This is a genomic window from Fibrobacter sp. UBA7003, from assembly GCA_002449765.1.
Classification (GTDB): domain Bacteria; phylum Fibrobacterota; class Fibrobacteria; order Fibrobacterales; family Fibrobacteraceae; genus Fibrobacter.
Genome location: DJXN01000015.1, coordinates 115,343 through 171,843, shown reverse-complemented (window position 1 = coordinate 171,843; position 56,501 = coordinate 115,343). Strand labels below are relative to the sequence as shown.

The 56,501-nt window shown below is 55.1% G+C and carries 56 protein-coding genes and 1 tRNA gene (2 of these 57 running past the window's edge); 25 read left to right on the top strand and 32 right to left on the bottom strand.

The features are described 5' to 3' along the window. Together B2952_RS12815 and B2952_RS12810 are read left to right on the top strand one after the other, a co-directional pair. On the top strand, positions 1 to 455 hold the 3' portion of the coding sequence (locus B2952_RS12815) for a hypothetical protein (protein WP_290733473.1). Its footprint begins 1,189 nt before the window's first position; the window shows 455 of its 1,644 coding nt (coding positions 1,190-1,644); the start codon falls outside the window, past its left edge; it ends in the stop codon at positions 453 to 455. Between the two features lie 126 nt (positions 456 to 581). Next, the gene (locus B2952_RS12810; protein ID WP_349678219.1) at positions 582 to 1,196 is read left to right on the top strand and encodes a DedA family protein; all 615 of its coding nucleotides are present in this window, start codon (positions 582 to 584) and stop codon (positions 1,194 to 1,196) included. Positions 1,197 to 1,246: 50 nt separating this feature from the next. Here the strand turns inward: B2952_RS12810 and B2952_RS12805 are convergent, their stop codons facing one another. Beyond that, a complete protein-coding gene (locus tag B2952_RS12805; RefSeq protein WP_173382280.1) occupies positions 1,247 to 1,885 on the bottom strand; it encodes a toxin-antitoxin system YwqK family antitoxin in 639 nt (212 codons plus the stop codon). Between the two features lie 51 nt (positions 1,886 to 1,936). Here B2952_RS12805 and B2952_RS12800 point away from each other — a divergent pair, with 51 nt between their 5' ends. The 9 genes from B2952_RS12800 (at position 1,937) to B2952_RS12760 (ending at position 10,143) form a co-directional block, all read left to right on the top strand. Further along, entirely contained in the window at positions 1,937 to 3,442 is a 1,506-nt protein-coding gene (locus tag B2952_RS12800) for a B12-binding domain-containing radical SAM protein (protein WP_290733471.1), read from the top strand. 83 nt (positions 3,443 to 3,525) lie between these two features. Further along, a complete protein-coding gene (locus tag B2952_RS12795; RefSeq protein ID WP_290733469.1) occupies positions 3,526 to 4,482 on the top strand; it encodes a hypothetical protein in 957 nt (318 codons plus the stop codon). Then, on the top strand, positions 4,479 to 5,864 hold the full coding sequence (locus B2952_RS12790) for a hypothetical protein (protein ID WP_290733467.1): 1,386 nt from the start codon (positions 4,479 to 4,481) through the stop codon (positions 5,862 to 5,864). The genes B2952_RS12795 and B2952_RS12790 overlap by 4 nt, the downstream gene beginning before the upstream one ends. 25 nt (positions 5,865 to 5,889) lie before the next feature. Next, positions 5,890 to 6,246: a histidine triad nucleotide-binding protein gene (locus B2952_RS12785; RefSeq protein ID WP_290730960.1), complete on the top strand. Its 357-nt coding sequence runs from the start codon at positions 5,890 to 5,892 to the stop codon at positions 6,244 to 6,246. A gap of 24 nt (positions 6,247 to 6,270) precedes the next feature. Further along, entirely contained in the window at positions 6,271 to 7,077 is an 807-nt protein-coding gene (gene recO / locus B2952_RS12780) for a DNA repair protein RecO (RefSeq protein WP_290733465.1), read from the top strand. A 152-nt stretch (positions 7,078 to 7,229) separates the two neighbouring features. After that, the gene (panB, locus tag B2952_RS12775; RefSeq protein WP_173382872.1) at positions 7,230 to 7,976 is read left to right on the top strand and encodes a 3-methyl-2-oxobutanoate hydroxymethyltransferase; all 747 of its coding nucleotides are present in this window, start codon (positions 7,230 to 7,232) and stop codon (positions 7,974 to 7,976) included. A 436-nt stretch (positions 7,977 to 8,412) separates the two neighbouring features. Beyond that, positions 8,413 to 8,706, top strand: coding sequence for a hypothetical protein (locus tag B2952_RS12770; protein ID WP_173366708.1), 294 nt, complete (start codon positions 8,413 to 8,415; stop codon positions 8,704 to 8,706). A gap of 77 nt (positions 8,707 to 8,783) precedes the next feature. Continuing rightward, a complete protein-coding gene (locus B2952_RS12765; protein ID WP_290730966.1) occupies positions 8,784 to 9,152 on the top strand; it encodes a hypothetical protein in 369 nt (122 codons plus the stop codon). Continuing rightward, positions 9,145 to 10,143: a phosphatase gene (locus tag B2952_RS12760; RefSeq protein ID WP_290730969.1), complete on the top strand. Its 999-nt coding sequence runs from the start codon at positions 9,145 to 9,147 to the stop codon at positions 10,141 to 10,143. The genes B2952_RS12765 and B2952_RS12760 overlap by 8 nt, the downstream gene beginning before the upstream one ends. Positions 10,144 to 10,171: 28 nt before the next feature. On the opposite strand, the gene B2952_RS12755 is transcribed toward B2952_RS12760, so the two are convergent. From B2952_RS12755 to argB, 4 genes are read right to left on the bottom strand one after another with little or no spacing between them, the layout of a single operon-like run. Continuing rightward, a complete protein-coding gene (locus B2952_RS12755; protein ID WP_290733463.1) occupies positions 10,172 to 11,128 on the bottom strand; it encodes a class I SAM-dependent rRNA methyltransferase in 957 nt (318 codons plus the stop codon). Between the two features lie 14 nt (positions 11,129 to 11,142). Next, positions 11,143 to 11,589, bottom strand: coding sequence for a transcriptional regulator NrdR (gene nrdR, locus B2952_RS12750; protein ID WP_173366712.1), 447 nt, complete (start codon positions 11,587 to 11,589; stop codon positions 11,143 to 11,145). A gap of 12 nt (positions 11,590 to 11,601) precedes the next feature. Beyond that, entirely contained in the window at positions 11,602 to 12,807 is a 1,206-nt protein-coding gene (locus B2952_RS12745) for an aspartate aminotransferase family protein (RefSeq protein ID WP_290733461.1), read from the bottom strand. Further along, positions 12,788 to 13,579, bottom strand: coding sequence for an acetylglutamate kinase (gene argB / locus B2952_RS12740; RefSeq protein WP_290733459.1), 792 nt, complete (start codon positions 13,577 to 13,579; stop codon positions 12,788 to 12,790). Before argB ends, B2952_RS12745 begins: the two co-directional genes overlap by 20 nt. A 132-nt stretch (positions 13,580 to 13,711) precedes the next feature. Here argB and B2952_RS12735 point away from each other — a divergent pair, with 132 nt between their 5' ends. Then, on the top strand, positions 13,712 to 13,909 hold the full coding sequence (locus tag B2952_RS12735; RefSeq protein WP_088636941.1) for a ferredoxin: 198 nt from the start codon (positions 13,712 to 13,714) through the stop codon (positions 13,907 to 13,909). A gap of 279 nt (positions 13,910 to 14,188) precedes the next feature. Here B2952_RS12735 and B2952_RS12730 read toward each other — a convergent pair whose 3' ends face one another. From B2952_RS12730 to B2952_RS12685, 10 genes are all read right to left on the bottom strand, one after another. Next, on the bottom strand, positions 14,189 to 14,815 hold the full coding sequence (locus B2952_RS12730) for a fibrobacter succinogenes major paralogous domain-containing protein (protein ID WP_290730980.1): 627 nt from the start codon (positions 14,813 to 14,815) through the stop codon (positions 14,189 to 14,191). Positions 14,816 to 14,882: 67 nt separating this feature from the next. Next, positions 14,883 to 16,154 (bottom strand): TonB family protein, encoded by a 1,272-nt coding sequence (locus B2952_RS12725; protein ID WP_290730983.1) that lies wholly within the window; start codon positions 16,152 to 16,154, stop codon positions 14,883 to 14,885. A gap of 22 nt (positions 16,155 to 16,176) precedes the next feature. Continuing rightward, entirely contained in the window at positions 16,177 to 16,950 is a 774-nt protein-coding gene (locus B2952_RS12720; RefSeq protein WP_290730986.1) for an FISUMP domain-containing protein, read from the bottom strand. An 86-nt stretch (positions 16,951 to 17,036) separates the two neighbouring features. Continuing rightward, the gene (locus B2952_RS12715) at positions 17,037 to 17,822 is read right to left on the bottom strand and encodes a fibrobacter succinogenes major paralogous domain-containing protein (RefSeq protein WP_290730989.1); all 786 of its coding nucleotides are present in this window, start codon (positions 17,820 to 17,822) and stop codon (positions 17,037 to 17,039) included. Between the two features lie 152 nt (positions 17,823 to 17,974). Continuing rightward, on the bottom strand, positions 17,975 to 19,531 hold the full coding sequence (locus B2952_RS12710) for a PEGA domain-containing protein (protein WP_290733456.1): 1,557 nt from the start codon (positions 19,529 to 19,531) through the stop codon (positions 17,975 to 17,977). Positions 19,532 to 19,537: 6 nt separating this feature from the next. Continuing rightward, positions 19,538 to 20,311, bottom strand: a complete 774-nt coding sequence (locus B2952_RS12705; protein WP_290733454.1) for a fibrobacter succinogenes major paralogous domain-containing protein — start codon at positions 20,309 to 20,311, stop codon at positions 19,538 to 19,540. Between the two features lie 27 nt (positions 20,312 to 20,338). Beyond that, entirely contained in the window at positions 20,339 to 21,787 is a 1,449-nt protein-coding gene (locus B2952_RS12700; RefSeq protein ID WP_290733452.1) for a LamG domain-containing protein, read from the bottom strand. Next, positions 21,784 to 22,632 carry a TIGR02147 family protein gene (locus B2952_RS12695; protein WP_290733450.1) on the bottom strand — a complete coding sequence of 283 codons (849 nt, stop codon included), beginning with the start codon at positions 22,630 to 22,632 and terminating at the stop codon, positions 21,784 to 21,786. Before B2952_RS12695 ends, B2952_RS12700 begins: the two co-directional genes overlap by 4 nt. Before the next feature lie 134 nt (positions 22,633 to 22,766). Then, positions 22,767 to 23,684 (bottom strand): hypothetical protein, encoded by a 918-nt coding sequence (locus tag B2952_RS12690; RefSeq protein WP_290733448.1) that lies wholly within the window; start codon positions 23,682 to 23,684, stop codon positions 22,767 to 22,769. Between the two features lie 328 nt (positions 23,685 to 24,012). Beyond that, on the bottom strand, positions 24,013 to 26,418 hold the full coding sequence (locus B2952_RS12685) for a Tex family protein (RefSeq protein WP_290733446.1): 2,406 nt from the start codon (positions 26,416 to 26,418) through the stop codon (positions 24,013 to 24,015). 128 nt (positions 26,419 to 26,546) lie between these two features. Between B2952_RS12685 and B2952_RS12680 the strand changes: the two genes are divergently transcribed. Then, positions 26,547 to 27,098 (top strand): pseudouridine synthase, encoded by a 552-nt coding sequence (locus tag B2952_RS12680; RefSeq protein WP_290733444.1) that lies wholly within the window; start codon positions 26,547 to 26,549, stop codon positions 27,096 to 27,098. Here the strand turns inward: B2952_RS12680 and B2952_RS12675 are convergent. Next, entirely contained in the window at positions 27,095 to 28,003 is a 909-nt protein-coding gene (locus B2952_RS12675; RefSeq protein WP_290733442.1) for a lysophospholipid acyltransferase family protein, read from the bottom strand. The genes B2952_RS12680 and B2952_RS12675 overlap by 4 nt on opposite strands. Positions 28,004 to 28,100: 97 nt before the next feature. Between B2952_RS12675 and cysK the strand changes: the two genes are divergently transcribed. Beyond that, positions 28,101 to 29,024, top strand: a complete 924-nt coding sequence (gene cysK / locus B2952_RS12670; RefSeq protein ID WP_290731009.1) for a cysteine synthase A — start codon at positions 28,101 to 28,103, stop codon at positions 29,022 to 29,024. A 53-nt stretch (positions 29,025 to 29,077) separates the two neighbouring features. Beyond that, entirely contained in the window at positions 29,078 to 30,619 is a 1,542-nt protein-coding gene (gene putP / locus B2952_RS12665; RefSeq protein ID WP_290733441.1) for a sodium/proline symporter PutP, read from the top strand. Between the two features lie 88 nt (positions 30,620 to 30,707). Here the strand turns inward: putP and B2952_RS12660 are convergent, their stop codons facing one another. After that, positions 30,708 to 33,269: a VPS10 domain-containing protein gene (locus B2952_RS12660; protein ID WP_290733439.1), complete on the bottom strand. Its 2,562-nt coding sequence runs from the start codon at positions 33,267 to 33,269 to the stop codon at positions 30,708 to 30,710. Positions 33,270 to 33,460: 191 nt separating this feature from the next. On the opposite strand from B2952_RS12660, the gene B2952_RS12655 reads away from it, so the two are divergent. Together B2952_RS12655 and B2952_RS12650 are read left to right on the top strand one after the other, a co-directional pair. Beyond that, positions 33,461 to 33,533: transfer RNA gene (locus B2952_RS12655), tRNA-Gly, on the top strand. Between the two features lie 265 nt (positions 33,534 to 33,798). Next, the gene (locus B2952_RS12650; RefSeq protein WP_290733437.1) at positions 33,799 to 34,407 is read left to right on the top strand and encodes a hypothetical protein; all 609 of its coding nucleotides are present in this window, start codon (positions 33,799 to 33,801) and stop codon (positions 34,405 to 34,407) included. Here the strand turns inward: B2952_RS12650 and B2952_RS12645 are convergent. The 4 genes from B2952_RS12645 to B2952_RS12630 are packed head-to-tail and all read right to left on the bottom strand — an operon-like array spanning position 34,385 to position 38,132. Continuing rightward, positions 34,385 to 35,290 (bottom strand): HAD-IIA family hydrolase, encoded by a 906-nt coding sequence (locus B2952_RS12645; RefSeq protein ID WP_290733435.1) that lies wholly within the window; start codon positions 35,288 to 35,290, stop codon positions 34,385 to 34,387. The genes B2952_RS12650 and B2952_RS12645 overlap by 23 nt on opposite strands. Positions 35,291 to 35,295: 5 nt before the next feature. After that, on the bottom strand, positions 35,296 to 36,564 hold the full coding sequence (locus tag B2952_RS12640) for a hypothetical protein (protein ID WP_290733433.1): 1,269 nt from the start codon (positions 36,562 to 36,564) through the stop codon (positions 35,296 to 35,298). Then, positions 36,557 to 37,219: a hypothetical protein gene (locus tag B2952_RS12635; RefSeq protein ID WP_290733431.1), complete on the bottom strand. Its 663-nt coding sequence runs from the start codon at positions 37,217 to 37,219 to the stop codon at positions 36,557 to 36,559. Before B2952_RS12635 ends, B2952_RS12640 begins: the two co-directional genes overlap by 8 nt. Position 37,220: 1 nt before the next feature. Next, positions 37,221 to 38,132: an aspartoacylase gene (locus B2952_RS12630; protein ID WP_290733429.1), complete on the bottom strand. Its 912-nt coding sequence runs from the start codon at positions 38,130 to 38,132 to the stop codon at positions 37,221 to 37,223. A gap of 34 nt (positions 38,133 to 38,166) precedes the next feature. Between B2952_RS12630 and dusA the strand changes: the two genes are divergently transcribed. From dusA to rph, 6 genes are all read left to right on the top strand, one after another. Continuing rightward, on the top strand, positions 38,167 to 39,195 hold the full coding sequence (gene dusA / locus B2952_RS12625) for a tRNA dihydrouridine(20/20a) synthase DusA (protein ID WP_290733427.1): 1,029 nt from the start codon (positions 38,167 to 38,169) through the stop codon (positions 39,193 to 39,195). A gap of 329 nt (positions 39,196 to 39,524) precedes the next feature. After that, positions 39,525 to 40,481 (top strand): ornithine carbamoyltransferase, encoded by a 957-nt coding sequence (argF, locus tag B2952_RS12620; RefSeq protein WP_290733425.1) that lies wholly within the window; start codon positions 39,525 to 39,527, stop codon positions 40,479 to 40,481. Positions 40,482 to 40,682: 201 nt separating this feature from the next. Next, positions 40,683 to 41,657, top strand: a complete 975-nt coding sequence (bioB, locus tag B2952_RS12615) for a biotin synthase BioB (protein ID WP_290733423.1) — start codon at positions 40,683 to 40,685, stop codon at positions 41,655 to 41,657. Between the two features lie 49 nt (positions 41,658 to 41,706). Then, positions 41,707 to 42,321: a C40 family peptidase gene (locus B2952_RS12610; protein WP_173380841.1), complete on the top strand. Its 615-nt coding sequence runs from the start codon at positions 41,707 to 41,709 to the stop codon at positions 42,319 to 42,321. 18 nt (positions 42,322 to 42,339) lie between these two features. Beyond that, on the top strand, positions 42,340 to 43,191 hold the full coding sequence (locus B2952_RS12605; RefSeq protein WP_173380840.1) for a prephenate dehydratase: 852 nt from the start codon (positions 42,340 to 42,342) through the stop codon (positions 43,189 to 43,191). A 155-nt stretch (positions 43,192 to 43,346) separates the two neighbouring features. Then, a complete protein-coding gene (gene rph, locus B2952_RS12600) occupies positions 43,347 to 44,072 on the top strand; it encodes a ribonuclease PH (RefSeq protein ID WP_290733420.1) in 726 nt (241 codons plus the stop codon). Here the strand turns inward: rph and B2952_RS12595 are convergent. From B2952_RS12595 to B2952_RS12580, 4 genes are all read right to left on the bottom strand, one after another. Continuing rightward, complete coding sequence (locus tag B2952_RS12595) at positions 44,050 to 44,856, bottom strand: hypothetical protein (protein WP_290733418.1); 807 nt, start codon at positions 44,854 to 44,856, stop codon at positions 44,050 to 44,052. The genes rph and B2952_RS12595 overlap by 23 nt on opposite strands. Beyond that, complete coding sequence (locus B2952_RS12590) at positions 44,849 to 45,682, bottom strand: TIGR02147 family protein (protein ID WP_173365772.1); 834 nt, start codon at positions 45,680 to 45,682, stop codon at positions 44,849 to 44,851. Before B2952_RS12590 ends, B2952_RS12595 begins: the two co-directional genes overlap by 8 nt. A gap of 227 nt (positions 45,683 to 45,909) precedes the next feature. Next, on the bottom strand, positions 45,910 to 46,533 hold the full coding sequence (gene hisH / locus B2952_RS12585; RefSeq protein WP_290722567.1) for an imidazole glycerol phosphate synthase subunit HisH: 624 nt from the start codon (positions 46,531 to 46,533) through the stop codon (positions 45,910 to 45,912). A 54-nt stretch (positions 46,534 to 46,587) separates the two neighbouring features. Next, entirely contained in the window at positions 46,588 to 46,950 is a 363-nt protein-coding gene (locus B2952_RS12580) for a hypothetical protein (protein WP_290722566.1), read from the bottom strand. Positions 46,951 to 47,061: 111 nt separating this feature from the next. Here B2952_RS12580 and B2952_RS12575 point away from each other — a divergent pair, with 111 nt between their 5' ends. Then, positions 47,062 to 48,198, top strand: a complete 1,137-nt coding sequence (locus B2952_RS12575) for an LD-carboxypeptidase (protein WP_290733416.1) — start codon at positions 47,062 to 47,064, stop codon at positions 48,196 to 48,198. 29 nt (positions 48,199 to 48,227) lie between these two features. Here the strand turns inward: B2952_RS12575 and B2952_RS12570 are convergent, their stop codons facing one another. From B2952_RS12570 to B2952_RS12540, 7 genes are all read right to left on the bottom strand, one after another. Further along, entirely contained in the window at positions 48,228 to 48,935 is a 708-nt protein-coding gene (locus B2952_RS12570) for a hypothetical protein (protein ID WP_173380835.1), read from the bottom strand. A gap of 60 nt (positions 48,936 to 48,995) precedes the next feature. Then, positions 48,996 to 49,826: a patatin-like phospholipase family protein gene (locus B2952_RS12565; RefSeq protein ID WP_290733935.1), complete on the bottom strand. Its 831-nt coding sequence runs from the start codon at positions 49,824 to 49,826 to the stop codon at positions 48,996 to 48,998. A gap of 11 nt (positions 49,827 to 49,837) precedes the next feature. Then, positions 49,838 to 50,620 carry a lysophospholipid acyltransferase family protein gene (locus B2952_RS12560; protein ID WP_173380833.1) on the bottom strand — a complete coding sequence of 261 codons (783 nt, stop codon included), beginning with the start codon at positions 50,618 to 50,620 and terminating at the stop codon, positions 49,838 to 49,840. After that, a complete protein-coding gene (gene fabZ / locus B2952_RS12555; RefSeq protein ID WP_173365777.1) occupies positions 50,620 to 51,066 on the bottom strand; it encodes a 3-hydroxyacyl-ACP dehydratase FabZ in 447 nt (148 codons plus the stop codon). The genes B2952_RS12560 and fabZ overlap by 1 nt, the downstream gene beginning before the upstream one ends. Next, positions 51,063 to 51,794: an SDR family NAD(P)-dependent oxidoreductase gene (locus B2952_RS12550; RefSeq protein ID WP_173365778.1), complete on the bottom strand. Its 732-nt coding sequence runs from the start codon at positions 51,792 to 51,794 to the stop codon at positions 51,063 to 51,065. Before B2952_RS12550 ends, fabZ begins: the two co-directional genes overlap by 4 nt. Before the next feature lie 16 nt (positions 51,795 to 51,810). Beyond that, the gene (locus B2952_RS12545; RefSeq protein WP_290731056.1) at positions 51,811 to 54,213 is read right to left on the bottom strand and encodes a beta-ketoacyl-[acyl-carrier-protein] synthase family protein; all 2,403 of its coding nucleotides are present in this window, start codon (positions 54,211 to 54,213) and stop codon (positions 51,811 to 51,813) included. Positions 54,214 to 54,290: 77 nt separating this feature from the next. Continuing rightward, the gene (locus B2952_RS12540) at positions 54,291 to 54,536 is read right to left on the bottom strand and encodes an acyl carrier protein (RefSeq protein WP_173365779.1); all 246 of its coding nucleotides are present in this window, start codon (positions 54,534 to 54,536) and stop codon (positions 54,291 to 54,293) included. Between the two features lie 302 nt (positions 54,537 to 54,838). Between B2952_RS12540 and uvrB the strand changes: the two genes are divergently transcribed. Further along, positions 54,839 to 56,501 carry the 5' portion of an excinuclease ABC subunit UvrB gene (uvrB, locus tag B2952_RS12535; protein WP_290731059.1) on the top strand. 569 nt of this gene lie beyond the right edge of the window, so the window shows 1,663 of its 2,232 coding nt (coding positions 1-1,663); its start codon is at positions 54,839 to 54,841; the stop codon falls past the right edge of the window.

The window sequence follows — 56,501 nt, the reverse complement described above, 5'->3', positions numbered from 1 at the left end:
TCGAGGCCAAGATCCGCACCCTCAGCGAATACCACAAGTTCCGCGAGATCCAGGCCCAGAACACCTTCAAGGCCTACCTCTCCTACCTGAATGACAATCCGAACGGTGCCTTCCGCGACGAAGCCGAAGCCGGAATCTTCGAACTCGTCCGCAACAGCAACCGCATGAAGGACTACGAGATTTACCTCAAGCGCTTCCCCAACGGCAAGTATGTCGAAGAGGCGAAGGCCGCCCTCAAGGGTGCAAACAGCAGCGCACCTTCCCAGATAGAATACCAGGCTCCGGAATACGTCGAACCTCCTGCAGAGGAACCGGCGGTCGAGGAATCCGAAGAAGAGGCCGAGGAAGAAGAGGAAGAAGCTCCCGCCAAGGTCAAGAGCAAGAACAAGAAGAAATCGAAGAAAGCCGCCAAGGCCGCAAAGAAGAAGAAAGCCAAGTCCAAGAAGAGAAGATAGGCCTTGAAAAAAATCGCCATACTCGCAGCCCTCGCGGTCTCACTCGCTTTTGCAGCCGGGACCGCCACCGCCAGCCAGGCCGATACGACAACGACAATCCAGACCGTAGACACCGCCAAAGTCGGCATCTACGACCAGGTCATCGGCTGGTACAATGACAACCTCAACTACGGGACCATAGCACTGCTCATGGCGGTGGAGTCCTCGTTTATCCCCTTCCCGTCCGAGCTCGTGGTTCCGCCTGCCGCCTACAAGGCAATGCAACCGGAATCGGGACTGAACATCGTGTTCATCGTGATATTTGCGACCCTCGGGGCTCTCGCGGGCGCTTTCATCAACTACTTCCTCGCAAAGCTCCTCGGCAGGCCGATTGTGTACAAATTCGCAGACAGCCGTCTCGGCCACTTCCTGCTGCTGGATTCAAGCAAGGTGACCAACGCCGAGAGGTTCTTCCTCGAACACGGAGCAATCTCCACGCTCGTCGGCAGGCTCATTCCCGCCATCCGCCAGCTGATCTCGATTCCGGCGGGCCTTTCCAAGATGAAGCTCTGGGCATTCACGCTCTACACCGCCATAGGCGCGACCTTCTGGAATATCATCCTCGCCATTCTCGGTTACATCGCGCACGGGCAGAAAGACCTAATCCAAGCCTATAGCCACGAGCTTTCTATCGGGCTCGTTGGGCTCGGCGTATTGTTTATCGGCTACATGACCTGGTGCGCGCTCAAGCCGAAAAAATAGAAGGCGTGAAATCCGTCATTTCACACCTCACACTCCACACTTCACATTAGTTAAAAGTCGCAGTTCTCTTTGCAGCGGTTGTTTTCGAAAATCGCCTCGAGAGTCTTTACGCCCTTGGTGAAGCGGCGGTACGGCCCGTTGCGCAGTCCGTTCTCGAACGTCATCTCTTCTTTGATTGCGCCCAGTTCGTCAAATATTTTTGCAACGCCATGGATACGGCCGTTCACATACGGAATCTGGCGCCACAGGAGGCCGCGCTCGTTCCACTCCTCGCTCATGCCGTTCAGCACGCCCGCCTTGTAGATTTCTCGTTTTTTCTTCCGGCCATCCTCGTAATAATCCGTCGTCGCACCTTCCTCCACACCGTCCTTGTAGCCTATAGTCTGCCACAAGTGGCCGTTCTCGTAATAGCTCCTGAACACGCCGTCGAGCTTGCCGTTCTTGTACGGGGCCTCGATAGCGATCTTGCCATTCGGATGATAGCTCACGGACAACCCCTCTCGTATATCGGTTCCCTTCTGGAGCGTATAGATGCGCGAAAGGGCTCCATCCGCAAACGTCTCGCGGACCGTATCAAGAGTAGCCTCGTTCTGGGGTGCGTCAGGCTTCTTGACCGCCGCCTTTTTGGGGGCAGCAAAAGCGCAAACGCAGGCACAACCTAGAAGTATCACGGAAATTTCTTTTCTCATCAACGATAAATGTAGTTTTATCGTCGAGAATTATGTATTTTGCTGTTGCTTATGCGTATTACTTTTTTGAATCCTCCGTTCCATCCGATGTTCAGTCGCGAGTCGCGCAGCCCCTGCGTGACCAAATCGAGTACACTTTACTGGCCCATGTTCCTGAGTTACGCCGCCGGCACTGCCGAAGCGGATGGCAACGAGATTCAGCTGATTGACAGCCCCGCCATGGAGCTTGACCTGCCCAAGACGCTCGAGGGCATCAAGAAGTTTGACCCGGCACTGGTCGTCTGCAGCACGAGTACGCCGAGCATTCTAAACGACCTCAAGGTGGTGCACGCCATCAAGGATACACTCCCGAACGTGAAAGTCGCCATCATGGGAACACATGCGACAGCCGAACCGCTCGAGAGCCTGGAGATGGAACCCGCGCTCGACTTCGTGATTATCGGCGAGGCGGACTACACCTGCCGGAACCTCGCGAGGAGCCTGCGCGGCGACGGTGTTCCCGTAAACCAGATTGCGGGTCTCGCCTTCCGCAAGGAGGACGGCACCACAGACTTCCAGCCCGAGGGCCCGAAGATCGAGAACCTGGACGAACTCCCGTGGGTCTCGAAAGTTTACCGCAAGCATTTGTACAGCTGCTACAAGAAGTATTTCTACGGCGCGAACCTCAACCCGCTGATTGTGATTTTAAGCGGGCGCGGTTGCCCGAACCGCTGCAGCTACTGCGTGATTCCGCAGACGCTCAACGGTCACAAGTTCCGCCGCCGCACGCCCAAGGACGTGGTAGACGAACTGCAGTACATCAAGGACAATTTCGAGGATCTGGGCGAAGTCTTCTTCGAAGACGATACGTTCACCGCAAGCCACGAGCATGTGCGCGAAATCTGCAACCTCATCCTGGAACGCGGCCTCAAGATTACGTGGAGCTGCAATGCCCGCGCCGACGTACCGCTGGATTTGCTCAAGCTGATGAAGAAGGCGGGCGGCCGCGAGATGTGCGTCGGTTTTGAAAGCGCCAGCCCCGTGGTACTCGAGAACATCCACAAGGGCGTGAAGAACACCGACAAGGCAATCGAGTTCACGAAGAACGCCCGCAAGGCAGGCCTGCTGGTGCATGGCTGCTTCATGGTGGGCAACCCGGGCGACACTCCGGAAACACTCCGCATGACGCTCGACTACGCCAAGAAGTTGAACCCGAACACCGCGCAGTTCTACCCCATCATGGCGTACCCCGGTACCGAGGCCTACAAGGAAGCCCTCGAAAGCGGCGCATTACAGACAAAGGATTACAACCAGTGGCTGGACAAGGACGGGTTCCACCGCACCACCATCCAGCGCGGCGAACTCAGCAGCCAGGCACTCGTGGACTTCTGCGACAAGGCCCGCCGTGAGTTCTACCTGCGTCCGAGCTATATTCTGCGTCAGGGAATCATGGCCCTCAAGAACCCGCGCGAACGTTACCGCGTGATGCGTGGATTCGGCACGCTCGTGAAGCACCTGTTCCGCAAGCACGGACAGCTCGCTCCTGTGGCGCGCCAGGCCCCGACGATCAAGCAGTAGCACACGGGTCGCTAACCCTCCGCTCTTTTTAAATCCCGGCCCCTGCGCCGGGATTTTTTCTACATTGACCAGCAGAGGCCAACATGATTTGCAAGAAGTGCGGAAGGGAATACGATGACGACATGCCGAAGTGCCTGTGGTGTGACGCACCGAACGACAGCAAAGTCGATTCCTCGGCCACAAACCCGGCAGACGGAACCGAGCCGGAGGAAACTGCAACCCTCTCGGAATACGAGATTTACTGTAAGAATGCAGTTTTCTGGCTCAGTTTTTTCTTTATCGGCTTAACCATTCTCGCTATTCCGACGGAAATTTCAATTGCAACTCATGGTGGCTTCGACAATTACTTTGGAGAATTGCTTAAAGGATTTTTGCTTTCGGGAATTTTGGGCATATTCGTTCCATTCATATTTCTACAGTTCCTTTCAGGAACAAGAGCAAACGCAGTCGGCGACCTCCTGGGCTTCGGCATCATCATAAACTTCTTCCTGCTATTTGTACATCTCTTTGTCACCTCTTGGATTGCCATTTACAAGTTTTGCGCTTGGCTCCACTGCGTCATCAAGGAACAGCAACGTTATTCAGAAACCGATTTTACACCCCGTGGAGCAATATTCTTTGCCCTGATCCCCATTATTTTTCCGGTATATCACTATATGATTTTCAAGGACCTACTCGCCCGGCAAAAAGAGGCTCTCGGACAAAACAGCCTAGAAAGCGCTCACCTTCCCGGCTGGATGCTCAAAGCAATCCCCTTTCTCGGCTTCACTATACAAATTGGCTGGTTCCTGGGACTCTTCGTTGCAAAAGGCCTCTTCGCAGCACGGGTACTCAGCATAATTCTCAGCATCATACTCTTGGTCTGCTACATCAAAGTTATCAAGGCCATCACCGCGAACACCAGAGCGCTGAATTCACAGACAACGAACGACGGCCCCACCGATATTCCCGACACCGCAGCCAGCGACGAACCGAGCAAAGCCACCCCAAGCGACGAACTAGACAGCGACACTCCCGATGACCAGCAGAGGCCGACATGATTTGCAAGAAGTGCGAAACGGAATGCGATGTACACGCGGGGAAAGCCCTGCGCTGGCTGAAATTTTTCTTTCTAAGCCTTGTAGCCTCCGTTGCCATCGCATGGATTGCATGCCTTTTCATTGACCCTGAATTAAGAAGAGGGTTCGTGGATTTTTGCACAAGAGGGCTGGTTGCGGCAATTGCATTCCCCTTTTATCTGCCCTTCATCATCCCGCCTCTCTTCGCCATCGTTTCGCTATGCATCGCCGTTTATAAATGCAGCAGATGGCTAATCCACGCAGAAAAAGAACTGAACCGAGTCTCCGAAGCAAAACTCGTCCCGTGGGAAGATGTCTCCAGCGCATTGATTCTCCCCTTATTCCCCTTTACGCACTTTTTCATATTCAAGGAACTGCTCTCGCAGCAAAAAGAGACGCTCGACAAGAACAATCTCGAAAGTGAAGTTCCCCCGCGGTGGGCACTCCCCGGCATACTCGGTGGCGGCATCGCCGCCTACGCCTCCTTTTTCCTGATACTGGACAATAGAAGCCCCGCTCTCAGCCACATCTCCATCGGATGCTTCATCGCGTTCCTCATTCTCCTTTTTGCAAGTTACATCAAGATTATACGCACCATCACCGCGAACACGAGCACGCTCTATTCCCTGCCGGATGTCGTCTCCACAGCCGACTCACCAACCGGCATTCCCGATACAGCGCCTACCGACGCTCCCGACGACACTGCGGCCAGCACCGAACCAGACAACGGCGCCCAAGAACAAAACAGCGACAAAGCCGAGGCCAGCATAATTTGCCAAAAGCGCGCCCGCAAGACAATATTCTGGTTCATGGTCTGTTGCACACTGTTCCTTGTCAATATAATTCTCAATGACACGCCGTTCTTGTATGCCTTGGTTTTTGGAATGTTTGGCATGCCGGAATTCTTTCTACTAGCCGTGCTACCTTTCCTGATTGCGCTTTATAAATTCTGCAGGTGGTTGCTCTGCATCGAAAAAGAACTGAACCGTTTCAGGAGCGAACCTGTTCCACCATGGGGAACACTCATCAGCGCCCTGATACCTTTTATATTTCCGCTAGCCCATTTTAGTATTTTCCGCGAACAGCTTTTACTGCAAAGAGAGGCCCTCGAAAAGAACAACCAGGAATTCCAGAATATCCCGAAATGGGGGCTTTTCGCCATACTTATTTTCGGATTTTTAATGCAAGTCTGCCTGTACTTCTATTTGGGAGGAACCATTGCCGCGAGGATAGTGACCTTCGTCGTTAGCATCGTTCTTTTGGTCAGTTACATCAATGTCATCAGGACCATCACCGCGAACACGAGCGCGCTCCTTTTCCCGCCCACCGACGCTCCCAGCGACACCCCAACCGACATTTCCTAAAACTTTTACTACTATTTATAATACTATGAGTGAAAATTGCCTTTTCTGCAAAATCATCAAGGGTGAAATCCCTTCCAAGAAAATCTACGAAGACGACGACGTTTTCGCATTCTACGACATCGCCCCGCAGGCCCCCGTGCACTTCCTTGTGGTGCCGAAGCGCCATATCGCGACCATCATGGACATGAAGCCGGAAGATTGCGAACTCGTGGGTAACATGCTTTACCGCGCACAGCTTATCGCGAAGGACCTCGGCCTCGAAGAGGGCGGCGCCCGTTTCGTGTTCAACTGCAAGGCCGATGCGGGCCAGACGGTGTTCCACATCCACCTGCACGTCGTTGGCGGGCAGCAGATGGGCTGGCCTCCGTTCCCGAAGGCTTAATAATCGCGGCGCAGCCGCCATTCTATGATTAAAACCCGCGCGATAGTCCTGCACCGCTTCCCCTACAGCGATTCCAGCTGGATCGTGAAGGCGCTTACGGAAGAAACCGGCACGGTCTCCTTCATCGTGAAGGGAGGCAAGCGAAAAGATAGCCCGTTCAGGGGGGCGCTCGACCCGCTCGCCCTGTGCGAGATAGTGTATCGCGAGAACCCGAATACGGAACTGCAGTTCCTGAAGGAAGCGAGCGTCATCAACTGGCACGCGCACCTTCGCGAAGACCTGCTCGCCCTCGCGAAGGCGCAGGTGATGGCCGAAATCGTATTGCGGTACGCACCCGCGGGTGTCCCGCTGGAAGGGGAATTCTCCCTGCTGGAAGAGGCGCTCGCGGCACTTGACGTACCCGCGGGCAATGCGCCTGAAGTTAAACTGCCCGCAGATTCCGAAGTTAAACTCCCCGCGCGCAACGCCGCGAACAACAAGTCGGGTGTTTTCGCCCGCTGGCTCCTGGACACCTGTGAACTCTGGGGCTACCACCTGGACATGAGTTCCTGCAGCCGCTGCGACCACCAAATCGAAGGCGCTCCGGCCGATTTCCATCCGGAAACGGGCGCGTTCGTCTGCAAAAACTGTCTCGGGGTCGAAACTCCCCGCGCTCGGCCCGAGACGCTCGCCGGTTTCGAGGCGCTGCGCACCGGCAGGGCAATCGCGCACCCGGAATACGTCGAGAACGCGCTCCTCGCCTACCTGCGCAGCCACATCGGGTTCATGCGCGAAATAAACTCGCTCAAGTTCCTGAACGAAACACGGAAGTTATACGACCGTTCGCGCTAGATTCCTGAATTAAATTACTCCGGTTTGCGCTCACACCCACCTGCGACGACCTCGCGCCAAGTTCCAACATAATTTCTATCTTTTACGCGCTGTGAAAAGCGCTGTTCACAGAAAGCGCGGTTTATAAGCGCGGTTCATAAATAGGAGATGCTATGCTTACTGCGGAAGATATCCGCGCCTTGAAGGGCACGGGCAAGAAAGTTTCGATGATTACCGCCTACGACTTCGCATTCGCCCAGATGGCAGAAGCCGCCGGAGTCGACCAGATTCTCGTGGGCGACAGCCTCGCGAACACCATGCTCGGCTACAAGAGCACCCGCGAAATCGGCATGACCGAAATGCTCATCTTCGTCGCCGCCGTCTGCCGCGGCGCACCCAACACGCACGTGGTGGCCGACATGCCCTACAGAAGCGACAAGGATCCGCAAACCGCATACGATAACGCTAAGCGCTTCATGGACTTAGGCGCGGCAAGCGTCAAGCTCGAAGGCACCCCCGCAGGCGTCATTGAGTACCTCCGCAGCAAGGATATTCCCGTCTGTGCACACCTCGGGCTGCTCCCGCAGACCGCCGAGAACTTCAAGCAGAAGGGCAAGACCGAAGAAGAGGCCCGCGCCATCGAAGACGCCGCCAAGTTCGTGGATAGCCTCGGATGCTTCGAGACGGTGCTCGAGCACATCCCCGAAGAACTCGGCAAAAAGATTACCGGCGAGGTGAAAAGCGTCACCATCGGCATCGGCGGCGGTAAATTCACCGACGGACACGTGCTCGTGATGCACGACGCGCTCGGAATGCACCAGAAAAAGCTCCCTCCGTTCGCGACGAAGTTCGTCGACATGTATTCCCTGGGCGTAGAAGGCTTCCGCAAATACGTGGAGAGCGTGAAGAACGAAGCGTAACGCACAGCAAGGAGAAATTTTTCTCGACGCAAAGCAAAAAAGTTGTCTCCGCATAGAAAAAATTCTCGAATGACTGAAAATTTTTCTCTCGCGATTGAAAAAAAATTCTGGTGAAAAGAAAAAAATCTCGTCGATGGCGGGATTTTTTTGCAAGTGTTACGAAAATCACAAGTAATCCTTTGAGCATCATCAACTTACAATCAAAAAATATTGTATGGTGCAAAAAATGCCAAATCGTCTGGAATGCCCGTATTTATTGGGCTCGCGCCATTTTACATACAAAGTAATTTTATTTTCCTATAAGACTTTTTTTCTCGATTGTCAATAGACTTTTGAAAAAAAATGAAAAAAATTTTAAAAAGGTGTTGATTTTTTGTGAAAATAAAGTTATTTTAAAGTCATCAAATCATTAAACCCTCAAAAAAGGAAGAATACAATGGCTACAACAAAGAAACCCGCTGCTAAGAAACCCGCCGCCAAGAAGGCTGTCGCCGCCAAGAAGCCGGCCGCCAAGAAGGCTGCTCCGGCCAAGAAGGCTGTCGCCGCTAAGAAGCCCGCTGCCAAGAAGCCGGCCGCCAAGAAGGCTGCTCCTGCTAAGAAGGCTGCCCCGGCCAAGAAGGCTGTCGCCGCTAAGAAGCCGGCCGCCAAGAAGCCGGTTGCCAAGAAGGTTGCCGCCAAGAAGCCGGCTGCCAAGAAGGCTCCTGCTAAGAAGGCCGCTGCCAAGAAGTAATTCTTACAGTGCTCTCTTTTTGGAAAGGACTCGCATCTCGCGAGCCCTTTCTTTTTTCTTATTGCTATCTTTACCGCATGATTTCGGAAAAAGACCTCGAAGAACTCCAGAAAATTCCCCTAGACGAACGCGTCAAGCGCGTTGAGAAACTGCTCGAAGCAAAGGAATCCCCCCGCGGATTCGAACTCGGGCTCCTGCTAGCCCTCAGGATGGGCCAGGAAATCCGCGAGAAGAAGCCCCTCGGAAGCGAATCGGGCGAACTAGTCGCCAGCTGGAACGGAAAGTATTCCGAATACGTCATCGAGGAAGCCATCGCGTCGGCCAAGGAATTCCTGTTGCACCCGGCGAATATCGCCGAGAAAATCAAGGCGGGAATGGACAAGTTCAACAAGGCTCCGGAAGAAACCGAGCAAAACAACTCCGGAAACGAGGCCGAGAATGGATAACAAGCTCCAGGCCACCATCGATATCGGGAGCATGAGCTGCATCATGCTCATTGCCGCCTTCGAGAGCACCCAAGGCGAAGAAGGCCAGGATCCGCGTCAAGTCCTGGTCCCGAAACTCCAGAAAGTCAAAATCTGCAAGCTCGGCGAAGACATCTACGAACACGGGCGCATTTCCGAAAAGAAAATCGAGGAACTTGTCGCCGTCATGACATCGTTCCGCATGGACCTTCACGCCCTCGGGGCCGACATCAAGGCCGTGGCCATGACCGAAGCCATGCGCAGGGCCGAAAACCAGGACGAAGTCATCGATGCGGTCGAAAAGGCGCTCTGGTTCCGCCCGCGCATCATCAGCGGCGAAGAAGAGGGCAAGCTCACCTACCGTTCCGTGAAGGAATGGCACGGCGAAGGCATCGTCACCATTGATATCGGCGGCGGCTCCACCGAACTCAGCAACGGCGAGACCACGTTCTCGATTCCCGTAGGCGCGCTCAAGATGTTCAAGGCGATGGGCCCCATCCCCGGCCCCGAATACAAGAAATTCGTGAAGGAGACCTTCAAGGAAGTCAGCTTCAAGGGCATGACGAAAAAGCCGGTCTACCTCATCGGCGGTACAGGCACCGCGCTCGCCATGGTGTTCCTGAACAAGCAACAGTTCGACTACAAGGCCATCGAGGGGCTCGAAATGAGCATCGCCGACCTCGACGCAGTCACCACGCGCATATCGAACCTTTCGAAGGAGCTCCGCGCGATGCTCCCGGGGCTCGAGAACGGCCGCAGCGATGTCATCATCTGCGGGCTCTTCTGGCTCAAGTCGCTCCTGGAAAAGCTACGCGTCGAGACATTCCGCATCAGCACCGCGGGCATCCGCTTCGGGCTCCTGTACCCGCCGGAACCCGAGCCGGAAGCTAAACCGAAAGCAAAAAAAATTCCGCCCTGGCTCAAGAAGAAGGAAGAGAATTCTGCCGAAGAAGGCGCGACCGACGCCGAATAACGTCATCCCCGCGTAGGTGGGGATCTTTTTACAATTCTACTAGTGTTGCGACAAGGCAAGAATCCTTAGTCGCACCGCTCCCCGCGAAATCGATATCCTGCCCGCGCTTCCAAGCAGTGCGGGCTTCCTTATGCACCGAACTGACGGCAGCAAGCACATCCCGCGCAAAGGAGTCAAGCGCGAACTCGCTGTAGTTGGAACTTACCATGATGAATCCGCGCGGATTCAGAACCTGCGCGCATTCCGAAACAAGCGGCATCAAATGTTCCCGCACGTTGAAGTTGAACCCCTTGAAGCGCGCAAAGCTCGGCGGATCGAGCACGATACCGTCGAACCCGAGGCCCTTCTTGATGGCCCAGCGCACATACTCGAGCGCGTTCCCGCGGAAAAATTCGCCCGGACGCAAGTCGAGCCCGTTCAAAGCGTAGTTTGCGCGGCCCTTGTCAAGAATCTTGCCGCTGATGTCGGCGTTGGTGGCGACCGCAGCACCCCCGAGGCGCGCATGCACCGAAAAACTGCACGTGTAGCTGAAGAGGTTCAGGAACCGCGCGTTATTAGTCATCGCGCGGAAACGTTCCTCTACCTCGAGGCGAACGTGCCGCATGTCGAGGAACAGCCCCGGATTGACGGTGTCGAGCAAGTCCACATGGAACCGCGCATTGCCTTCGCGCACCGTACCTACGGCAGCATCGCGAGTCCCGAAAGCAACCTCCATGGGCGCGTTCTCTAGCGACTTGCCCGAACGCGAAAGCCTCTCCTTCACGATGATGCAGGCCGGTTCAAACACCGCTGCCACAGCATCCACGAATTCGCGACGACGGGCAAGCATTTCGGGTCCAAAGAACTGCACCTGGAACCGGTCACCGAACCTGTCGAGCGTAAGCCCCGGAAACCCGTCGGCCAATCCGTTCACGATGCGATAGGCATCCGTCACCGGAAACAGCGGCGAACGCTTTTCATTAGCAACTTCTAGGAGACGACGCATGGAAAACTCCGCGTCTAAGCCTTGTCCATCGACTTGATCTGGTCCACGAACTCGCCCACTTCCTTGAACTCGCGGTAGATGGAGGCAAACCGCACGTAGGCGACCGCGTCGAGCTTCTTGAGTTCCTGCATCACGAGGTTCCCGATGGTATCGTAACCCACTTCGGAATTGTCATTCACCGGCAGGGCGTTTTCGACACGGGTCGCCAGTTCCTCGATATCCTCGGATGTAATCGGGCGCTTCTTGCAAGAGTTCATGATGCCGCGAATCAACTTTTCACGCTGGAAGGGTTGCTTTTCGCCGCTCCTTTTCACGACAGTCAACGGCTGGAGTTCAATATACTCACGCGTCGTGAACCTGCGACCGCAGGCCAGGCATTCACGCCGTCTGCGGATGGCGGTTCCACTCACGCGGCTATCGACCACCTTGTCGTTGTCGTTCTTGCAAAAAGGGCAGATCATGGCTAGAATATATTATTTTGCGGCGGCCGTTTCAAACGCCTTGCCGAGCTTTTCCAGTGCTTCGTCCACTTCCGCGGCACTCACGTTCAGCGGCGGAAGCATACGCAGCACGTTGCCCTTGGCAGAGAGCACCATGAGATGCTCGGCCCTAGCAGCAGCGATAATGTTACCCACCGGCATGGATTCGTCGAGTGCCACACCGAGAATCAGGCCTTCACCGCGGATTTCCTTGGCGAAGCTGTACTTTTCCACGAGGCCTGCCAAACCGGCCTTCAGCTGGGCAGAACGTTCAGCCACATTCTTGAGCAGCCCCGGAATCTGCTTCACGACAGCGAGACCCGCGGCGCAAGCAATGGGGTTACCGCCGAATGTGGTACCGTGGTCGCCGGCCTTGAGCTGGTCGGCAATCTTCTGGCGCAGGAGCACCGCACCCAGCGGGAGACCGCCGCCGATTCCCTTGGCAAGCGTTACCAGGTCCGGATTCAGGCCGTACTTTTCGAAACCGAGGAAGGTTCCGAGACGGCCCACACCCGCCTGCACTTCGTCAACGATGACGAGGCAGCCGAATTCCTTCTGCAGGCTGTTAATCGTAGCGACCATTTCGGCAGAGAGAGTCATCACGCCACCTTCGGCGGCCAGCGATTCCAGCATGATGGCACAGGTATTGCCATCCACCTCGGCCTTCAAGGCTGCGCAGTCGTTCCAAGTCACGTGAACGAAGTCGCCCGGCATGGAGCCGAAGCCTTCGCGAATAGCCGGCTGGCCCGTCGCAGAAAGCGCAGCATACGTCCTTCCGTGGAAACTGTTCACGAAGGTGATAATCTTCTGCCGGTTCTTTTCGCCCTTCCGGTCGAAGTACTTACGTGCGAACTTGATTGCGCCTTCGTTGGCCTCGGTACCCGAGTTGCAGAAGAACGCCTTGTCGAACTTGGTGATTTCAAGGAGTGCCTTGCCGAGATTAATCTGCGGGTAGTTCGGGTAAAGGTTGCTGATGTGGTTGAAGTGGTTCATCTGATCCACCACCGCATCCTTGATGGCTTGGTTCTGGTGACCGAGCGCGTTCACGGCGATACCCGCCACGAAGTCCAGGTACTTGTTGCCCTGGTCGTCATAGAGGTAAGAGCCTTCGCCCTTTACGAAGTTGATGTCTGCCTTGCCGTAGAGCGGCGCGATAATTTGTTTGTCCTGTTCGAGCAGGTTAGCTGAGGATTGTGCCATAATTTAAATCTCCATTAATTTGTTTGCCAAAGTGTTCCGCGTCCTTCCAACCCACGATGTGGATGCTCTTGAGTCCTCGTCGGATCGACTTGAAACTCTCGCGGACTTTGGGAATCATACCGCCGGAGATGACGCCAGCCTCGATCAGCTTTTCGGCGTCCGCTTCGCTCAGTTCGGGAATTACATTCTTGTTTTCGTCCATCACGCCCGGCACGTCGCTCACCAGCACGAACTGGTCGGCCTCAAGCGCCACAGCCAGTTCAGATGCGGCGGTGTCTGCGTTCACGTTCCAGCTCACAACCTTGCCGTTTGTGTCAGGGCCAATCGAAATCGGGCTTACCACGGGAACAAACCCCGCACCCCAGAGCGCGGTCACGATGCCGGGGTTCACCTTCTTGATTTCGCCCACCAGGCCAAGGTCCACCTTGCCCTGCTTCTTTTCCACCTGGAACAGGTTTGCATCTACGCCCGAAATACCAACGGCACCGCAACCGTTGTTCAGGAGCATGCGCACAAGCTTCTTGTTCACGTGACCCGAGAGGGTCATCTCGACCATCTTCATAATGCCGGGAGTCGTCACGCGCAGACCGTCGATGAATGTCGGTTGTTCCTTGAGCAAGGCGATATTCTCGTTGATGTCCTTGCCACCGCCGTGAACCACGGCCACCTGACAGCCACTACCGGGGAGGGTAGAGACTGCCGACACAAAATCAGCCAGCTTGGCCTCGTCGATTGCCAGGCTGCCACCAATTTTTACAACCACTTTTTTCATCTTTTGCGATGTCCTCTATGGGTTTTGTCGTGTGACGTTGATTTTTACGCGCAAAATTTAGAAAAAACGCTCGCGAGTTCAATGTTTTTATTATATTATAACCATAATTCAACCATACACAAGAGGTAAAATATGGCAATCACGAAAGTTTGGCTCGACGAATCCAGCGACGAATGCGTCTCCTGCGGCGCCTGCGAAGCAACTTGCGACGCAGTGTTCAGCGTTCCCGAAAAGATGCAGGTGAAGGAAGGCGTCGATTTCTCCGCTTACGAAAGCGAAATCAAGGACGCTGCCGACAGCTGCCCGGCCGGCGTGATCAAGTACGAGTAATCATTAGGGGCGCAAGGCGTCCGTAACCAACTCTAAACTTATAAAGCCTTGTCTTCGGACAAGGCTGTTTTTTATTTGAGAGGCAGGAAATTGTCGCAACTTGTCTAGCACGGGAAATCCAGCGATTGTATATTACGGGCACAAGGAGATCTCCGAGTCCGAGGTTCTCACCATCAAGACGAATCTTGCAACGCAGGCAGTGAAGTAAGGCTACATAGAAGTCCAAGTAAACGGCGAGGCCAAGGAAGAAGATTACAAATGCGGTGCGGCTAGGCTCATCTAGTCCTTGAGACAACGAACGCTAAACCCGTAGCCCTTGTAGTCTTCGGCCAGGGATGCAATGTCGCCCCCGCGATACAAGTATATGTGGTTCGCGTAGTAGTCATCGTATTCAGTAGAACTCCAAAAGATCGCATAGGTGCCCTCGTCGTAGTAATTCCCTTTGAAGCTCGGGTAGCCAGCAGGCAACGCCGAGAACGAGAAGGCGTCCGTGCCGTTGCCGTCTTTCTGCCAACCGGATGTGGATTTGAGTTTTGTACCGTCGCCCGGTGAACCGCCGACAGCGCTGAATAGGGTCCTCCACTCTTTTGGGGTCGGCAGATGCCAGCCGTCGGGGCATACGCCCCGCACGGGGTATGTCGGCGAGCATGTCTTGCCTTTTCCGCAACCCTTGCCATTTGTCGAATACACTCCGGCACTGTCCATGGCCGCCGCCCATGTATAAAGGCGACCATACTTGGTACATTTTGTTACATCATCATTGAAGCAATAACTGTTCACTGTTCCGTAGTTCAGGTTCTCCGCCATCCAGACTTGATCGCCAATCTTTACAGTCTTGTATGTTTTTCCATCGCGAGGATCCTTTACGTTCCTTTCTGCGGAGTCGCAAAAGAAGCCGATATACACAAGGATGCGGCAAGCATTATTTTAAGAAGATTTTTCATTTTTTCCTCTATATAAGTATTCTTTTATTTTACTCATAGAAAGTAAACGGAACAGTTACTGTCGTTTCGTTTGCGACATTTCCATCATCACATTTAAATTTGCCAAAATTCCAGCGGCTCACAGCGGTCTTGATTTCATTGTCAAATTCGCCGTAACCGGTCGTAGAAGAAGCAATGGAGATACTGATGATTTCGCCACCCGGAGCAATCGTAAACCTCAAGGAAACCACACCCTGAAAATGTGGTTGCAGCTTCAGAAACTTGTTGTAGATGTGACGCAGACCAGGCATTCTCTGACGCACAACCTCCATAATATCCGATGCACTACGACTACATGAATTATCCGTAACTTTGCAAGCATTTTCTGCATCTTCTTTTTCCTCCTTATATTTTTTCTTGCAAATCGATCTTTCATAACTTCCTGTAGGGAGTGTTTTACATCTATTAAATGTATTCTTAACTTTAGCTACCGCAGCCTTACAAGCATCGTGTGAAGACGATTCCGTTGCATCCCCTTCATTAAAATCGGCACTTTCTTTCTGGTCGTTGTCGTTAGCATTCCCCGATAACAAGCCAGCCAACCCATCTCCTACATTCTTTTTTTCATCCTGAATGCAACGGACAGGATACCACATCGAAATTGCTTTTTTTTGTGGAGCAACATCAAAACCATAATCAGCATGCGGTGCTCCCAAAAATGCATAAGCAACCCCCTCTGGCACCGATTGTTGCAAAATGGCATCCTCTGCAGAGTTCCATTGCATCGAAGATGTCCAAAAATAGGCGTATTTTCCTTCATCCATATAAGCACATTTAGCATCCTGGGCTACTACGCATCCACCTGAAGGTTGTGCATTGAATCCGTATTTATCTGTTCCATTCCCGCTCGGTTGCTGGTAGGTGTTCCACCCTTTTTTTGATTTAAGGTCTATGGAATTTCCTGTATAATCCAATAATTTTTTAAATTCTGCAGCACCCGGCAAACGCCAACCATCAGGGCAAGCGGTTGTTGCAGCGGCCATCGCCGAATAATATCGGCCATATTTTTTACAATTCGCTTTTTCCCCGTTACCGCCAAAAATCAAACAATCATTTGTGCTCCCAGGATTTCCGTTTCTCTCGTTTATCTCGAAAGCTAAGTTCTCCGCCATCCAGACTTGGTCGCCAATTTTTACAGTCTTGTATGTTTTTCCATCGCGAGGATCTTTCATCGTTCCTTTCTGCTGAGCCGCAAAAGAAACTGATGTGCACAAGGATGCTGTAAGAGCCATGATGGCAACACCTAATTTTAGAATATGCATTTTTTACTCCTTAAAAAAATTGTCAATCTTTGAGACAACGGACATATTGACCAAAGTTCTTAAAGTGAACGTCTGGATAAGCATCACCGAAATCATAGTACATGTTCATGCCATATGCGTAGATGCTATCGTTCTCAGAAGAACTCCAGAAAAACATGGCGGCATCCTCGTAGTCGGTCGATGAGCCTTCAACTACATTGAACAGGGTGATCAACTCCGTCAATGAAGGCAGATGCCAGCCACTTGGACATACGCCGCGCACGGGGTATGTCGGCGAACATGCCTTGCCATAACCGCAACCCTTGCCGTTCGAACTCCATGTACCAGCACTATCCATCGCAGTCGCCCATCTGTAAAATCGACCATAATTGGAGCAATTACTTTCATCGTTGTGGTGGCAGAAGCTAGAGTCCGCTTTGTAATTTAGGTTTTCCGCCATCCAGATTTGCACGCCAATCTTTACCGTTTTGTACGTCTGACCATCGCGGGAGTCGGTCATCGTCCCAAGACTTTTACTAGAAGATGATTCGCCAAATAAACTACTACTCGATTTCTCGGAACTATTTGACATTAGAATTTCACTGCTAGATGACACAAGAGCCGACGATGATGAAAGGACCTTAGAAGACGATGATTCGACGATACTGCTAGATGATTTCTCAACAGAACTCGATGATTTTACATTTGAAGAAGACAATGACATCAACGAACTGCTGCTGGATTCGTCTTTTGAACTTGAAACGCCACTTTCCACAGCATTACGAGCCGCACGCCATGAAACAAAGTCTTCATCCATCTGTGCAACATAATCAGTACAGGCAACAAAAAGTATCGCCAACAACAAAAGACAAAGACGACGTATGTCACGCAATCTCAACACAATCAATCCTTGAGACAACGGACAGAATAAGCGAAGTAATTGTAAGCGCCGCGCCACACGCAAGCTCCATCATCGCGATAGCCTAGGCTCATGTAGCCGCCATCGTCATCGGCGCTCCAAAAATCGGCAGACTCGCCCAAATAGAAGAAGTCGCCAGAGTAGGTGACACTGCCCCGCCTGCCCGCGGGGAGAGCGGAAAAACTGTAGGCATCCGAGCCATTACCACTATTGTTCCAACCACTGGTAGATTTTAGCTTTGCGCCAGCAGTAGATGAGCAGCCCACTGTAGGGGACGAGCCACCCACTACTGTGAGCAAGGTTTCAAATTCAGTCTTTGTTGGCAAATGCCAGCCGCTGGGACAGGCCGCTGTCGCCGCCGCCCATGTGTAAAGGCGACCATACTTGGAGCAATTGCTCGAGACATCATCGTAGCAATAGCTGTTTGCCGTTTCGTAGTTCAGGTTTTCCGCCATCCAAACTTGCGTTCCTATTTTAACAATCCTGTAGGTCTGGCCGTCGCGGGAATCCCTAAAAGAATTCGAATTGACTGCAGCAACGCTGCTGGACGACACCGAAACAGAAGACGAAGAAACAACCATAGAGGACGAGGACTCCACAGTACTGCTACTTGCCCCTGTGCTACTAAATACCGTAACAGAACTCGATGATTTCACATTTGAAGAAGACGATTTCTGCATCGAGTTGCTACTCGACTTGACCTGCGAACTGGAAGATGGTTCATCCTTCGTCAACCGTTCCTCTTTCCACGCTTCAAAGTCCTCATCCATTTGCGCGACATAGTCGGTACAGGCGGAGAGAAGAAAAAGGCAAAAGATTGTCAACAGCCCCACGCCTACGCGAGGGTAACGAAATGAGACGCGTTGGTGACGATTTCCTAACCACCAGCCACTATTTACTATCCACTTCATTATCCCACCCCCTAGAACGCAAAACTTATGCCTATCCCGATGGCACCGACAATGGCAATTCCGATTCCTACACTGCGGAGAGTCTGTCCTGATTCCGCATCTTTGCGGTTCTTCTTAAACTCCGACTCTGTCTCGTATTTTTTCTCGGATGCGGACTTCGCCTGGCTGTTCCCGATAACGGCCAGCACAACGCCCGTCACCGCAGCCGTGACGCCAGTGCCCAGCAAAATCTTTCCAGCCGCACCGCTGCCGTCATTTTTCACCTTCGACGGCCTGCCTGACTCAGCCAAGAAATCATCATCGCCATCCAGTTCTGCATAGGCCTCCTTGGCGCGTAGCCGGGTTTCATCGACATCAAGCCCATCAGGGCTATGTGCAAGCGAGTGCGTCACCTGTACATCTTTGTGCCACTTCGGCTGCACGTCGACCTTCTCTGCCCAGCCACTTCCCACAAGTTCAACCTCGGCGCACATCGGCACCTCCCCCGCATAAGGCGTGCTACCCGCTTCCACACCATCGATACGCACTGTCACCGACTGCGGCTCGCCCTTGAATTCCGCATTGAGTTCAAGCCCGCCCTTGCCCCGGGTCATCATCCTGTCGAAGAGCTCGGTTTTGTTCTTCGCTATAGATACCACAAATTCCACCGGGTCATAGCAGGGGTGCGACAAGCTGACCTTGTGTACACCGGGGTCCAGTTCAATTTTTTCGTCTTTCTTATGATTGCCATCCACAGAGATGGACAATTTCCCTCGACTCTCGGCGTTGCCTTCGAATTCAGGCTTTACCACAAGCCAGCCGAATGCTGGAGTAAGCGAGAACGAAACCTTCTGGTTATTCTCTCTCACATCCACAACCTGTTCGCCATCGTCGTAACGGTCCTTGGAAACAACAAACCTGTGGCTACCGGCCTCCACCAGCACCTTGCATGGAGTACTCAAGCATTTGGAATCCGCCCTTCCATCTATGGTAGGCACGGCACCCTTCGGTTCGCTAGTAATTTCTACAATAAACTTCTGTTTGCCCGAATAACTGTAATCGCCAATGGAACCGACTGAGCCAATACCACCTAGCCCGTCAAACCCAGTCGATTTGCTTTTCGCACTCCTAAAGAAGTCTGGCGCCTTCTTCTTGATAATGTCGAGCAAGGCGTTCACGTTCTTTCCCTGTCCATTGAAGCTCGAAACAAGCTTGTTTCCCGCGGTCTCGTAGAGTTCCGCCGAAAGTGTGAGCGAGCCACCAAAACTGCCGACACGCGCCTGGCAAATATAGTCGGCGGAGATATTCTTCCCGGTTTCCACAAGGCATTCCCCTTCGCAATCCTCGATGGCCTTGCCCGGCGGCAACATCTGTAAGATGTTTTCGCGGGTCATAATGGTGAAGTTCTGTTCGGCAGGAAGTTGCTTCACGGCCTCTTCACGCAGGACATTCGTCAAATACTGCCTGTCAGAGAGTTTGACCTTGTCCTTCGCGGTGGGATCCGCCATTGTTTCCAGAACAGCGACATGTGCCGCGAACGCAGGAGCCGCAATCAACAGGAAAAGAAATGCAAAAAACTGACGTCTCATAAAATTCTATTTGTCTTGAACACAGCGGACTGAAAGCAAGGCACCATCCGGATAGTTCCAAATTCCAATACCTTCATACTCATACGTTCCCCATTCCGTGTAATACAGCGAAAAAAAGTCATGGTAATCAGAATCGTTCCCGGTATTAGAAAAACTCCAAAAATAGGCGCCATATCCCATAAGCCTGAAGCGAAAACCTTCCGAACCATACGCATCCCCATCCCCAGCGGGAATTGCCGAAAAGCCGTATAAGTCCTTTCCATTACCATTCTTTTGCCATCCCTTCTTGGAATTCAGCATCTGAATCAAAATTTTCTCTTTCGCGTGCTGAAGCCACCGGGAGTCTGCTTCAAGAGGCTCAGAAACAACCGACACGACTAATTTATCGAAATCTTTCCTGCTAGGAAGCCTCCACCCCGAGGGGCAAGCCTTCATCGCAGATGCCCAATCGTAATAACGTCCATATTTTTGGCAATTACTCTCTTTATTTTGGTAACAGGGGCTATTCCCAACCTTAAAGGCCATATTTTCAGCCATCCAGATCTGGTCCCCAATAGTCACAGTCTTATAGGTTTTTCCATCCCTGGGGTCCGTCATCGTGCCCTTGACAACGCTTGAAGGATCGACATACCCCGATTTACTCGTCTTGACTCCTTCCTGGTCGCAAGAAACCAACGCCATGACAAGCAAAAACACAAAACCAAGAAAACAAGGCTTCTTATTCATTTCAATTCCTTTTTTACAAAAATAATATTTAACGGCAACCATTGTTGCCTTCATACAAACAAATATTGTCAATATTCCCTTTTACCGAGAAAGGACGGACTCGTACGTCGCCCTTATCCACTCGGGGCTGCGGGCGCGGGTTTCGATGCTCACGCGGTCGATGACGCCATTCCAGGTTTCTGTCCTGATTTCGTCGCCCCCCACGCGGAACGGGACACTGCGGTTCAATTCGTTCGGCACGAACTCGCCTGCAAATTCGGTACCGTCGCTATCAGCAATCGCTACGGGCTCGCCGTTCACGTACATGCTCACGCGATGGTTCCTGGAGACGAGCACAAGGAACGCCCACTCGCCCACGGGTACGGAAGTCGAATCCCCGAAGAACACCACCTCGGGGTAGCCGGGCATGCTCTTCATTACGGCGAACGAACCGCGATTCACTTCGTAGTGCCACTGGAATCGCGACGTAGAATCGCTCCAATAGGCGCGTTGGCAGAACAGCACCTGGTGTTCGCCATTGGGGCCGTTCCACTTAGTCCACAGCGACAGCGTGAAGTCGCCACCGGTCGGGTTGAGCGTATCGAGGTCGATATACTGGCCAGCACCGAGCAGCACGCCCTTGCCGCTCACGCCATCCACGTAATTCACACTGTCAGCAAGTCTGCCGTCGTGGTTGAACACGTACTCGTCGCCATTCATCTCAATATTCACGGTTGTCCAGCCGGTATCGGACCAGCGAACATAATCGGTATGGTAAGAGTTAAACCCGTACGCATCCGCAAGCAGGGACAGGTCAGGGTTCCAGAGGAATCCGTCGTAGTTTTCAAGCTGCGGCAATACAACGGTATCGCCTCCATCTTGTATGGTAAACGGAATGTAACCCAGCACGGAATCGCTTTCCGAGTAAATTAACTCTTCCTGCATTCCTGGCGGGATAGAATCAAAACTGAACGAACCGTCTTCCTGTATGTCGGCGCTAAGATGCGTCCCGCCGATGTGAACCTTGCCCGAAGTCACACCGGACATGCTCCCGCGCAGGGCCTTGCGCGAACCGATACGGACCTCGGTCGCCTTTCCACTCGGCGGAAGCGAGATACCCGAAAGGGACCCCGACCGTGCATACAGATAAACACCCGCAAACGCATTTATCACATCCCTTGCTGAATCCGCATACTGGATGGCAGTCGTCCGCCCGTTTTGCAGGTAACCGTGCATGTCATTACTTGCGACCCTGAATTCGAACTGAGCATTCGAATCGGCAACAGCCTCCAGAGAATCCTCAATCGCATAACCGTTATCCCAGTACAGCGTGAGCCGTGCGGCAGGCATCTTGTTGCCCTGCATGTCGACAACGGTCCCTGCAATCTTTGTCGTATCTGGTTCACGTGCAATAGAGTTCCCGATATCGGTAACGCCGCCCGCAACATCGTCGCCGTTCGAGCAGGCAAAAAACGCAAGGGATGCGGCAAGGGCGAGCATCCATGCGCGGCAAATGGCAGGCTGTTTTAGATAAACAATCAAACGTTTCATCTTTCAACCTCCGTTCCGACTTTCTTGCTCATCGGGAACGCCACGAGCATCATCTCGTAAACGCGTTCCACGTTCGTGTCGTTGGACGCACGGGCAATAATCTTCTTGCGGGCTTCTTCGAGGACATCCACGGCATAATTATAGGAACTTTCGCTCATGGCAAGCGTCGTGAAGGCGGCAAAGCGCTCATCCTTCGGCATGGACTCCACCGCGCCTATCGCATGCTGGATATACTCGCGACGAATCTGCCGGAGGGCAATCGGCGGGATTTCTGCAGCATCAAGCATCTGCGAGGTCTGCACGTAACGGCCGTCGTCGAGCTTGCGCAAGAGCCCCCATTCCAGCAGGTTCTTCACCGCATCGCGCGCCTCTTCCGTAGTTATCTGCGGGGTAAGCGAGCGGGCCAAAATCCGGTAGTCGCCGTGCCACTGCGAATCTGCCGCGAGTTCGCGAATTACCGGGTAGTACCACTTGCTGAAGTAGGCCTGCTCGCGCGTGGTGATGTGCGTGAATTCAATCTGCTTGCGGATTTGCAGAATCTGTTTCCAGGCCTGGTCGCGCTCGTCCACCTGCTGCGCCTGGTTGTACTGCACCAGCGCCTCGAAGTATTCCTTTTGCAGGGGCTCGAAATCCATCGCCTTCGAAATCTTCTCGATAGATTTCGGCGTGAGGTTGAACCGCCCGCGAATCACGTTCAGACAGTACGAGGAACTGCTGAACCCCGCCTTCGCCGCAAAGAAACGGTGCGAAAACACGGAGCGCATTTTCTTCTGCTCTTCGAAATAGTCCTGCATGAACTTGCGGAAGTCATCGTAGTCAAATAGATGTTCCAGTGCGATACTCATGCCCATAAATTACATTATTTTTACACAAAAAGGCCGTTTTTGAGTAAAAAAGCGTGTAAAATGCGTTTAAATCGGCAATTTTTACAACACAGGAGCGTGTAAAAAACAAGCCTCGCACACCGGCGTGGCCAAAATCAGGCCGCCTGTCGCAAGGTGAACACGACCGAGAGCGGATCCCCCTCTTCGTCCCTCTCGACGAGGATAAACGACAGCTGGACCCTGCCATGCAACTTTCCCTGGCATTCCGCATAAATCATGCTCTGCTGATCCAGACGGGCCGGGAGCGTATTCAAGTCCAGGAACTCGAACATGCGCTGCTTGTCCACGTTTTCCACAAGAGCAAAGACAGCCCTTTCAATGTTCGTCGCAAGATTGTCCTCGTCGCGCACAACATCCGACACAAAGCGGTCGCGCTGCACCACCTCGTAGCTCATGTTCTTGAGATTTATCACGTAGACGCACTGGTACAGGGCCGTAACGGCACGGGTGACACGGTCCTTGTGCTCCTCGTCGCGGTACTTCTGGTCGATAACGATATTGCTGGTATAGATGCTCCTGAAATGGTTGGAAATGCGATTGCACAAGTAGTATCCGGCAACGCCAATCGCAATGGATTCAATCGTATAGCCTCCCATCACCGCGACGAACCAATCCAGCGGATTATGGAAATCGAGACGGTCGAGGGAACGGAAATCGCTTACCAGCACATTCGACACTAGAATCATCACGTAGTTCATGGCGACGCTTATGAGGTAGATGTTCTTCTCGCAATAGAACAGGCTCACCATGGGCACTAGCGCATAGGTAATATACACCCCGACCTTGGCCATGCACATGAACGTAAGCACGCACATAAAGCCCACAAGCCCCCAGAACACGGTCACGATGCTCAAGGGATAATAGCGGTTCAGGAGTTTCTGCCCTACCGAGAGGAGGACAAGCAAGAGGCTTACCAGGGCGCACGACAAGTACGAGACATCGCAATAACCGAGGAAGCGGTCGAGCGCGATTGCAGGGCCCGCAAAGGCACAAAAGAGAAGAATCCTCGACATGGATTCATTCATAGAGCGCCGGTTCTTAAGGACAAATTCCCTATAACGATTGTTTTCGCTACCTTGTTCTGACATATTTTCTCCGCTTGATTATTTGATAAAATAATCAAATTGCATTCAAAGGAACATAATGCAATTATTTTATAACAAAAAAAGGCGTATTCTTACCAAAAAAGGCAGGTTCCACCTTTGGTGGAACTTGCTTTCCAAATCATCGAACGCGAGCTTATTCCCGCGACGCTCGCCTACCGGCCTTGGCGCTGCTACGCAGCGCTAGGCACCGTAGATTTGCCAATATCGGAACGCAAGCGTTCCGCCGCTGTCAAATCTACCTGCCTTTTTTCATCTGCTTCAGGAGGGCGCTCATTTTCTGCGGCTGGGCGACCACGGGCTTCTTGGGAGCAAAACCCGGGCGATCCTTGCCCGCAATCTTGTTCTTGAGGTCTGCGATGGTCGCATGGCCCTGGATGCCGCCCTGCGGGCGGGCATTGCCGCGAACACCATCGCGGCCGCGGCCACCGAAGTTCCCGCGAGGACCGCCGACACGCTGGCCGCGAGGGCCACTCACACCCGCACCTGCCACACCGTCGGTAGATTCCTGCTTCATCGAGAGGCTGATGCGCTTCTGGTTCGCATCTACGGCAACAACGCGCACCTTCACCACATCGCCCACAGTCAGGACTTCCTTCGCATCGGTCACGTACTTGTCGCTGATTTCAGAAATATGCACGAGGCCATCCTGGTGAACGCCAATGTCCACGAACGCGCCGAAGTTCGCCACGTTCGTGACCACGCCTTCCATCCAGCTGCCCGTAACGAGGTCGTTGATGGTCTTGATGCGGTCATCGAATTTCGCGTAGCGGAATTCCTTACGCGGGTCGCGGCTCGGCTTCTGCAGTTCCTTCACGATATCGTCGAGGGTAGCCTTACCCACCTCGTCGGAGAGGAACTCATCGACCTTGATAGCCTTCACCGCTTCGGCATTGCCCACGATATCCTTCACCGGAACACCGACCTTCTCGGCCATCTGTTCCACGAGGGCGTAGTTTTCGGGGTGCACCGCGGAATCGTCGAGCGGATTTTCGGCACCCGGGATGCGCATGAAGCCCGCCGCCTGCTCGAAGGCCTTCGGACCGAAGCCCTTCACCTTCTTCAGGTCTTCACGGCTTGCAAACGCGCCGTTCTCTTCGCGGTACTTCACGATGGCTTCCGAAAGCGTATTGCTGAGGCCCGCCACATGGGCAAGGAGCGGAGCGGATGCGCTGTTCACGTCCACACCCACCATGTTCACGCAGCTTTCCACCACTTCGTCGAGGCGCTTCTTGAGTTCGCGCTGGTTCACGTCGTGCTGGTACTGGCCAACACCGATAGACTGCGGGTCTACCTTCACGAGTTCGGCAAGCGGGTCCTGCAGGCGGCGGCCAATCGAAATCGCGCCGCGGGTCGTCACGTCTTCCTTCGGGAATTCCTGGATGGCAATCATGCTTGCACTGTAAACGGAAGCACCGGCTTCGCTCACGATAACGCGCGGCGGAACCTTGCCCTTGAACTTGAGGGCCATCTCGCCACAGAAGGCGTCGGTCTCGCGGCTCGCGGTTCCGTTACCGATGGCGATGAGGTCAATCTTATACTTGTCGATGAGCTGCATCAGGTACACAGCGGCACCGGCCTTGTCGTTCCACGGTTCATGCGGCTTGATAATGCCATGATCCATGAACTTGCCGTTTTCGTCGAGCACAGCCACCTTGCAGCCCGTACGGAAACCCGGGTCGAGAGCGAGCACGGCCTTGTGACCGGCAGGGGCGGCAAGCAGAACGTCTTGCAGGTTCTTGCTGAACACCTTGAAGGCTTCCTCTTCGGCGGCGTCCTTGAGCATCAGGCGCACTTCGCTTTCCATGCTCGGCTGCAGCAGGCGTTCCCAGGCGTCCTGGCACATGGCCTCCAGGTACGGAGTCCAGGTCGTTTCGCCCTTGATAATCTGGGTCTTGAGGTAGCCGACCATTTCGTCGTTCGGCACTTCGATGGTGAGGCGCAGCACCTTCTCCTTTTCGCCACGGCGGAGCGCAAGCATGCGGTGGCTCGGAATCTTGCAGACCGGCTCGCTGAAGTCGTAGTAGTCCTTGAACTTTGTCTCCTGCTTCTCGAAATCCTTCTTGACCTTGGAAACCATCACGCCGGTCTTTTCCATCTTGGCACGGAGGTACTGGCGGAATTCGGTATTGTCGGCAACCTCTTCGGCGAGAATGTCGGCGGCACCCTTGAGGGCGGCCTTCGGGTCGGCAAGGCCCTTCTCCTCGGAGAGGTAGATGCGGGCGATTTCTTCGGCAGTATTGCCGGTATTTTCCTGTGCCCACATCAGGCGAGCCAGCGGTTCAAGACCGAGTTCCTTCGCGATGGTCGCGCGGGTGCGCTTCTTGGGCTTGTACGGGGCGTAAATGTCTTCGAGGAGAGTCTTGTCCTTGCAGGCCTCGATCTGGGCCTTGAGTTCGGGAGTGAGCTTGCCCTGTTCCTCGATGCTCTTGAGCACCGTTTCCTTACGGTCGGCAAGTTCCTGCAGATAGTCGCGACGGTGGCTGATGTCGCGCAGTTCAATTTCGTTCAGCGTACCCGTCTGGTCCTTGCGGTAGCGGGCGATAAAGGGGACCGTGCCCCCCTGGTCCATGAGTTCAAGCGCCTTAGCGACGCGCCATACTTCGAGCTTCAGTTCTTCGGCAATAATTGCGGAAAAATCCATTTTCTATTCCTATATGTAGATTCCGTTTCCGGTTTTTAGGGTCATAAATGCCCTGGGTTGACAGAATCGCAATATAGCAAAAGAAAGTGTCAATTTTGTGACAAAGTGGTAATGCTATATTTTTTTTGATGTCCAGCGTCATCCTCTTCAACAAGCCCTTCGGCGTCCTGAGCCAGTTTACCCCCGAAGCGGGGCACCCGGCTCTCGACCAGTTCGGATTCCCGCCCGGAATCTATGCCGCCGGAAGACTAGACCACGACAGCGAAGGGGCCCTTTTGCTCACGGACGATGGAAAGCTCATCAAGAGGCTCCTCGACCCAAAATTCGAGCACCCGAGAACCTACCTCGCGCAGGTCGAAGGCAAAATCACGAAAGAAGCCGTCCAAAAGCTCATGCAGGGAGTCTCCTTCAAGGGCTACCGTTCCAAGCCGTGCACCGCCGAAATTGCAACCGAACCGGAATGGCTCTGGCCACGCAACCCGCCCGTCCGATTCCGCGCGAACATCCCCACTTCGTGGGTCCGGCTCACGCTTATCGAGGGGAAGAACCGCCAGGTGCGCCACATGACTGCCGCGGTCGGCTTCCCGACGCTGAGACTCATCCGCACCAGGATCGGGAACGTCGAGCTCGGCGACCTGCAGCCCAGACAGTGGCGGGCCGTAACGGAGAAAATCCTTTAAACGGAATTTTCCATGCGCGGACTTTTCCGCGCGTAGATTTCCGGATTCCTGGAATAGAACCTGCGATGAGTCCAGCCGTACCAGAGGGCCGGATTTTCTTTTATGCGGGATTCGAGCCAGATGTTGAAGGCGGGCAAGACATCGCAGGATGCGGATGCGCGGGGCAGTTCAATCGCATGGAGGACACGCAGCGAACCGCGGGCATCCTCCAGCCAGCAGATAAACACGGGCGTCTCGGGGCGGTGCCGGAGCAAAAAATCCGGAAGCGGGTTGTTGCGTACGGGCCTGTGCATGAACTCGCCCTCGAGCGCGCTCGGGATTCTACTATCCTGGTCGGCCAGCAGACAAACTAACTTCCCGTCTGCGAGCAGGCGCAAGAACTCCCGCGGGGTGCGCGCATCTACGCTGTAAGGGCGACCATCGACGGCCCGAATTCGTTTATCCAGAATGCGATTGAGCCACGCGGGCCTTAGCGGGATGTAGCTCGCCACCAGCGGGATTCCGAGGCGACAGAGCCACGGGCCTATCGCCTCATAGTTCCCGAAATGGGCCGTAAGGAATATGCCGCCGTTTCGCATTTTCTCGAGAACCGGGGCAGAACCTTCCGCGAGGGCAAAGTTCCAGCCGTCGATGCGGCAAGGATATGCGGAAAGTTCGCGGGGCAACTTCTTGAACGAGCCGAACCGGAAAAGGATTTCGCCCGCATGGCGCGTGAGGTTGCAGATGAGCGTGCGGTAGAACGTTCCCGGCCGGGAAATGCGCAGCGGGCTCCCTTCACGGGGTTCCGCGCCATCCACGTGTCGCAAGTTCGCGTAAACCGTCCCCTTTTTCCACCCGCAGGTGCAAAGCACGAAACCGGCGGTTCGCGCGAACACTTTTGACATGATGGAACGGAGTACAGGCATAATTTGCATAAAATATACTTAAACGGGCGCGGCCGGCACACAAAAAATAATACTAGATTGTTTGCCAGCGCGGCACGTGTCGCGACGGAGTTTTTTTATGGCAATTTTCAATAGCATTCTCGAAACTATCGGCAACACACCACTCGTACGCATCAACAAGTTGAACAAGGGCGGGGCCGAAGTCTACGTAAAACTCGAAAGTTTCAACCCGCTCGGAAGCGCGAAGGACCGCGTGGCGTTCAACATGATTGAACGCGCCGAAAAGGAGGGCAAGCTCAAGCCGGGCGCGCTCATCATCGAGCCGACCAGCGGCAATACGGGCGTCGGGCTCGCCTACGTGGGGGCCGTAAAGGGCTACAAGGTAGTGCTCACGATGCCCGATTCCATGAGCATGGAACGCAGGCTGCTATTGAAGGCGCTTGGGGCCGAGGTCGTGCTGACCGAAGGCGCGAAGGGCATGGCGGGCTGCATCGAGAAGGCGAACGAGATTGCGGCGCAGAACCCCGGGAGCTTTATTCCGCAGCAGTTCGAGAATCCGGCGAACCCGGAGGCACACTACCTCACGACGGGCCCCGAAATCTGGAACGATACCGAGGGCAACGTGGACGTATTCATCGCGACGGCGGGCACGGGCGGAACCGTAAGCGGGACGGCCAAGTACCTCAAGGAAAAGAACCCGAACGTCTACGTCATCGCGATTGAACCCGATGATTCCCCGATGATTTCGAAAGGCGTGGCGGGTCCGCACAAGATACAGGGAATCGGAGCGAACTTTATCCCGAAAATCTACGACCCGAAGGTGGTCGACGAGGTGTACCTCACCAGCACGGAGAAGGCCGGGAACGCGGCCCGCGCGGCAGCAAGCGAAGAAGGCATCTTTGTCGGGATATCGTCCGGAGCGGCTCTGGAATGCGCGTTGACGGTCGCCAAGCGCCCCGAATTCAAGGGCAAGCGGATCGTGGCGCTCCTCCCCGACACGGGCGAACGCTACCTGAGCACCTGGCTCTGGACGGAAAAGTAGCCCGTATAGTTATATTTCAATAAACAAGTATTCGAAAATAGGAGATTCACCAAATGGTCATTACCGTATTTATCCTGTACCTGCTGATGATGCTCGGTATCGGATTCTACTTTTCCAAGAAGGCGAACAGCCTGAACGCCTACTACCTGGGCAACCGCGGCATGAACAAGTGGGTCGTGGCCATGTCCGCGCAGGCCTCCGACATGAGCGGCTGGCTCTTGATGGGCCTCCCGGGCGCCATCTTCGTGAGCGGTTTTTCCGAAGCGTGGATTGGCATCGGCCTCGTGATCGGCACGTACCTCAACTGGAAAATCGTGGGTCGCAGGCTCCGCAAGTACAGCCACTTCTGCGGCGATTCCATTACGCTCCCCGACTTCTTTGCAAACCGTTTCCGCGACAACAAGGGAATCATCCGCGTCATCGCCTCGATTTTCATTCTCGCGTTCTTCCTGTTCTACACCGTGTCTGGCTTTGTCGCTAGTGCGAAACTCTTCGGCACCATCTTCAACATGAACTACACCACGGGCCTTATCATCGGTGCGGTCGTCGTAGTGAGTTACACCTTCATGGGCGGTTTCTTCGCCGTGTGCTGGACCGACTTTGTTCAGGCGACCATGATGCTCATCGCCGTCATCGCCATTCCCTCGATTATCATGGCAGGTTCGGGCGGTTTTGCTGCCACCATGGATGCGGTGAACGCGCAGAACCCCTACCTGATGAGCCTGTTCACCAACGCCACCACCGGCAAGTCCATCGGGCTTATCGCGTTGATTTCTAGCCTCGCGTGGGGCCTCGGCTATTTTGGCATGCCGCACATCCTGGTGCGCTTCATGAGCATCAAGAACGCCGAAGACATCAAGTTCTCCCGCCGCGTCGCCATGACCTGGGTCACCATCTGTCTCGGTGCCGCCATCATGATTGCAATCCTCGGCCGCTACTACGTGGAAGCGAACGGCATCACCGTCGCCGACCCGGAACGCATCTTCATGATTCTCTGCCAGGCGCTCTGCCACCCGGCTGTCGCCGCCATCCTCATGGCAGCCATTCTCGCCGCCATCATGAGTACCGCCGACTCGCAGCTGCTGGTTTCGGCTTCCGCTTTCAGCAACGACCTCTACAAGCACCTGTTCCGCAAGAATGCGAGCAACAAGGAAGTCATGTGGGTGAGCCGCGGCGTCGTGGTGCTCATTACGGTTATCGCGGTCATCGTCGCCATGCAGGGGGCGCCCAGCGCCAACGGCGCTGCACAGGGCAAGAGCTTCCTCGACGTGGTGATGAGCCTCGTGAGCTTTGCCTGGGGCGGATTCGGCGCCACCTTCGGCCCGATTATGCTCCTTGCCCTGTTCTGGAAGCGTACCACGCTTCCGGGCGCCATCGCGGGCATGCTCGTGGGCGGCATCACCACCTTCGTGTGGAAGTTCTACCTCTCCGGATTCTCCGCCGAAATCTTCCAGATCTACGAACTCGTGCCCGGCTTCGTGCTCAGTTTCGCGACCATCGTGATTGTGAGCCTCTGCACCAAGGCCCCCAGCAAGGAAATTCAGGATGAGTTTGATGCTGTGGAACACACGCGCCTGAGCGATATGAAGCTGTAATCCACCGAAAAGGCTTTAGCATTTATTTCATTTGAAAAACACCCTGCGTAAAAGCAGGGTGTTTTGTTTTTACATTGAGGTAAATAAACTATTTCAGCGTCACGAACTTGTTCGCAAGCACCTTCCCGCGGGCATCGAGCAGCTTTGCCACATAGCGGCCGGCGGAGAGCGATTCTAGTGAAACGTGCGCGAGCCCTGCCACCTGCTTGGAAAGCACCGCCTTGCCCGTCACGGCGAATAGCGAGAGCGTACTGCCCGCAGGCGCGGTCACATGGAGCAAGCGTTTTTCCAGTTGCAGGGACGGTACGAAGTTCGCCACCTGGCGTGCAGCGCGGACCGTAAAGAATTCCGTACCTTCGGGCGCTCCGACAATCGTCCCGCGGCCTACGGTGCTCATGTACACCACGCCGAAGTTGTTCATGTCGCCCTGCACAAAGTTCCCGTTACCCGGGCCGCCGAACTGGTGCTTGTCGTCGTTGATGCGTTCGAATGTCTTGCACTTGTCGGTACTGCGGTAGATTCCAATCGGGTCGCCTTCCTTCGCGGCACCCCAGATAAATATCGTCTCGTAGTCGGCTCCTTCCTTGGCCTTGCCGATACCCACCGCAATGGCAGTCTTTGCACCCTCGCAACGCGTCCAGTCCTTGCCGCCGTTCTCGCTGTAGGCAAGGCCGTTCTCGCTGAAGCCCTTCGGGAGCCACATCTGCGCCTGGTCCATCGGGACCCACACGTGGCCTTCCCTGCCCGGCACCGTGCGGATGAGGCCGCCGCCGTTGTAGTATTCGCCCGCGGCGTCGTTCTGCAAGCGCGCACCGTATTTCGCGAAGTTCTTGCCACCGTCGTCGGAGCGGTACAGGTTCGCCTGCGCATCCATCACGTAGAACACGTCCGGATTCACGGGGTCCGCGACAATGCGCGAATTCTGCGTCTGCCCGCCGTCGAGTTCCACCGCGGTCCAGGTCGCACCGTTATCGGCGGAACGGTACGTGGTAGAGCCCATCTCGGGGCGGTGCAGCATCACCTTGCCGTCAGCAGAGAGCACCACCATACCCTTCGGGCCCTTGAGCGTCGTCTTCACGCTGTCCCATGTCTTGCCCATGTCGTCGCTGCGGTACATCACGTTGTAGTTGATGCTTTCGTACTGGCCGTACACGGTAATCACGCCCGTGCGCAGCAGGCTTCCGCTGAGCGGCGCGAACGCCATGCTTTCTGTGGAGCCGACCGTCGGCGTGTGCCTCTGGGCGCTCGCATTGATATCGGTATAGACGGCGCCGTCGTAGTCGCCAATCGCGGTCACCAGCGGGCCGCCCGGAATGCTCACGATATCGAGCGGGACGGTCTCCTCGATGCCGCGGGACATGAACTTCCACACGGGGACCTTCGCAGTGATGTCGTCGGTCATGAATATGCCGTTGCCGCTCGTGACCCACGCCTGCTTGTTGTCGAACGGGTTAATCTCGAGCGAACCCGCCCAGTGGATGGCGTTGCCCGGAATCCAGTCCGTGCCATTTGCGTCGATGTTGATGCCGTCGCCGTAGTGCTGCCCGTGAATCCACGTCTTGCCGCCATCCGTGGTCGTGTAGATGCGGTCGCCGTAGTTGTCGCGCTCCTCGCCCTTCGCGTTCTTCGCGAGGTGACGCCCCGTGTACTTGCCGAGCGTCGAGACCACGATGTGCTTCGGGTCCTTCGGGTCGATGGAAATGCCACCGTAAGAACTATAGTCCTTCTCGTAGGTGGTGGGGCTCTGCTCGTGCGTCACCGAATCGCTCGGGGTGATATCTTCCCACGTGCCGCCCGCGATGTTGTACTTGTAGACCGCACCGCTGCTGATATTGTGCGGGCCCGGACCGTCGGCGTAGGTAATGTACATGTCGCCACCCACAATCTTCGCGCGGTGGGGCATCAGGTTCGCGGGACCTCCCGAAACGGCCTTCCAGGTGGCGCCGCCGTCGTTACTCACCTGCAGGTTGTCCTTCGTTTCGGAGATGCCGATGTAAATCGTCTTGGTCGAGCCATCGGCATTCGTGCCCTGCGCCTCGTCGAACATCACGAAGCTGATACCGTTCACACCGTTCAGGCTCGATTCCTTCGCATCGGAAAGCGCGACCTTGTAGGCGCTCGTCCACGTCTTGCCGTAGTCGGTACTCTTGTAGAGGCCCTTCGTGCGGCTCCCGCAGAAGATAATGTTCGGCTTGTTCGGGTCCACCGCGAGCTTTTCGCCGGTCTGGCGGCCCATGCCGTTGCCGTGGGCGAGCATTTCCACGTAGCTCGTGTCCCAGGTGGCACCGTAATCCTCGCTCCGGAGCACGGCAGTCCGGCCCTGGCTAAAGTAGCCCGTCCCGCCGAGCACGTAGATGCGCTTCGGGTCGGTCGGGTCGAGCGCGAACGCCTCGGTGCCGTACAGGCCCTTGTCGTTCTCCGAGATCCAGTCCATCAGCGGGATCCACCTCTTGTTCTCGAAATCGAAGCGGTAGATGCCGCCCACGTCGGTTCGCGCATAGAGCACATTTTCGGCCTTCGGGTGGAAGATTACCGCCGACACGAAGCCGCCGCCATCGAAGCGGACATTGCCCCAGTTGTAGTTTTCGGCCTGCGAAAGGCCCGCACCCGCCGCGACCAGCGCGGCACCCAGCATCAATTTTTCGAACATATTCTTACCAAACATAAAGGTACAACACCCCCATACACCGGATATGAAAATATATTATTGAGCTCCGGTGCGCCACGAAATGCGGCAAGGGCGCCCCAAAAGCGTTTATGCAAACACAACAAGGCAAAAATCGCCCCAAATTTCCAGAATCCCTTTACAAAACGGCCTTTTTTATTAAATTTGGAACACTCGCGGGAGTAGCTCAGTTGGTAGAGCGCGACCTTCCCAAGGTCGATGTCGAGGGTTCGAGACCCTTTTCCCGCTCTAAAAACAAAGAAGACGCCTTCACGGTGTCTTTTTTTGTTTTTTAGAGTAGGGAGAAAAAGGTGGCAAGAACCCTCGAAGAGGGTTCGGCACAAAAGTGCCGTGGGCACAAAGTGACCATGAAATAGGCACTTTTTGAGCTTGATGCGAGTCCCACGAGCATCAAGCCCGTAGGGTTGACAATCAGCCGCGCAGCGGAGTCTGATTGTCAACAAACCCTTTCTCCGCTAGAAAAGATTCCACTATTTTTTTCTATCATTGTCGCATGCATTTCCGCAAAAACGTTTTCAGTATCTTCGCAGCGACCATCGTGCTCACCGCTTTCTGCGCAAGCCAGAGCGCCGCAGAAGAGGAAAAATCCCTGTGGCAGCGTTTCGTCGACTGGTTCAAGCCCGCCCCCTCGCTCGAAGGCGAAGGCCCGCTTTACGACGAGCTGCGCGAACTGGAAACCCAGATTGACCGCATCGAAGGACGCTACTCGCGCGAACGCAGGCCCGGCAACAAGACCCGCCTGAAAAAGGAAATGGAAGACCTTAAAACCAAGCGCGAAAAGCTTATCGACAAGATCCGCGAAGAGGAAAAGGCCAAGAAGAACCAGCCGGCAGTCGCCGCACCTGCAACAGTTCCCGCAAGTAGCACAGCAACGCCTGCAAGTTCCGCAAGCAACGCGCCGACAAGCAGCACCCCTTTGACAGACGCTTCGACAGGTGCTTCGGCAAGCTCAGCATCCTTATCACAGGCAGTCTGCGCACACGACACCGTCTTCGTGCGCGACACGGTCATCGTTCACGATACGTTGTACGTAATCGTTTCAGGTAAGCCCGGCGAGCAGCAGGCACCCGCGGATTCCGCTACGGTTCCAGGTAATAAGTAGGCCTCACGCCCAGCAGTTTCTCGTCGGCATCCAGTTCTGCCGCCGGCTCATTGCGTCCGACAACAAGCGCGCTGTCAAAACCAGCGACATACGCGCCGTACACATCCGTCCCGAGCGTATCGCCAATCATAACCGCTTTCGCGCCCGCGGGCAAGGTCGCGCGGACCTTCTGCCATATTCCGGGGAACGGTTTGCCGAAATATTCCGCAGCGCAGCCCGTTTCCCGGCGCAGGCGTTCGCAAAGTTCGCCCGAGACAGGCGCGCGAGTCCCGTCAATCCGCGGGGCCCACGCATCCGGGTTCAAGACCAGCAACAGCGCTCCGGGCCGGCGCAAGATAGATACCGCCCGCGCGTACATCTCGTCCGTCGCCATCGAAGAAGAAATCGCCACCACGGGCGAAACCGGATTATCCACGGCAGCAATCCCGCATTCGGCGAGCACGTTCACGCCCGTCGCACGCCCGATGTAATACACCTCGCGACCGGCACCAAAAGGCGAGCCACCCGCAGGCAGGCCCGACAGCCAGCCCTTCAGCAGGCTACCGGAAGAAATCGTTTCTGCAACGGTGAAATCGAACCCGCGGGCATCCGCCTCGTCGGCGAGGGCCTGGTCCAGGTTCGATGCCGCATTCGTAACCAAGCGGATTTGCTTCCCCGTACGTCTCAGCGCGGCAAACCACTCCTTCGCACCCGGGTACACGAAATCACCCCGGTTATAGAGCGTGCCGTAACCGTCAAAGCAGAACGCATCGTACTTATCGATAATGTCGGAGAGGCGCACGCGCGACGGTTCCCCATCGGGGCTAGTACGGCCCGAAAAAGCGCCCGACTTTTCGACAAGCGCGCAGTACCGCCCGTATATTTCGAGTTCGAGTGCTTCCATGCAAACTAACGGCGCTTGACGCCGAACACCCGCGAGAGGTTTTCCGGTTGCAGGTCGCTTCGGTAAATCACCTTGCCCCCGTATTCAACGGCAGCAAAGATATTCGCGATATATGCGCCCGTCGATACGCGGCGATGGTGCATGTCCATCAGGTTCCACCGCAGCGAGAGGAACGTAGGCTTGTGTTCGAACCTCGAGTCGCTCCCCTTTATTTCGTAGGATGTCCCCACAACATACGCTCCGAGATTCGTATAGATCCGGACACTGTAGGTAATCTTCAGTTTCGAAAGATCAAGGGGGGCATTTGTCTCCATCTTTTCTGCATTACGGATGGCATCTTCAAAACTCTGCCCGAGAACTTCCATTGTCATCCGCCACCTGTGGTAGCCATCATTCTGCTCTTCCTCTTCCGACAAGAAGTCCAGTTCGAAAATCGGCTGGTCATCTGCAACCGAGGTTTCCTCGTCCTCGACAAGTTCCGTCACATTCAGCAGGAACGGATAGAAACCATCCACCTCCACGAACCTGCCATTCTTCAACACGGTATTCGACGAGGTATCCTTGATGCAACCGCTGGTTAGGCGAAGGGAGTCTCCGGGAGAAAGCCTCACATTGAGCGAAAGGTCCTTGTCAAATATGAACAGCGCCTTAGTGGCCAGCTGGCTCCACTCTACCGAAGATGCAGGCAGGTAGCGCACCGTCGAATCGCCAGTCTTCTTGAATTCCAGCATTGCGTCGCAACCGTCGACAGCCTCGGCCCACTCGGTAAAATTCACCTGAAGCGTATCAGCCCTGTTTCCACGGTAGCTCTTCAAATGCGCCTCCCGAATCGCAGGCGACATACCATCCCGCATTACCACATGAAATACCGAACTGTCCGCAAGATACAGATCAACCCTGCCATATGGCCTCACCGACATAAACGCCGAAGAGATTGTCGTAATGCGCTCAAAATTTTTCTGATTCACGCCGACCAACATCTGCCGTACGTTCGTCGTATCAAGCCGCATATCCGCAGGGAACGCAACAAAGTGGGAAATCAAGCCCGTCGTGTCAACCCAGGTATAAGTGAGGCTGTCGATTTTTTCGTCAATATAGTCCTGGCTTATTGCCCCCAGGAACCTTATGACAATCCGGTCCATGCGACCGTCACCGTCGGTATCGCGGAAAAAGTTCTGCTTGGAGCTCGGCGGAATCGGATTCTGGATAAACGCCGCAAACGCCCCACTGCACAGCAGGGCAACCGCAAGACATATTTCCAGAACCTTACGCATCACTCCTTAATATACCATAATCTCGGCCTTCAACGGGAATCACCAGCTGCATCTTGGCCAAAGTTTTGATGTATTTCTGGAAAACGGCCTTGAAATCCTCACCCAGCACCTCCTCGTCGTCGTTATCGAGGTTGTAGGCGACGTAACTTCCGTCCGCAAAAATGGAAATACAGCAGTCCCAAGTGATGTCGCCTTCCAGCTCTTCCTGGTCGTTGTCGCGGTCCTGGCTTTCGAGCATGAGCATCGGGCGCGGCGCAGGGATAGCTTCCGCATGGCCGTTCTCGTAGACAAAGTAATTGCGGCTGATGAGTTCGTGTTCCAGCGCCATGGTACTCGGCACGCGGTCAAACTCGCCACGCAGGCGGCGGATGTTTCCGAGGTCATCCTCGTAGGGGTCCTCGAAATCCTTCGGGAGCACAATCTGGTAGTAGTCGAACTGCTTGCCGCTCGCCGCATAGTTGTCGAGCCAGGCCTGCGGCGGTTCGGGGCGCAACGTCAAGAAGTCCTCGAAAGAATCGAGAATATCGTGAAGGCGGGATTCCCAACCCTCGCCCCTCTGGGCTTCAATCAACTGCATCAGGTTACCCAGGCGCTCTTCGCCCGGGATGGAAGTGAGTTCCTCTCCCGGCACGCCACTCATGTCAAATTCAGCCATATTACCATTCCTCCACGCTCTTTACGGTCAGGCTCATCGCGATGTCCTTCTCGTAGTACGCGGGCTCGTTGATGAAGATGGGCCACACGCTCTCGCGCCCGTCCGCCTCGCCTTCGTACAGAATATCCTTCCCGTCGAAGGTGCGGAACAGTTTGTCGCCCTTCTTAAGTTCGCGATAATCCGCCCCAAGCAAATCGGGGTGGATCATCGCCTCGATGGGGGCGCCCGCCCATGCCTTCGGGTAACCGAGGTCGCGCAGCTGCGTGTAGACTTTCACCTGGATAGGGGAGCGCTTCTGCAGTTCCCCGCGGTTCCATTCGTCCGCAAGTTCTAGGTAACGCTTCACCAGTTTTTCCGCCTGTTCAAAGAGGCGGGCATCCAGCGTGCCGTGCTGCTGCGGGCCAATTTCAATGCACACGTCCGCCTTCGCGACCGTGCCAAAGTAGGGCGACGCACTGCGCTCCTCCGGCTGGTAGTAAATCCAGGCGTCATCGAATTCCTGCGTCAAGACGGCGGAGGCCTTCATCGTGAACGGGTCACGCGCCGAAAGAATCAGGCACAGCCCCATGTTCGAGCCCGTGTTGTGCACGTCGAGCAACAGGTCGGTCTTCGTGTTTGCGCCCTTCGGGCCGTAAATGCGGTTCAGTTCGCGCGCACGCCTAAACTCGTACTGTTGCGGTTCAAGAGAAGCGTCGAGACAGACCTGCGAAAAGGAACGGTTCAAATCAAAATCGCGATAACGCCGGTTAAGCCGCATGGCCTCCGGGTTCGCAAGTACCAGCGAAACATCTGCGCTGGGGCAGCACGCGCCGTAGCATTCGGGGCACGCCATCCACTTCTCGACCAAGCGAACACCCGTCCGCTCGTTCCCGTGCGTCCCGCCAGCAACGACAATTTTGCGAATTAAGCTCATGTAATATATTATAGTAATTTCTACATTTGCGCGCATGGACCTGGACTTCAACCGCAAGCTTTCCATCGCGCCGATGCTCGACTGCACCGACCGTCACGAGCGCTACTTTCTGCGCCTGATTTCAAAGCATATCTTGCTCTACAGCGAGATGGTTGTCGCAAACGCGGTGCTCCACGCAAAGCCGGAACAGTTCCTCGGGCACGAAGCCTTCGAGCACCCCGCAGTTCTGCAGCTCGGGGGCAGCAACCCGGCCGACCTCGCGCAGGCAAGCAAGCTCGTGGAAACCGCGGGTTTCCAGGAAGTGAACCTGAACTGCGGATGCCCTTCCGACCGCGTGCAGAACGGGAACTTCGGGGCTTGCCTCATGAAGGATAAGAACCTCGTGGCCGACTGCTTCAAGGCCATGCGGGACGCAGTTTCCATTCCCGTCTCCATCAAGTGCCGCATCGGGGTCGACGAGTTCGACAGCTGGGAATTCTTCACTGATTTTGTACAAACTATCAGCAATGCAGGTTGCAGGGTTTTCATCGTACATGCGCGCAAGGCCTGGCTCCAGGGACTCAGCCCCAAGGAGAACCGCGAGGTCCCGCCGCTGCACTACGACTTCGTGCACCGCCTCAAGGCCGAGATGCCAGGCCTGAACATCAGCATCAACGGCGGCATCAAGACGCTCGACCAGGTGGAAGAGCAACTGCAGGACCTGGACGGAGTGATGGTCGGACGCGAAGCGTACGAGAACCCGTGGTTCCTGCACGACGCCGACGAACGGATTTTTAACGACCTGCGACCGGCGAGCGACAACCCCGCAGACATTATCGCCGGCAAGGCACGCCCCGCCACCCGCAAGGCGCTGCTCGAGGCCTACCTCCCCTACGTGGAGAAGCAGACCGCCGAAGGCTGCCCCGCGACCATCCTCGTGCGCCACCTGTACGGGCTATTCACCGGACTCCCCGGCGCCCGCAAGTTCCGCCAGATGCTGAGCAACAACGCCCCGCGCGCCGCACAGTTCGGCGGTGCCGCGGCACTTATCCGCCAGGCGATGGACCAGGTGACCGAAGCCTAGCCCAAAACCGTCCCCGACCACCATCGCCCGTCCGGCCATAAAAACCCAGCCCTTTTGCAATTCCCCTTGACAAAAGGCCAAAAATTTTCTCTATTTGGGGGCACATTTTTAAGTTTAACCTTTAACGGAGATACAACCATGCCTTGCGGAAAGAAAAGAAAGCGCAGGAAGATTGCGACCCACAAGCGTAAAAAGCGCCGTCGTCGTGACCGTCACAAAAAGAAACTTCGCTAATATCCGTTAGCATCTTCTTGTGATTTCCAAAAGACGGAGTGAAAAACTCCGTTTTTTAGTTTTTTTGTTTTTAGGGCTTGCCCAAAGGAATCAAAATGATTGATCGCAACAAGCACTTCCTTCGCCTGATGGACTGGAGTGAAGAAAAAATCCTCGAAACCGTCGAAATCGCCTCCCGCCTGAAGGCCGAAGTTCACGCCGGCAAGGTGTCCGACCGTCTGCACGGCCAGAACATCGCCATGTTCTTCGAGAAACCCTCGCTGCGCACCATCACCACGTTCCAGGTGGGCATGAACCAGCTCGGCGGCCACGCCGTGCTCCTCGCCCCGGATTCAATCGGGCTCGGCAAGCGCGAAAGCGTGAAGGACGTCGCCCGCTGCCTCAGCCGCTGGGTGAATGCCATCGTAGTCCGTTGCTTCAAGCAGCAGCTCGTGGAAGAACTCGCCGAATTCGGTAGCGTCCCTGTGGTGAACGCCCTCACCGACGACTGCCACCCCTGCCAGGCCATCGCGTTTGCGCAGATGATTTGCGAGAACCTCGGCGGTTTCAAGAATGCCAATGGCAAGCCGAAAACAGTCGCCTTCATCGGTGACGGCAACAACGTGGCAAACTCCTTCCTTGCGCTCGCCTCCAAGGTGGGCATGAACTTCACGCTCGCCTGCCCCAAGGGTTTCGAGCAGCCGAAGAACGTGGTGGAAGAAGCCGCCGCCGGCCTCAAGAAGCACGGTTGCCAGTACCGCGTGTTCAACGACCCGAAGGAAGCCGTCAAGGACGCCGACATCCTCTATAGCGACGTCTGGGTGAGCATGGGCCAGGAAGGCGAAAAGGCCGAAAAGCAGAGCCACTTCCTCCCGTTCCAGATCAACGACGAACTCTTGAAGCTCGCTCCGGCACACTGCAAGGTGAGCCACTGCCTGCCTGCACACCGCGGCGAAGAAATCACGGACTCCGTGATGGACAACCTCGACGTGAACATGAGCTTCGAAGAAGCGGAGAATAGGCTGCACGCGCATAAGGCAGTTTTGTGGCAGGTCATGCCGCCTTTTGCTTAATTTTGCCTTATAGGCATCGTTATACGGCGTCGCGAGCCTCCTCACGTACGAATTTACGCTACGGAGTCTCGCTCCTAGTCTAACTCGCCTCTAAGACAAAAAAATTGATTTGTTTCTTATGCAAAATGACTTAATGATTTAAACCAATCTTTATGTCATGCCCGCCTTATGCGGGCATCTCCTTTTTTAAGGAATCGAAAAATGTCCTTCATTCAAGATCTAAAGAACAAGATTATTAACGACGGTTACGAAATCAACCGCGAGGAAGCCATTAAACTGCTCGACGCCGACCTCGGCGAACTCACGCAGTCCGCAAACGAAATTCGCGAAAAATTCCACGGAAACGATTTCGACTTCTGCTCCATCGTGAACGCCCGTAGCGGACGCTGCTCCGAAAACTGCAAGTATTGCGCACAAAGTAGTTACTACCACACGGGCGCCCCTGAATACAAACTACTCAGCGCCGACGAAATCGTGGAAGACGCCAAGAAGAAAGAGGCCGCCGGCATCCCCCGCTATTCCATCGTCACCTCGGGGCGAACCCTTTCGAATCGGGACGTGGAGCTGATTTCCGAAGCCATCCGCAGGCTCAAAAAGGAGACGAAACTTTCCGTCTGCCTTTCGGCAGGGCTCTTGAACAGGGAACAGTTCGACAAGCTGAAAGAGGCCGGCCTTACCCGATTCCACAACAACCTGGAAACTTACCGCAGGCACTTCCCCGACGTTTGCACCACGCACACCTACGACGACAAGATTGGCGCACTCCAGAACGCCCTTGCCGCAGGTCTTGAAATCTGCAGCGGCGGCATCATGGGCCTCGGCGAAACCATGGAAGACCGTATCGACATGTGCCTCGATCTCCGCAAGCTCGGCGTCAAGTCCACGCCGGTGAATGTGTTGAATGCCATCCCGGGCACGCCTTACGAGAACTTGCCCAAACTCACGAACGACGAGTTCTGCCGCATCGTGGCGATTTACAGATTCATCAACCCGAAGGCTTTCATCCGCCTCGCGGGCGGGCGCGGCGTCCTGGGCGACGACGGCAAGCGGGCATTCAAGAGCGGCGCGAACGCGGCCATCACCGACGACATGCTCACTACCGCCGGCGTCAACAGCTGCAAGGATTTCGAACTCGTGAAGGGCCTCGGATTCAAACCGCACGGATTCATCGGATAGGAAAGCACAGCCCCCTAAAGGGAGCGCATTTTAATTACATTTCGTAGCGATGGTTTCGCTTTCGAAAATCGCAAGTTTGGCGTTAGTCCCGATATGTGCGGGCCTGATTGGCTGCACTTTCCCGACGCGCACGGGCTACGACAGGAACATCGGCGACTACAAGCCCATTGCGCAAGCATCGGCAGAACAGGAGAACTCTTCAAAAAAAACGCCCACCCAAACCGGCAACCACAAGACATCCGCAGGAGACGTCAAGCAGGCCGCCGCAAAGAAGTCTATCCCGGAACCGCCCGCCCCGAAAACAACCTTCGAAGAATACGCCAGCAAGTGGCTCGGCACGCCCTATGTCTACGGTGCAAATTCCACCAAAGGGACCGACTGCTCCGGCTATGTCATGCAAGTCTATAAGGGCTTTTTCAACATCGCCCTCCCCCACAACGCCCACATGATGTACAAGGACGAACGCGGAAAATCCGTCAGCCGAGGGAGCCTGCGCGAAGCCGACCTCATCTTTTTCGGAAGTTTCTGGAAAATCAGCCACGTGGGAATCTACCTCGGCGGCGACAGGTTCATCCACGCCAGTTCCAGCCGCGGAGTCATCATCTCGAACCTGAACGAGAAATACTACAAGAACAAGTACCAGGGCGCACGAAGGTTCAAGTAGCTTTCTATCTTTCGCACTATGAAGAAAATCGCATTTCAGGGCCGTCGCGGGGCCTACAGCGAAAGCGCCGCATATCACTTGTTCGGAAACGATATCGAAGTTGTCCCGATGGACACGTTCGAGCAGATTTTCCAGGGCATCGAGACCGGCGCCGTGGATGGTGGGGCAATCCCCATCGAGAACTCCACCGCGGGCTCCATCTACGACAACTACGACCTGCTATACAAGTGGCGCCACCCCATCGTGGGCGAAGTCAAGCTCCAGATTTCGCACAGCCTGTGCGCGCTCCCCGGGGCAAAGCTTGCAGACCTGAAGGAGGTGCTGAGCCACCCGCAGGGGCTTGCGCAGTGCAGCCGTTTCTTCGGGCGCAACCCGAAAATCAAGAGCACCGCGTTCTACGATACCGCAGGCAGCGCCGAAGAGGTTGCGAAGCGCGGCGATAAAACCGTAGGCGCCATTGCGAGCGCCTACGCCGGCAAGTTCTACGGCCTCGACATCCTTGCCGAGGGCATCGAGAACTTGCCGGGGGTGAACTTCACCCGGTTTTACGCCATCCAGAAGACGGCAAACCCGCTCCCGGAAGAAGGCACAATCAAGACAACGTTGTTGTTCATGCTGAGCGATTCCGGCAAGTCAGGAGCACTGCATGCCGCACTCGGGTGTTTCGCGAAACGCGACCTGAACCTCACCCGCATCGAGAGCCGCCCGCATCCTGACCGTCCGTGGGAATACATATTCCACCTCTCCTTCGAAGGAAGCCCGAAGGACCCTGCCGTCATCGAGGCGCTCGAGGAACTGCAGAGCTACTGCGACTTCGTATACCGTCTCGGGAGTTTCCGCGAAGGCACGACGGAGAAGTTGTCGTATTAGACGAAAGAACGGCTCTGCGAGCCTATAGACGAAAGACGAAAGGAAGATGAAGCCGCCAAACTTTAACCACAAAGTGGATAACGCCGTAACCGAGCCCATAGTTCGACAGGTTCACCAACCACTAGCCACCGTTTACTAACCACTATTTTATCACTATGACTTACACACGTACTGACCGAAAATTCGACGAATACCGCAATCTCAAGATGACCACCGGCTTTATTTCGAGCGCCGACGGTTCTGTGCTCATCGAGATGGGACGCACCCGCGTCATCTGCAACGCGACCCTCCTGCCGAAAGTTCCCGACTGGCTCGCCGGTCGCGGTACCGGATGGATTACTGCCGAATACAGCCTGCTCCCGCAGAGCACGGGCAAGCGCGTAGAACGCGAACGCAAGGGCGCGAGCGGCCGCACGCAAGAAATCCAGCGCCTGGTGGGCCGTTCGCTGCGGGGTGCAGCCGACTTGGCAGCACTCGGCGAGAACGCCATCGTGGTCGACTGCGACGTGATCGAAGCCGACGGTGGCACGCGTACCGCGAGCATCATTGGCGGCTTCGTGGCCCTTGCCATTGCCCTCAAGAAAATCAAGGAACGCCTCGGCATCACGCAGCAAATCCTGAAGCACGGAATCACAGCAATCTCCGTGGGGGTTGTCTCGGGCAAGCCGCTCTGCGACCTCTGCTATGTGGAAGATTCCGCCGCCGACGTCGACATGAACGTCGTAATGCAGGACGCAAAGAATTTCATCGAGGTGCAGGGCACGGGCGAACACGCGAGTTTCGACCGCAACATGCTCAACACGCTCCTCGACCTCGGCGAAAACGCCTGCAAGGATATCTTCAAGAAGCAGATGGAACTTATTGGCGGAGAACTTCCCTAGTTCCGTCGTCAACCGATATATTCACTCCGTCAATATCCGTACTGACGTTTGACCCACCGGGACGGATTTGATATATCTCGAACGCGCCCTCGTAGACGCCACTATCCAGCTGGACCTCAAACCTGAGTTCCGTCATGTAATCGAAGAACGCCTCTTCAATCGTAATCGAAGGTCCGAATCCCTGCTGTTCGAATTCGGTCCAGCTCAGGCAGCGGAGAACCATATTGCCAACATCCTCCGGCTTGATGAGGGTCGCCTGCGGCAAGTCATACTCCAATTCTCTTTCTTTCACGGGCGACATGCCCATCTTCAGGACAATCGGCGCATCGGAGGTCAGCATATAGCAGGCGCCACCGGTCCAAGTCTTCATCTCGGAGAACACATCCGGGCCTTCCCCGGCAACACGGATTGCCACACCGAACTCAGCGCTGCGTCCCGCATCCGGCGCCCCCAGCATCGACAATCTCCTGTACGAGATTTTCATATTATCATCTTCGCCCCTTTCTATCTGCACATCCAGCTGGCGCTTGTCGACACTATCGCCCCAATACGGCAACCAGTAAGGCAAGTCCATAATGCTGTTCTCTGGCGGTACCTCCGAGCCACTCGAAGCAGGCATTCCCGGACCGGACGAACTCGACGTTCCGGAGGAAGAGGACACGCTGGACGAAGAATCGTTTTCCGCAAGAGCGTTATTTTCATCCGTAGTTCCGGCGACATGCGTCGAGCATGCGACAAGGAGAAGCAGCAGCAAGCCGGGCAGGCACTTCAAACGCTCAAGCATCGTTTTCCTCCGGCACGGGCCAGGAAAGGGGAAACAGTTGCAAATTTAGCCTATAAACCTGCTTCACTTTTTTCGAGGAATTCGCTATCGTCACGATACGGCGGCGAAACGCATCCATCTCGCGTATAATTTGTTCGTAAGTTTCCCGATCGACGCCCATGGTAACACCCTGGAAGTTGCGATCCGATATCGCAAAGTCGTCTACGGCCGCCACGGCGAATTTCGCCATATCGCGGTGCATGGAACGGATCGCCACGGGCATGACCTCGGAATCTCCCCTCAGCGCCTTGTCTGTCTGGGTGTAGCAGCCGTTCCTGTCCTTCTTCAGGAGGCTCACCTTGGTCATGAAGTCCAGGGACTCGCGAACTTCGCCCGCCGAGATTTCCTGGCAGCAGCGTTTCGCGATGTCCCCGGGCTTCGCCCCCGGCATCACCGGGGCCAATTCGCGGACTACGGGATTCTTCCATGACTCAAAATAAGCGAAAGCGTCGCCATCGACTACTTTCACCTTGTTCTCCTTTGCTATGCCCAGCATCTCGTCGTACGCCTTTTTGCGGTCGTAGTCCGTCTTTGCATGCGCATACCTAACCATCGCACGGAAGTAATCTACTTCGTATCCGATCAGCCCCATGGCCCGGGCGGTCCGATCCACGCCATCGTTCTTGAGCCTTGTCTTGCCTTCGCAGACAAGCTTCAGATACGTCGGCGATACGAAACCGGATAACCGAGCGAATTCCCGCCACGTGAATGCGGAATTCCTTTTCTCCTCCTCATAGAATTCCTGCATGTAACGACGGTAATCCTGATACTCGGTTATCGGTTTCATACGTGCATTAATATAGCTCTTTTTTGTTCGTTTGTCAATAGTCTACGATACAAAATTAACGATTTTACAAAGATTTAAGCGCTTTTTTAGTTATTTACAAAAAAACATAAAATCCATGATACAAAAAGCGCGAAAACCAGATAAATTAGGGGAACCCCCTCAAAAAGCCTTAACATGAAAAAACCGGGCTACAGCCCGGAATTGTAAAAAAATCTTTCAATGGACGTCTAAACGTTCCAGTCGCAGAAATTTTTCAGCATGGCAAGGCCCACGTCGCCGCTCTTTTCCTGGTGGAACTGGCTTGCAATCAGGTTGTCCTTGCCGATAAGCCCCTGGAAAGTCTGCGTGCCGTAGGTCGTCTCGGCGAACGCATATTCCGCAGGCACCACCGGATGGTAGGAATGCACGTAATAGAAGTCAGAGCCGCTGCGGATTCCCTTCATGATCGGGTGTTCGCGGGTGAAGTTCACCTGATTCCAACCCATGTGCGGAATCTTGAGACCAGGTTCGTCCTTGAAGCGCACCGCACGCCCGGGAATAAGGCCGAGAGTCTTCACGCCGCCGTCTTCCTCGCTCTCTTCGAGGATAATCTGGCAGCCGATGCAGATGCCGAGAACCGGATTTCCCGCCTTCACAACAGCCTTGATGGCGTCTCCGATGCCCGTGCGGGTAAGCGTTTCCATTGCAGAAGCGGCGGCACCCACACCCGGAAAAATCAGGCGGGTCGCCTTCGCGATTTCATCCGCATCGCGGCTCGACTTCGCATCCGCACCGATATGTGCAAGCGCGTTCATCACGGATGTCAAGTTACCGGCGTTGTAGTCGACCACGATAATAGGATTTGCAGACATAGAGACCTCTCTTTGCATGCGCAAAGATAAAAAATTTAGGGAGCAGGGAAAGCGCTACGCATTCAAAAAGTCGAGTGCCTCGCCCGCAAGCTCCACGCAGCGGTTGCATGGGATGACCTTGTTCGGGCGGATTTCACCGCACTTGGTAAAACCCTGGGCGCCTCGCTTGAAAAAATCCTCGATGGCATCGGCATGATCGGGCTGCATCATCTTTGCCGCATAGAGCGCCCCGCAGGCGCCGTTCGGGGCCTTCCCGCCACCGAACGCACGGAACATCTCTGCCGCCTCAACAGCTTCTGCTTCGGACTTGCCTGTCGCACGCGCATAGCCGTAGGCCACCGACATTGCGCAGTTACCGCGGTGTTCCGCATGGAAGTTTTTCGAGATTGCCGCAACTGTATTCATCTTTTCTGCCATATTCGCTCCTTTAGGAGAAATATACAAATTTTGATATTGCGCACACCCTATCCGCACTTTCCTTGAAATATTTCACTTTATTGTTATTATTTGCCGCAAAAGAGGTGTATAATGAATGGTTTTAAATTCTTTCGCAGTTCGGCTGTTGTGGCAACGTTTTTCAGCCTGACCCTTATCGCATGTTCCAACGACTCGTCGTCCGAGGCTTCGATTCCCGAACCTTCGCAGATCGAGGAATGCGTAGCACCCGCCTTCCTCAAGAAAGGCGACAAGATAGCCCTGCTCTCCCCCTCCTACCACACGCCCGATTCTAACGTCGAGAACACGGCGAAAGTCCTGGAAGACTGGGGATTCAAGCCCGTCATCGGCAAGCACGTGGGTGCCATCTACGCAGGCAAGTACGCAGGGAACGCCGACGAACGCGCCGAAGACTTTATCGACGCGCTCAAGGATACAAGCATCAAGGCCATCCTCACCAACCGCGGCGGCTACGGCGCCATCCACCTCATCGACCGCGTCGACCTGAAAACCGTCAGGGACAACCCCAAGTGGCTCATCGGCTTTAGCGACATTTCCACGCTCCACGCCATGGAAACCAAGGCGGGCGTCATGAGCATCCATGGCACCATGAGTTCCTTCATCGGCAAGACCGGCGGCGAAGACGACAACAGCATCTACATGCGCGACCTGCTCCTGGGCAAGGTCCCCAAATACAAGGTCCCCGCCAACAAGCTAAACATCAATGGTAAGGCGAAGGGCGTCCTCGTCGGCGGCAACATGGCGACTTTCGTCCCTCTCGCAGGAAGCCCCGTCGACGTCTACTCCGAAGACGGAATCATCCTGTTCCTCGAAGAACTGGAAGAAACCATGCGCAATCTTGACCGCATGTTCAGTTCGCTCGAGCTCCGCGGAGTCATGGAAAATGTCAAGGGCGTCGTCCTGGGCGAATTCGAGGAATGCGGAACCGACCTTGATTTCGACAGTCCCGAAGCTATGCTCATCGAGCGCCTGAAAAAATACAACATTCCCGTCATGGCCGGATTCCCCGCAGGCCACGGCGACATCAACCTTCCGATAGTCATGGGAGCAACCGTCACGCTCGATGTCAAGGACAAGGAAGCTACGCTCGCATTCAACATCAACGGCGGCGACGAAGTGGATGTCGACACGGACAAGCTGACAACGGAAAAGCCCATGCCCAAGGCTCTCCGCAAGATGCTCTCCGGAAAATCGTTTGACCTAGAATAAATTAAATCGAAATGGCTTAGGCGAAGGCATTATTTCTTCTTGTTCTTTTGAGAAATAATTTCCATCGCCTCGTCATAGAACGGAATATAGTACGGGAGTTCATCGACCAGTTCGAGTTCTCCCTTTTTGTTATAGCCCAAAAGGTAGCGGTCGTTCACGACGAACAGCGGTTCCACCATCTTGAACGGCGAGAATTTCGACAGGTACACCATTTCCTCCGTACTGATAGAACGGATTTTCGGCGTTTCTGACGGCGTTTCCGGAGTTTGTTCGGAATTGAGAATTCTCTGCTTCACGACATTCCACGCCTTCTCCGCAGACTGCTCGTTCTGGGGAATGGCATAGTGGAACTTGAATTTCTTTTTCTTGGTCACCTGGACCTCGAACTTTCCCTTCTGCCTCTTGAACTTGCTCTTGAACGCTTCGTCGTCCTTGATGCTTTCCCAGGATCCCGGCATCAGGAACAGGTACTTTGCCAGCACGACACCTTCGTCGGATTCGAGAGCCTTCTTGAGATCGCCATGGACGGCGACGACAAGCGAATCGCTAGCGACGACATATTCGACATCGTCCGGAAGTTTCTGGTACTTGAGATTTTCAGGCCTGTTGTTATCGGCCTTTCCCGTGTATGCACCACCGGGAATGGCCTTATGGGAAGCCAAGGCTCTCGGACTCGAGGCACAGCCGAAAAGCAAGCTTACGGCCAGCAAGGATATAGCGATTCGAGCAATTTTCATAGCAGACTCCTTTTATGGGACCTGCTCTAGATATAGAAATATCGAAACGGGCGTCAACCGCTAGATTTCTAAAAAGGCCTTCAAGTCGTCCATGCGGCGCTTGGCTATCTCGATTCCATGCTCGTAGGACTCGTTCATCTTGTCCATGTCGGTATCGAACTGGTCGCACAGCTCGATAAGGGGGCGGACCAGGAACAGCCTCCCCTCCTTCTCGAGTTTTTCCATCTGCACGAACATCTTCTCGTAGCGTTTGAGGCGAACCATCAGCGCGCGGAAAAGTTCGGGGTACTTGCGCTTGTACATCGGGTTGAGGATGGCGCGGTACTTGCGGAAATCCGTCACGTCCTCGCCCGGGTAATGCGTCGAAACAGCCACCACCTTGTCGCAGCCCTTTTCAAAAGCGCGTTCAAACGGGATGGGAACCGTAATGCAGCCATCGGCATAATGCTTGCCGTCAATTTCGGCCATCGGGAAAATCATCGGGAGGGCGCAACTCGCGCTAATCAGGTCCAGCAGGCGCTTCTTGTCATGCTTTTCGGACTTGAATTCGGCGCGGCCGGTTTCACAGCAAGTGAGACCAATTTCAAATTCAGTCTTGGAATTCCGGTATGCCTCAAAATCGAGAGGCATCTTGCCGTCAGCCGAGAGGTAGTTGAGCGCATGGAATTCCTTCTGGATTCCGATAAACTTGCTTGCCCACTTCTTGCCCTCTTGCAAGCGGGTCGGGAGCACGATAAACTTTAGCCTCCCCTGCTGCTTCGTAATGAAGTTGACCGCCGCGTGTGCCCCGGCCGACACACCGGACACGTAATTGAAATCAATACCCTCGTCGAACCACGTATCCAGCACTCCAGCGCTGAACATCGTCTGGCGGGAGCCTCCTTCTAACACCAACCCCGTCTTCACGCATTCCCCCTATTGTCATCCCCGGCCTGACCGGGCGGACAGCACTTAGAGCTTTGCTCTTTAGTGCGCATGGCCACCAAGGTGGGGATCTGTTCGGACGGTGTTTCCGCCGCCACCGGCAAAACCGGAGGTTCTGCAACACCAAGAGCCTTCTGCTTGAGCGTCCAGACCTTCTGGCGGAAATACTCGCTGCGTTCAGCCAAATGCTTCGAAGAAGGGATGCCTTTCACACGCTCGATTTTCTCGGGTTCACCCACGACCACACGGGTGCGGCGCCCAATCTTGTAGACGCCTTCAAGGCCCACAGAAAGCACGGGAGCGCCCGTACTACGCGCAAGGAAAGCGAACCCCGTCTTGAACTCATTCAAGAGTCCATCATAGCGGCACTTGCCTTCGGGGAAAATAATGACGTTGTTCCCCTTTTCCAGTTCACGCTTCGCTAGCAAGGCCCATTCGGTATCCAGGTTAAAACGGTCGCAGGGAATCACGCACTTCACGCGCGTCAAAGCCCAGCTGAAATGTGGATCTTCCACCTGGTCTTTCGCCACAACAATGCTCTTCTTGTGGAAAAAGATGGCCAGCATCATGAGGGGGTCAATCATGCTGGTATGGTTCGCAATAATAACCGAAGGGGTCTTGAGCCGCGGAGACTTCACCGTCTCTCCCACGTACTCGATTTTCGGGCGATACGCCACAAGCAGGTAAACGCGCACGGTGTATATCACGACCACCATGACAAACTTCATGAAAAGTTCGAACAAAGGATTCTTCTTTTTCATTACTTTCCGAGGCTTTCTTTCGGAATGCTCGTGAACGTCAGCGCACCCTTCGCGTGCACGTTGCCGTTCACCTTCACGATACAGTCAAAGCCAACGATGACTCCACCACCCTTCGTCTTGTTCACGGTAATTTCGAGCTGGTCGCCCGGAATCACGGGCTTCACGAACTTGAACCCGTCAATCTTCAAAAGCACGTAGAGGTTCTTTTCCAAATCCTCGGCGGGCTTCTCGATAACGAGGGAGCAGAGCTGTGCGCAGGCTTCGCAAATGAGGACGCCCGGCATAATCGGGGTGCCCGGGAAATGCCCCATGAAATACGGTTCGTTCACGCTCACGTTCTTGATGCCGGTAGCGGATTCGTTTGGCACGAGTTCCGTGACCTTTTCGATCATCTGGAACGGCGGACGCTGTGCAATCTTTTCGCTGATTTCGAAAATGTTCATCATAGCGAAAGGCCTCCATCGAGCACGAACACCTGGCCCGTCACGTAGGCGAACTGGTCAGACGCGAGCGCAGACACGATGTTCGCGACCTCGTCCGCGGTACCGAAGCGCTTGAGAGGAATCTTTTCCACATAGCCCTTGCGGGTCTCTTCGGGGATAGCCTCAATCATCTCGGTCGCGATAAAGCCCGGAGCAACGGCGTTCACGCGGATGCCAAAGCCGCCGAGTTCCTTCGCGAGCGTCTGGGTGAGCGAGTTCACGGCTCCCTTCGTGGCGCTATAGACGGCCTGGCCGGCAAGCGCAAACTTGGAGGATACGGAACTCATGTTGATAATCACGCCGGACTTTTGCTTGTACATCTTGACGGCGACCTGCTGGGCGCAGTAGAAGTAGCCCTTCACGTTCAAGTCGAAGCACTTGTCGAGCGTTTCGGGGTTCATCATCAGGAGGTACTCGTCGCGCACGATGCCCGCATTGTTCACGAGCACGTCGATGCGGCCATAGGCCTTGAACACCTCGCGGACCATGACCTTCACCTGGGAGAGGTCGGCCACGTTCGCCTTGTAAATCATGCCGTCACCGCCCTCAGCCTTGATCTGGTCGAGCGTCTGCTGCGCGGCCTCGTCGGAACTGGAGTAGTTCACCACGACCGTGTAGCCGTCGCGGGCAAGACGCAAGGCACAAGCCTTGCCGATTCCCTTCGATGCACCTGTAACGAGAGCAACTTTCATTTTTGAGCCTCCCTATTTAAGGATTTTTTCCAAACACGACTGCGCTGTAAGAGCCACCCGCCGCAAAAGAGATGATTAGAATTTTCTTGAGACCGGCTGCATCGGCTGCCTTGCTTGTCACGGAACCGTCGCCCGCAATAAAATAGGCGTTATCGCTTGCAAGTTCGCCATTCAAAAGCATGGCGGCTTCTGCAGCGGCGAGCGCGGCAGACCCCGCACGGCCTTCACCGACACGCTCCTTGACCTCGAACAGCGGCATCGTAGCGAGCTTGTCGCCGAACACGCGCTTGAGGGCGCCCTTCTCGATATCGTCAATACGCTTGCAGCCGTTCGCGAATCCGCAAACCGCATCGATATCGGCGGCAGAGAGACCCGCATCGGCGAGGGCGTCATTGATGGCCTTGTCGAGCGCCTCGTCGGAACCAGCAAGCTTGCCGAACTTCACGTTCTTGCGGCCATGGCCGAACCCGAGCGCGTAGCAATAGACCTTCGCACCGCGGGCCTTCGCGTAATCCTCTTCCTCGAGCATTATCGACACGGAGCCGTCGCCCACCACGAAGCCTTCGTTTTCGGCAAAGGGAGCGACCACATCACCTGCGGCAACACCGAGCTTCTGGGCGAACTCGGTAATAATCGGCAAGTTTTCGTCGGTACCGGTTGCCATCATCGCCTTTTCCTGGCCGTCGTGGATGACGTTCATGGAGTAGCCGATGCTGTCGAGACCGGAAAGCGGGCCCGTCGTAATCGTGACGCCGTAACCCTTGATGCCGGAGCAAATCGAGAGGTAACCACCGGCGGCGTTGTAAACCGTGTGTGGGAACTTGAACGCGGAACCGCCCGCGTTGCCCGCCTCGGCAATCAGTTCCTCGAAATCGTAGGTGGCACCGAGACCGCCCTCGCTGGTTCCCACGATAATGCCGATATCCTTCGCGTTATCGTCGGTCACCTGGAATGCGGAATCCTGCAGGGCGCGCATGCCCGAAACCGTCTGGAGCTGGCCCAGGTTGTCGAGCTTGCGGTAGAAGGCCATCTTGATGCCAAGTTCCTTGTAATCCTCGAGCGCGATGGTCGAATGCACCGAAGCGCTCTCGGGCTTCTTGCCCGCCTTTACGGCATCCAGGTAGGCGGCCTTGCTGTTGCCGAGCGGAGACACGATTCCAAGACCGGTCACCGCAATTTTCTTCGCCTTGGCGGACTGGGCGGAAACTTCGCCCGGCACCTTCGAGAACACGATGGCCGCGTTCGTGCCGCCGAATGCCACGTTGTTGCTCAACACGCACTTGAGTTCCTTGTGGCGGGCCTTGTTCTGCACAAAGTCGAGAGCGCCCACCTTCTCCTTGAGGGCGGCGGACTGTTCCTCGGTATAGGGGAACGTCGGGAGCACCGTATCGGTCGTAAGCGCCTTGATGCTGAAAACCGCCTCGATGGCACCCGCGGCGCCCAGGCAGTGGCCCGTCATCACCTTCGTGGAACTCACGCTCACGTTCGCATTGTCTTCGCCAAAGAAATTCTTGAAAGCCGTAATTTCAGCATTGTCGTTCTTGCCCGTGCCGGTACCGTGAGCGTTCACGTAACCGATATCGGACTTGTCGATGCCGGAGTTCTTGACGGCGCGGTTGATGGCCTCCATCAAGCACACGCCATCTTCGCGCGGGGCAGTAATGTGGTTCGCGTCGCTCGTGACGCCGGAGCCGAGCACTTCGCAATAAGTCTTCGCGCTGCGCTTCTGGGCATGTTCGTAGGATTCCACGATGACGATACCCGCACCTTCACCGAGCGTAATGCCATTGCAGCGGTTAAACGGGGAGCAACCGTTCTCGTCGAGCGCATGGAGCGAAAGGAAACCGGAATACGGCACGGAAGCGAAGGAATCCGCACCGCCCGCAATCACCACGTCGGCCTTGCCCGCGCGGATGAGGTCACATGCCACCGCGATAGAAATCGTACCCGCCGCACACGCATTCGCCACGTTCGTCACGATGCCGCCCGCGCCACAGGTTTCTGCCACCTGGCTTGCAATGGATGCAATCGGCATTTTCGCAATTTCTGCGGCATCGCGCCCGTGCTGGTGATACTGTTCAATCGAGAGCACGCCACCCACGCAGCTGCCGATGACCACGCTCACGCGCTGGTCGTCGCCAAAATTAGAAAGCCCCGCATCGGCTAAGGCCTCGTTCGCGGCCTTGATGCAGAGCTTCGAGACGCGGTCCTTCTCTTCGGGGGCGTCAATCTGGTCGAGCGTGTCGCACTTGACTTCGGCAGCCAAGTCCGCATAGCAGTTCTTTGTATCTAGGGAAGTCGTCTTGTGGATACCCGAAACGGATTCCAAAGCGCTCTTCCAGGTTTCTTCGACATTGTTACCGACGGCGCAAATCACACCCAGGCCAGTAACAACACAGCGGCGTTCGTCAGGAGTCATATTTTACCCATGGATCCTGTCGGGCCTTTGTCCGGCTAGCTCAGTAACCGCGGCCATCCAGGATGACCATTCTAAAATTAAGCTTTGTGAGATTCGATGTAGGCAGCGATAGTATCGATGCTCTGGAAGTTTTCCTTGGCAACGCCGGTCATGGACACGCCAAAGGTAGAATCCACGAAGGAGATGATTTCGAGGGAATCGACGGAATCGAGACCGATTTCTTCGCCAAAGAGCGGAGTGTCGAACTGGAGCACGTCACCATCGACGCCGAGATCCGACATAAAGAACGACTTGAGCTTGTTTTTCATTTCTTCGTTAGCCATTGTTTCCTCTTTTGTTTATTTTTGCGACAAAGATAGAAATCTTTTTGTAAGTATTTATCGCAAAAACCTTAAAAAAACGACATGTAGGCCCAAAATGGCGATAAAAAGCAAGAAATCGCCCCTACTGTTCAGGGAAAAGCCGCTCGATTTGCTCCGGCATTCCCCTCGTCGGGCGCCCATCCTTCAAAAAAACAATGCAATGAAGAGCCCGCCGTGCAAGGGACTCCTTTCACAGACAACTTATAATTGAACCTAAACTCGCCCCAACCGAACGGAAATTTTGAAATTGCTATTTTTGGGATATGGCACGCGCACGCAAGACAATCACACCTGACCCGTATGCGAAACCGATAGCGAAACCGCTACCGCCCGAGCAGAGCCTACCGGGGCACCTCAAACAGTTCCAGTCGCCGACGCGCGCGAACTTCGAACTCGTGAGCCCTTACGGAGCGGCGGGCGACCAGCCGAAGGCCATAGAGGAACTCACCGAAGGTTTCAAGCACGGGGAGCAGTTCCAGACGCTGCTTGGCGTCACAGGTTCCGGCAAGACTTTCACGATGGCGAACGTCATCAAGAACGTAGGCAAGCCGACGCTGATTTTGACGCACAACAAGACGCTCGCGGCGCAGCTCTACCAGGAATTCAAGGCGTTTTTCCCGCACAATGCGGTGGAATACTTCGTAAGCTATTACGACTATTTCCAGCCCGAAGCGTATATTCCGCACACAGACACCTTCATCGAGAAGGACGCGAGCATCAACGACGAGATTGACAAGCTCCGCCTGCGCGCGACCGCGAACTTGCTCACCCGCAGGGATGTGATTATCGTTGCCTCCGTAAGCTGCATCTACGGTTTGGGTAGCCCGAGCGAATATTTCGACTTGATGGTGCGCATCAAAAAGGGTGACGTTTACGACCGCGACAAGATTCTGCATGACCTGGTGCGAATTCAATACACGAGAAACGATTTCAGCCTGGAACGCGGCAGCTTCCGCGTGCACGGCGACGTGATTGAAATCCACCCGAGCTACGACGAGGAAGGCCTGCGAATCGAACTTTTCGGCGACGAGGTGGACAGGCTCGTTCGCTTCAACATCATTACCGGCGAAGTCACTCAGGAAATGGACGAGATGACCATCGCTCCGGCAAAGCACTTCGTGACCAAGGAAGAAGGCCGCGCAGGAATTTTGCAGCGCATGCAAGTGGAACTGACCGAGCGCCTTGCGGAACTCGACAAGGAAGGCAAGGTGCTGGAATCGGCCCGCCTTTCGAGCCGCACTCGATACGACATGGAAATGATTCGCGAGACCGGCATGTGCAGCGGCATCGAGAACTACTCCCGCATTATCGAGAACCGCGCACCGGGTACGCGCCCGTTTACGCTTATCGATTACTTCGGCGACGACTGGCTCTTGATGGTGGACGAATCCCACGTGAGCATTCCGCAGGTGGGCGGCATGGCTGAGGGCGACAAATCCCGCAAGACGACGCTTGTGCAGTACGGCTTCCGCCTTCCTTGTGCGCTGGACAACCGCCCGATGAACTTTGCCGAATTCGAGTACATGTACCCGAAGCAGGTGCTCTTCGTGAGTGCCACCCCCGGCGATTACGAACTCACCAAGACGGGCGGCGTCGTTACCGAACAAATTAACAGACCGACCGGACTTCTGGACCCGAAAATCGAGATGTTCCCCATCAAGGGCCAGATGGACGTACTGCTCTACCGCATCGAAGAAGTCGTCAAGAACGGCGACCGCGTGCTGGTCACGACGCTCACCAAGAAGATGGCGCAGGACCTTACCGACTTCTTTGTGGAAGCGGGCATCCGCGCGCGTTACCTGCACAGCGACATCAAGACGCTGGAACGCCACGAGCTCATCCGGGGCTTGCGCACCGGAGAATTCGACGTACTGGTGGGCATCAACCTGCTGCGCGAAGGCCTCGACCTGCCCGAAGTGAGCATGG

What these genes read in the sequence shown, in the direction of transcription:
- B2952_RS12805 (WP_173382280.1), bottom strand. Translation starts at nt 1,885, where the DNA reads ATGAGAAAAGAAATTTCCGTGATACTTCTAGGTTGTGCCTGCGTTTGC.
- B2952_RS12800 (WP_290733471.1), top strand. Translation starts at nt 1,937, where the DNA reads ATGCGTATTACTTTTTTGAATCCTCCGTTCCATCCGATGTTCAGTCGC.
- B2952_RS12795 (WP_290733469.1), top strand. Translation starts at nt 3,526, where the DNA reads ATGATTTGCAAGAAGTGCGGAAGGGAATACGATGACGACATGCCGAAG.
- B2952_RS12790 (WP_290733467.1), top strand. Translation starts at nt 4,479, where the DNA reads ATGATTTGCAAGAAGTGCGAAACGGAATGCGATGTACACGCGGGGAAA.
- B2952_RS12785 (WP_290730960.1), top strand. Translation starts at nt 5,890, where the DNA reads ATGAGTGAAAATTGCCTTTTCTGCAAAATCATCAAGGGTGAAATCCCT.
- recO (WP_290733465.1), top strand. Translation starts at nt 6,271, where the DNA reads ATGATTAAAACCCGCGCGATAGTCCTGCACCGCTTCCCCTACAGCGAT.
- panB (WP_173382872.1), top strand. Translation starts at nt 7,230, where the DNA reads ATGCTTACTGCGGAAGATATCCGCGCCTTGAAGGGCACGGGCAAGAAA.
- B2952_RS12770 (WP_173366708.1), top strand. Translation starts at nt 8,413, where the DNA reads ATGGCTACAACAAAGAAACCCGCTGCTAAGAAACCCGCCGCCAAGAAG.
- B2952_RS12765 (WP_290730966.1), top strand. Translation starts at nt 8,784, where the DNA reads ATGATTTCGGAAAAAGACCTCGAAGAACTCCAGAAAATTCCCCTAGAC.
- B2952_RS12760 (WP_290730969.1), top strand. Translation starts at nt 9,145, where the DNA reads ATGGATAACAAGCTCCAGGCCACCATCGATATCGGGAGCATGAGCTGC.
- B2952_RS12755 (WP_290733463.1), bottom strand. Translation starts at nt 11,128, where the DNA reads ATGCGTCGTCTCCTAGAAGTTGCTAATGAAAAGCGTTCGCCGCTGTTT.
- nrdR (WP_173366712.1), bottom strand. Translation starts at nt 11,589, where the DNA reads ATGATCTGCCCTTTTTGCAAGAACGACAACGACAAGGTGGTCGATAGC.
- B2952_RS12745 (WP_290733461.1), bottom strand. Translation starts at nt 12,807, where the DNA reads ATGGCACAATCCTCAGCTAACCTGCTCGAACAGGACAAACAAATTATC.
- argB (WP_290733459.1), bottom strand. Translation starts at nt 13,579, where the DNA reads ATGAAAAAAGTGGTTGTAAAAATTGGTGGCAGCCTGGCAATCGACGAG.
- B2952_RS12735 (WP_088636941.1), top strand. Translation starts at nt 13,712, where the DNA reads ATGGCAATCACGAAAGTTTGGCTCGACGAATCCAGCGACGAATGCGTC.
- B2952_RS12725 (WP_290730983.1), bottom strand. Translation starts at nt 16,154, where the DNA reads ATGCATATTCTAAAATTAGGTGTTGCCATCATGGCTCTTACAGCATCC.
- B2952_RS12720 (WP_290730986.1), bottom strand. Translation starts at nt 16,950, where the DNA reads ATGGATGAAGACTTTGTTTCATGGCGTGCGGCTCGTAATGCTGTGGAA.
- B2952_RS12715 (WP_290730989.1), bottom strand. Translation starts at nt 17,822, where the DNA reads ATGGATGAGGACTTTGAAGCGTGGAAAGAGGAACGGTTGACGAAGGAT.
- B2952_RS12710 (WP_290733456.1), bottom strand. Translation starts at nt 19,531, where the DNA reads ATGAGACGTCAGTTTTTTGCATTTCTTTTCCTGTTGATTGCGGCTCCT.
- B2952_RS12705 (WP_290733454.1), bottom strand. Translation starts at nt 20,311, where the DNA reads ATGAAGGCAACAATGGTTGCCGTTAAATATTATTTTTGTAAAAAAGGA.
- B2952_RS12700 (WP_290733452.1), bottom strand. Translation starts at nt 21,787, where the DNA reads ATGAAACGTTTGATTGTTTATCTAAAACAGCCTGCCATTTGCCGCGCA.
- B2952_RS12695 (WP_290733450.1), bottom strand. Translation starts at nt 22,632, where the DNA reads ATGAGTATCGCACTGGAACATCTATTTGACTACGATGACTTCCGCAAG.
- B2952_RS12690 (WP_290733448.1), bottom strand. Translation starts at nt 23,684, where the DNA reads ATGTCGAGGATTCTTCTCTTTTGTGCCTTTGCGGGCCCTGCAATCGCG.
- B2952_RS12685 (WP_290733446.1), bottom strand. Translation starts at nt 26,418, where the DNA reads ATGGATTTTTCCGCAATTATTGCCGAAGAACTGAAGCTCGAAGTATGG.
- B2952_RS12680 (WP_290733444.1), top strand. Translation starts at nt 26,547, where the DNA reads ATGTCCAGCGTCATCCTCTTCAACAAGCCCTTCGGCGTCCTGAGCCAG.
- B2952_RS12675 (WP_290733442.1), bottom strand. Translation starts at nt 28,003, where the DNA reads ATGCCTGTACTCCGTTCCATCATGTCAAAAGTGTTCGCGCGAACCGCC.
- cysK (WP_290731009.1), top strand. Translation starts at nt 28,101, where the DNA reads ATGGCAATTTTCAATAGCATTCTCGAAACTATCGGCAACACACCACTC.
- putP (WP_290733441.1), top strand. Translation starts at nt 29,078, where the DNA reads ATGGTCATTACCGTATTTATCCTGTACCTGCTGATGATGCTCGGTATC.
- B2952_RS12660 (WP_290733439.1), bottom strand. Translation starts at nt 33,269, where the DNA reads ATGTTCGAAAAATTGATGCTGGGTGCCGCGCTGGTCGCGGCGGGTGCG.
- B2952_RS12650 (WP_290733437.1), top strand. Translation starts at nt 33,799, where the DNA reads ATGCATTTCCGCAAAAACGTTTTCAGTATCTTCGCAGCGACCATCGTG.
- B2952_RS12645 (WP_290733435.1), bottom strand. Translation starts at nt 35,290, where the DNA reads ATGGAAGCACTCGAACTCGAAATATACGGGCGGTACTGCGCGCTTGTC.
- B2952_RS12640 (WP_290733433.1), bottom strand. Translation starts at nt 36,564, where the DNA reads ATGCGTAAGGTTCTGGAAATATGTCTTGCGGTTGCCCTGCTGTGCAGT.
- B2952_RS12635 (WP_290733431.1), bottom strand. Translation starts at nt 37,219, where the DNA reads ATGGCTGAATTTGACATGAGTGGCGTGCCGGGAGAGGAACTCACTTCC.
- B2952_RS12630 (WP_290733429.1), bottom strand. Translation starts at nt 38,132, where the DNA reads ATGAGCTTAATTCGCAAAATTGTCGTTGCTGGCGGGACGCACGGGAAC.
- dusA (WP_290733427.1), top strand. Translation starts at nt 38,167, where the DNA reads ATGGACCTGGACTTCAACCGCAAGCTTTCCATCGCGCCGATGCTCGAC.
- argF (WP_290733425.1), top strand. Translation starts at nt 39,525, where the DNA reads ATGATTGATCGCAACAAGCACTTCCTTCGCCTGATGGACTGGAGTGAA.
- bioB (WP_290733423.1), top strand. Translation starts at nt 40,683, where the DNA reads ATGTCCTTCATTCAAGATCTAAAGAACAAGATTATTAACGACGGTTAC.
- B2952_RS12610 (WP_173380841.1), top strand. Translation starts at nt 41,707, where the DNA reads ATGGTTTCGCTTTCGAAAATCGCAAGTTTGGCGTTAGTCCCGATATGT.
- B2952_RS12605 (WP_173380840.1), top strand. Translation starts at nt 42,340, where the DNA reads ATGAAGAAAATCGCATTTCAGGGCCGTCGCGGGGCCTACAGCGAAAGC.
- rph (WP_290733420.1), top strand. Translation starts at nt 43,347, where the DNA reads ATGACTTACACACGTACTGACCGAAAATTCGACGAATACCGCAATCTC.
- B2952_RS12595 (WP_290733418.1), bottom strand. Translation starts at nt 44,856, where the DNA reads ATGCTTGAGCGTTTGAAGTGCCTGCCCGGCTTGCTGCTGCTTCTCCTT.
- B2952_RS12590 (WP_173365772.1), bottom strand. Translation starts at nt 45,682, where the DNA reads ATGAAACCGATAACCGAGTATCAGGATTACCGTCGTTACATGCAGGAA.
- hisH (WP_290722567.1), bottom strand. Translation starts at nt 46,533, where the DNA reads ATGTCTGCAAATCCTATTATCGTGGTCGACTACAACGCCGGTAACTTG.
- B2952_RS12580 (WP_290722566.1), bottom strand. Translation starts at nt 46,950, where the DNA reads ATGGCAGAAAAGATGAATACAGTTGCGGCAATCTCGAAAAACTTCCAT.
- B2952_RS12575 (WP_290733416.1), top strand. Translation starts at nt 47,062, where the DNA reads ATGAATGGTTTTAAATTCTTTCGCAGTTCGGCTGTTGTGGCAACGTTT.
- B2952_RS12570 (WP_173380835.1), bottom strand. Translation starts at nt 48,935, where the DNA reads ATGAAAATTGCTCGAATCGCTATATCCTTGCTGGCCGTAAGCTTGCTT.
- B2952_RS12560 (WP_173380833.1), bottom strand. Translation starts at nt 50,620, where the DNA reads ATGAAAAAGAAGAATCCTTTGTTCGAACTTTTCATGAAGTTTGTCATG.
- fabZ (WP_173365777.1), bottom strand. Translation starts at nt 51,066, where the DNA reads ATGATGAACATTTTCGAAATCAGCGAAAAGATTGCACAGCGTCCGCCG.
- B2952_RS12550 (WP_173365778.1), bottom strand. Translation starts at nt 51,794, where the DNA reads ATGAAAGTTGCTCTCGTTACAGGTGCATCGAAGGGAATCGGCAAGGCT.
- B2952_RS12545 (WP_290731056.1), bottom strand. Translation starts at nt 54,213, where the DNA reads ATGACTCCTGACGAACGCCGCTGTGTTGTTACTGGCCTGGGTGTGATT.
- B2952_RS12540 (WP_173365779.1), bottom strand. Translation starts at nt 54,536, where the DNA reads ATGGCTAACGAAGAAATGAAAAACAAGCTCAAGTCGTTCTTTATGTCG.